The following is a 57,671-nucleotide window of genomic DNA, read 5'->3' on the forward strand; positions in this document are numbered from 1 at the left end:
CGCCAAGGTCGGCGTGACGGCCGTCGCCGCGATTCTCGTGGGACTCACCACCTGGGCCACGACCGAGGTCCGGCCCAGGCGGGCCGCCCTGGAGGAGCCCTCCTCCCGCGCGCCCGACCAGTGGCCACCCGCCCCCGAGCACTTCACCGGACGTGCCGAGGCGCTCGCCGACCTGCGTGGCGTCGACGCTCCGGTCCGCCCGGAAGAGGTGCTGACCGGGTTCCTGCGGGCGCTCGGCGTCCGGCTGACCACCGATCCGGGCGGGCTCGACGAGCTGCGCAGGCTCTGGCTCACCTGGACCAAGGGCCGCGGCATCCTCATCGGCCTGGACAACGCGCACGGCCCCGAGCAGGTCAAGCCGCTCATCCCCGCCGAGCCCGGCTGCGCGGTGCTGGTCACGTCACGCCAGCCGTTGTTCCTCAACGGCACCCACGACACCCGCCTCGGCGTGTTCAGCGAGGCGCCCGGGGTCGAACTGCTGGCCAGGCTCGCCGGAGGCGCCCGCGTGGTCGACGACCTCGACTCGGCCAAGGAGATCGTCCGGACCTGCGACTACCTGCCGCTGGCGATCAACATCTGCGGCGCCCGGCTGGCCACCCGCGAGCAGTGGACGCTGCGCGAGATGGCCGGCCGGCTGGCCGACGAGCGTCGCCGCCTCGACCAGCTGGAGCTGGCGCCCACCCTCGACAAGAGCGTCCGCGCGTCCGTGCAGCTCAGCTACGACGACTGCACCGGCATGCAGCGCCGCCTGCTGCGCCGGCTGTCCACGCTCACCTCGCCCGACGTGCCGAGCTGGGTGGCGGGCGAGCTGCTCGACATCTCCGGGCTCGACGGCGCCGACCAGCTGGAGGCGCTGATCGACGCCCAGCTCGCCGAGTGCTCCGGCGCCGACCAGACGGGTACGCTCCGCTACCGCCTGCACGACCTGGTCCGCGTCTTCGCCGCCGAGCTGGCCGACCACGACGGCGAGGAGCGGCGCCGGGCCGCGATCGAACGCGTCCTGTCCGGCTACCGCCGCCGCGCGGAGGCCGCGGCGCAGGATCGCTGGCCCCAGGACTGGAGCAGGGGAGGCCGGCGCACCAGCGCCGAGGGGCAGGTGCACGCCGGCGACTGGCTCAACGCCGAACGCCTCGCCCTGATCGCCATGATCAAGCTGGCCAGCCGGCTGGAGCTGTGGGAGCTGACCGGGGGCCTGGCCCGCGCGTTCTGCTCGCTGTGCCATTCGCTGCGCGCCTACTGGGCCGACTGGGACGAGGTCTCCACGCTCGGCTGCGAGGCCGCGCGGCGCACCGGTGACCGGCGGGCGCTGGGCATCGCGCTGCTCGACCGCGCCGCCGTACAAGGTGGGCTCGGGGCGCACGAGCAGGGGCGGGCCGGCGCCGAGTCGGCGCTGGAGATCTTCACCGAGCTGGGCGAGTCGTGGTGGGCGGCCCGGGCGATGCGCACGGTCGGCATGTCCCTGTTCTCCGACGGTCACCTCGACCGCGCGCAGGACTACCTGATCGGCGCGATCACCGCCTTCAAGGGCGAGGACGACCTGTGGTGGATGGCCCGCACCCAGCGCAACCTCGCCGAGATGCGGCTGGCCGAACGTCGTCCCGAGGAGGCCCGGCAGCTCCTGGAGGACGCACTGGCGGTGTTCGAGCGCTACGGCAACCGCTACTCCGAGGCGCAGACGCTGCGCGCCTACGGTGAGGTGCTCGCCGCCCAGGCCTGCGGCCTGAGACGGGGCGGCGACCACCGCGCCGCGCTCGACGGCTTCGCCAGGGCCGGCTTCAGCCTCGACCGGGCGGCCGGCATGTTCCGGCAGCGCGGCGAGCTGTGGGAGGAGGCCCGCTGCCTGCGCGCGGCGGGCGAGGTCGGCGACCCGGCCAACGGGCTGCGCGAGCTCGACTTCGTACGGCGCGCCGAGGAGATCCTGACGGCCCTCGGCGACTCGTGGGGCGTGGCCCGCACCGCGCTGTCCGCCGGCCGGGCGCTCGCCCGGCTGGGCCGGATCGAGGAGTCCGAGCGCGAGCTGCGCCGAGCCGTCCACGCCTTCGAAGAGCTGGACGACCGGTGGTGGATGGCGCTGAGCCTGCGCCACCTCGGCGAGGCCCACCTCGACGCGGGCGGCCCGAGCGCCGCCGTCCACCCGCTGGAGCAGGCCAGGGAGATCTATCGCAGCCTCGGCAACAACGCCGGCCTGCGCCGGACCCTGGAGCTGCTCAAGCGGACGGAGGCCTGAGCAGCTCGCCCGCGGTCCGCCGGGCCTGGCCGATGCTCTCCTCGAACAACCTGCGCACGTGCCGGGCCTGCTCGCCCAGCTCCCTGATGCGCTCGTCCGCCACCTCGTCGCGCACGGTCTCGGCGATCAGCTCCTGGTAGTCGGGGGTGCGCGCGGCCAGCGCCTCCAGCCGCTGGTGCGCGTGGTAGACCTGGTCGGCCCGCATCACCTGTTTGGCGTACTCCTCCAGGCGGCGGACCCGTTTCGACAGCGACGTCCAGGCGGCGTCGAGCGCCGTGCTGTAGGGCTTGAAGGCGTCCTCCAGGCCCGACGGCAGCTCGCGCGGGACCAGCCGGCGGTGCTCATGGTGCATGGCCGACAGCCGCGACAGCCGCTGGGCGATCTGCCACACCTCCTCCGGCAGCGTCACCTGGTTGTCGATGGTGTCGATCAGCCCGGCCCGGTGCACCCGCGAGGCGAGGACCCTGCCGACCGCGTCCTGGGCCCGGCTCAGCAGCATCTGGCAGGGGTAGTCGAGGTCCTCGGGCAGCACGTAGCGCGCGGCGTGCTCGGTGGCGAGCCGCAGGAGCCTCCTGTTCGTCCGCTTGGAGGCGTCGACGGCCAGCCAGCGCATCAGCGCGATGAGGCCGATGCCGGCGGCGGCCACGACCGTGGCCGTGGTGTCGGTCAGTATCCAGACGAGCAGCAGGAAGCCGGGCAGGAAGACGAGCAGTTCGAGATGGTACGAGGGCTTGATCCGCCAGCCGGTTCTGGCCATGCGGAGCACCTCCGGACTGGATCGCAGCTGGATCGATATCTCCGGTGGCAGCGATGGATCTATCACCAGCCGCGGGGGCAGAGCACGCGGATCCATAGGTTCATGCTGCGTTAAGAACCTCGAATCCGCTCATTTTCAGCGGACATATAGGGTCGCATCGATGAACGCGATGACGAGATGGATAGACCTGGAAGGCGCCGTCAACGTCCGTGACCTGGGAGGGCTGCCCACCACTGATGGTGGAACCACCCGTTATGGCCGGATTTTTCGCGCAGACAATCTCCAGGGGCTCACGCATGGCGATGTGTCACGACTGGTCAGCGAACTCAAGCTGCGCCACGTCGTCGACCTTCGCTCCACCGCCGAGGTCACCCTCGAAGGTCCCGGCCCGCTGGCCCGCGTCCCCGAGGTGACCCACCACCACCTGACCCTGTTCGCCGAGGGCGGCAGGCACACCGACGTCGAGGCCGACACCGTCGACCTCGACCGGGTGCTGCCCTGGCAGGAGCGCCGGCTGGACGAGGACCTGCGGATGACCGGCTTCTACTACGGCTACCTGCGCGACCGGCCGGACGCGGTCGTCGCGGCGCTGCGCGCGATGGCGCTCACCGACGGAGCCGCCGTGGTCCACTGCGCGGCCGGCAAGGACCGCACCGGCGTGCTGTCGGCGCTCGCGCTGGAGGTGGCGGGCGCCACCAGGCAGGCGATCGTCGAGGACTACGCGGCCACCGGGGAACGGCTGGAGCTGGTGCTGCGCCGGCTGCGGGGGAGCGCCACCTACCGCGACGACCTCGACTCACGGCCGGCCGACGACCACATGCCGAGGCCGAGGTACATCGAGCAGTTCCTGGGCGTGCTCGACGACCGCTTCGGCGGGCCGCGCGGCTGGCTGGCCCTGCACGGCTGGACCGACGACGACACCGACGCGGTGCGCTCCCGCCTGCGCGATTGACCTGGTCTCAGATCAGGTGCGTCACGATGCGCTGGGTGGCCGAGACGCGGGCCGCGTCGAGGACGGTCAGCGCGTCGACGACGCCGCCCGGGTCGACCGGCGGCGCCGCCCCCTCGCGCAGGCAGGCCACCACGCCCCGGTAGAAGTCGAGATAGCGGCCGGGCAGGGTGGGGACCGAGACGGCCTGCTCGCCGCTGCCGAGCGTGCCCCACAGGTCCTCGTCCTCCTCGCCGAACCCCGGCGTGGCGGGCGAGATCCCGGCTCGCAGCCGCCCCTCCTGCACGTCGAGACCGTGCTTCAGGTAGCCGGCGGCCGAGCCCAGCACCCGGAACCGGGGACCGGGCCGCGCGGCCATCGCGCTGGCCCACAGGTGGGAGCGAACGCCGCCGACGTGGGTGAGCGCCAGGAACGTGTCGTCGTCGGAGGCGACGCCCGCGCGCCGGACGTCGGTCTCGGCGTAGACCTCGCGGACCGGGCCGAACAGCTGGATCGCCTGGTCGACGAGATGGCTGCCCAGGTCGTAGAGCAGGCCGCCGAGCTCCTCGGCGCCGCCGGTCTCCCGCCAGCCGCCCTTGGGCGCCGGCCGCCAGCGCTCGAACCGGGACTCGAACCGCAGCACCTCGCCCAGCGCCCCGCCGTCCACCAGCTCGCGCACGGTCAGGTAGTCGCCGTCCCAGCGGCGGTTCTGGAACACGGTCAGCATGAGCCCCCGCTCGCGCGCGAGGGCGACCAGCGAGCGGGCCTCCTCGGCGCCGCCCGCGAGCGGCTTGTCGACCACGACCGGCTTGCCCCGGGTGAGCGCCTCGGTCGCCACCGGCCCGTGGGTGCGGTTGGGCGACGCGACGACCACCAGATCGCACCGGTCCCAGAGCAGCTCCACGTCGGGCACCGCCACGGCGGCGTACCGGCCGGCGACCTCGGCCGCCCGCGCCGGATCGCGGGTCACCACGGCCGCCAGCCGCAGCCCCGCGGTCGCCTCGATCAGCGGAGCGTGGAAGTGGGCTCCCGCGGTGCCGTAGCCGACCAGACCGACCTCGATCTCGCTCATCCGGTCAGGCTAGCGCGCCGTTCACTCGTCATCACGCTCGGCCAGAAAGCGCTCGAACTGCGCCGCCAGCTCGTCGCCGGTGGGCATCTGGCCGGGCTCGGCCATCAGGTTCTCGCGCTCGGCGCCGCCGGCGAACGCGTCGTACTGCTGCTCCAGCCCCTTGATCGCGGTCGACAGCTCGGTGGACGCCTGGATCTGTTCCTCGATCTCCGTCGTCGTACGCCGGGCGGCCTCGCGCAGCTCGTCCATGGGGAAGACCAGGCCGGTGCCCCGGGTGACCGCCTCCAGTGCGGTGACGGCGGCGTGGGGGTACTCGGCCTGAGACAGGTAGTGCGGCACGTGCACCGCGTAGCCCACCGCGTCGTGGCCCTCGGCTCCGAGGCGGAACTCGAGCAGGGCGGCCACGCTGCCCGGCACCTGAACCCTCCCGAACGAGCTGGTCTGTGAGTTGATCAGCTCGGGCCGGCTGGCGTGCATGGTGATGCCGAGCGGGCGGGTGTGGGGCACGGCCATCGGCACGCCGTGCATCGTGACGATCTTGCTGACGCCCAACCGGTCGAGCAGGGCGCCGACCGCCCTGGTGAACAGCTCCCACTCCCGGTCGGGCTCGGGGCCGGTCATGACGAGGAAAGGCGTGCCGGTGGTGTCGCGCAGGGTGTGGACGGTCAGGGCGGGGGTCTCGATCTCGACCCAGCGGTCGGTGTCGAAGGTCATGATGGGGCGGCGCGAGCGGTAGTCGAGCAGGCGGTCGACATCGAATGTCGCCACGACGCGGTGCTCCAGCTCGGCCAGCAGGTGGCCCAGCGCGAGGCGTCCGGCACCACCAGCGTCGACGAAACCGTCGAAGTGGTAGAGCAGCACCGGATCGGCCGGCTCGGGCACGTCGTCTGCGAGCTTGTAGAGATCCGTCGGGTCGAACACGGTTGGACAGCCTTTCCCTAGGTACTCTCTCCAGAACCTACGGCGAGCCGGAACGATTCCGTGCAGGGCACCTTATCTATCCCTGAGGGGAGGCGCGGACGGGGACCCGGAGCCGGAGGGGGTCGCCACCAGGGTGATCGCCCTGGCGAGGGGGTGAGACGGCATCGTGCGCGTGCCTGAGGGGCGGTGGGAAGGTCGTCGGCTCACCGACGACAAAGTGACACTTTGCTGATGCCCGCGGCTTATCACGGTGACGCCGGGACACCCATCGAGCACGGTGCCGGCCGGAGCGGCGCGAACGAGCGTGGCCAGAGATCGCTTACGGGCGCCGTGTTCAAGAAGAAGCCTGACGTGGTCAGAGCGTTGTCCGACGCGGGAGCCGGCCCGAGGATGGGAATCCATCCCCGGCGGAACACCCTCAAGATATGCGCGAACAATGAGTTCTACCATGCAACACGGCAAAACCATTCATAATATGACATTTCAGGAAATAGTAGCGAACTAAACCAGCATGGCCTTTCAAACGCTCCATCGTCATGCTGTGTGAATGGCTACTTCTGCGCATTCCTCCCCTGGTGGACGACCTCTCCGGATCCCTCCGCTGCCATGCCCGTTTCCCAGTGACATCAACGTGCATGCCGCGGAGGTCGACGCGGAGAGCCACGCCTGGCTGGCCGCCTCCAAGATGCTTGACGGGCCCAAGATGATCGAGCACTTCCGGCGCTCCAGAATCGGCCTGCTGGCCGCACGGACGAACCCCACCGTCCCGCGCGACAGCCTCAGGTTGATCAACGACTGGTACAACTGGCTCTTCGCGTTCGACGACGCCTTCTGCGAGGGAGCATTGGGACACCGCGCCGCCGCGCTCGCCCGCGCGCTGCCGCCGCTCCTCGAGATCCTCGACGGCCGCAGGAAGCCGGACGGCGACGACCCCTTCGGCCGTACGCTGCACGAGCTCTTCCACCGCATCTCCGCGACCGCCACCCCGGCCCAGGTGGACCGCTGGCGCATCACGGTGAAGGAGTATCTCTTCGCGCAGATCTGGGAGGCGGCCAACCGCGAGGCCGACCTCATCCCCACCCCCGACGAGTACGTCCTGATGCGGCGCATCACCGGAGCCACCTACACCTGCTTCGCCCTGATCGAGGTGGGCGGCGGCTACCGGCTCGAAGCGGAGGAATGGCATCACCCCGACGTGCGCGCGCTGTCCGAGCTCGCCTGCGACCTCATCGGCTGGGACAACGACCTGCTGTCGTACGCCAAGGAGCGCGGCAAGGACAACGCCAGGCACAACCTCGTCACCGTACTCGCGACGCACCGGGCCTTCACCCTGCAGGAGGCGCTGGAAGAGGTGTCGAGGATGCACAACGACGTGATCGCCGCGTTCCAGGCCCGGCTCGGGTCACTCGAACACTGGGCCACGCCGCCGGTCCGCGCATACGTGCGGGGCCTCGAACACTGGGTGCGCGGGCACATTCAGTTCTCGCTCGGCAGCACCCGCTACATCCACGCCTGGCCCACCGGGACCCGATGGCCGGAGGCCGGAGGCCGTCAGTCTCCGGGGGAGTCCAGCTCGCCCAGGGCGAGCGAGGACGCCTCGTCGAGGTCGAGCCTGCAACCTTCGTCGAAGAGGTTTCTGTAACGCGACTCGCCCAGCGCCTTCTGGCATTCCTTGACGCACTGCTCGTGGTCGGTGGTCAGGAACGGAGCCCCGAGCATCGGCAGGCCGGCGGTCTTCCAGTTCTGGTGCAGGGCGCCCAGCAGCCGGGCGGCCAGGGTCATCTCCTCGGCCGCCGCGAAGACCCTGGCCGTGGTCTCCAGCACCAGCAGCGTGCCGAGCGTGTCGTGGAAGTGGCGTTTGATCCGCAGAGCCTCCCGCGCGCTCTGCAGGGCGTCTTCGGTATGGGCCGTGGCCAGACGAGTGATCGACAGCGCCCACTGCGCGTAGGAGCTCACCCACAGCTCGCCCCGCTCCCTGCACACCTGCAGGCAGTCGGTCAGCAGCGACTCGGCTTCGAACAGCTCGCCCTGCGACGTCAGCACGATGGACAGCTCGACGATGGCGGGCAGCAGCCCCGGGTTGAGCTCCTTGTTGTCGGTGTTGAACTCGATCGCCACGCCCAGCAGCGCGCTGGCCTTCTGCAGGTCGCCCTGCAAAAGGGCGGCGGTGCCCTGCATCTTGGAGGCGAGGATCACCGCCTTGGAGTCGCCGACCCGCACGGCCTCGGTGCTGCACTGCTCGGCCGCCTGCAGCGCGCCCGTGCTGTCGCCCTGGGCGCTGCGGACGTAGGAGAGCACCCAGAGCGCCTTGCACCGCTCCTTGCTCACGCCCGGGTTGGCCTGGAGCGCCCGCTCCAGGTAGAGGCGACCCTCGCGGACGAAGCCGCAGCACACCCACATGAACCACAAGGACGACAGCAGGGTGAGCGCCAGCAGGGTCTCGCCGGGCGTGCGCAGCGCGTGCTCAAGCGCGACGCGCACGTTGTCGTGCTCCTGCCGCATGCGGACGAACCAGTAGATCTGCCGAGGACCCGACCAGGCGTCCTCACTGCGCCCCGCCAGGGCCAGGTAGTACTCGAGATGCTTGTGGCGCATCTGCTGGGTCTGCCCGAGCTTGTCCAGCCACTCCTCGCCGTACTCGGCCAGCGTGTCGATCAGCTTGTAGCGGACCCCGGCATGGTTGCTCCGGATCAGCAGGATGGACTTCTCGACCAGGCCGGTCACCAGATCGGTGATCGCCTCGGACGGCAGCCGGTCGTCGGAGCAGACGGACCTGGCCGCGTCCAGCTCGAAGTCGCCGGCGAAGACGGACAGCCGCGCCCACAGCAGCCGCTCGGCCGGATCGCACAGCTCGTGGCTCCAGCCGATGGCCGCGCGCAGCGTCTGATGCCTCGGCAGCGCCGTCCGGCTGGCCCCCGCGAGGAGGCTGAACCTGTCGGTCAGCAAGCCGAGGATCTGGTCGACCGACAGCGCCCGCAGGCGCACCGCGGCCAGCTCGATGGCCAGCGGGATGCCGTCGAGCCTGCGGCACAGCTCGGCCACCGCGCCGATGTTCTGCTCGTCGAGCGTGAAGTCGGGCACCACGGCGCCGGCCCGGGCGGCGAACAGCTGGACGGACTCGTTGGTGAACAGGCTCTCGGCCGGATCGTCGCCCGGCACCAGCAGCGGCGGCACGGGCACGACGTGTTCGTACGGCAGGTGCAGCGACTGGCGGCTGGTGGCCAGGACCTTCAGATGGGGATTGCTCTCCAGCAGCTCCTGGACCAGCTCGGCACAGCCCTGGACGAGATGCTCGCAGGTGTCGATGATCAGCAGCATCCGCCGGTCGCCGACCCACTCCGCCAGCGACTCGGACTCGGCCCGCGAGGACTGGTCGGCGATGCCCAGGGCGGACGCGATGGTGTGCCGGACCATGCCCGCGTCCTGCAGCCGCGCCAGATCGGCGAACCACACGCCGTCTTCGTACTGGGACCTGATCTGGTGGGCCAGCCGCAGCACGGTGCGGGACTTGCCCACCCCGCCGATCCCCGTGACCGTGACCAGGCGCGACTCACCGAGGTGGCGCTTGAGGTTGGCGAGCAAGCGCGTGCGACCCACGAAGCTCGTCAGCTCCGCTGGAAGATTGCCTTCTCGCCGCCAGCCTGTCGGGGTGGCCATGGGCTGCCTCACGAGGGGTAGGCGAACACCTGCCCAGGCATCGTACCTCTGGAGATCCGGGCTGTCCGGACGCCGACGCGGCCCGCGGGAGCGACTTTGTTCCTCTCGGTAGCATGTCTACCGTGAGTGAATTTCTCCCTGAGCAGTCGACCGACGACACCGACCTCGGCTGGGGCGAGTGGCAGGAGGACGACTCCGACGCGTTCTATCTGGACGACAAGCCCCCGCACTGGGCGGCCTGACCCGGGGCCCGGCATCGGGCCCCGAGACCTAGCTGACCACGTCCTTGCGGCGGAATCTCCGGAAGGCCACCGCGATGAGGATGGCCGCGTAGGTCACCGACACCGAGGCGCCCTTGGCCATCCCGCTCCAGTCGAGCTCCGGCGCGAGCGCGTCGAGCCAGGCGGTGTTCCAGAACGTGGGCAGAAACTCCCGCAGCGTCCCCAGCGCCTCCACGGCCTGCAGGATCGTGCTGACGATCCACAGGCCCACCGCGCCGCCCACCGCGCCGAGCGGAGAGTCGGTGACCGTGGAGATGAGGAACGCCAGCGCCGCCACCACCAGCTGGCTGACCAGCGCGTAGCCGATCACGATGCCGAAGCGCGGCAGCACGTCGAGCGCCGGGATCGTCTCGCCCGTGCCGGGCACCTGGATGTCGTGCCAGCCGAACGCGAGCGTGCCCGCGAGCAGCGCCATCAACGGCAGGCAGATGACGGCCGTCGCCGAGTAGCCGAGCGCCACGATGAGCTTCTGCCGCAGCAGCCGGTCACGCGGCACCGGGGCGGCCAGCAGGTAGCGCAGGGACGACCAGCTGGCCTCGCTGGCCACCGTGTCGCCGCAGAACAGCGCCACGGCCACCACGAGCAGGAAGCTCGCCGACACCGACAGCACGAACGCCGCGAAGTTGAGCCCGCTCGCCGAGGCGAGGTCGGAGATGCGCAGCGACGCCTGCTGCTGGCCGGCGCCCTGCGGGCCGAACTGGAACGCGATCACCAGGATCCACGGCAGCGCCAGCAGCAGCCCGAACATGACCAGGGTGCGCCGTCGTTTGAACTGCCTGACGATCTCGACCCTGAGCGGGAGGGTCCGGCGGGGGGCGTAGCCCGTCGCGGCGGTCACGACTTGTCTCCGATGAGGTCGAGGAACACGTCTTCGAGGCGCGGGCCGTGCCCGTTGGTCGGCACGGCCTCGCTGAGCAGGACGGACACCGGCCCGGTGGAGACCAGGCGGCCCCGGTGCATGACCACCACGTGGCTGCAGGTCTGCTCCACCTCGGCCAGCAGGTGGCTGGACACGATCACCGTGCGGCCGTCGCGCGCGTAGCGCTTGAGCACCTCGCGCATCTCCCGGATCTGGGGCGGGTCGAGCCCGTTGGTCGGCTCGTCGAGCACCAGCAGGTCGGGGAGGCCGAGCATGGCCTGGGCGATGGCCAGCCGCTGGCGCATGCCCTGAGAGTAGGTGCGGACCGCCCGCTCCAGCGCTTTGCCCAGCCCCGCGATCTCGAGCGCCTCGTCGAAGCGGGCGTCGGCGGTGGGCCGGCCGGTGGCGGCCCAGTAGAGCTCGAGGTTCTCCCGCCCGGACAGGTGAGGCAGGAACCCGGGCCCCTCGACGAACGACCCGAGCCGGGACAGCACCGGCGCCCCGGACGACACCGGGTCGCCGAAGATCCGGATCTCGCCCGCGTCGGGCTGGATGAGGCCCATCATCATCCGCATCGTGGTGGTCTTGCCGGCCCCGTTGGGCCCGAGCAGCCCCAGCACCTGGCCCTGCTCGACCCGGAACGACAGCCCGTCGACGGCGAGCTCGCCGTTGCGGTAGGCCTTGGTCAGCCCGATGATCTCCAGCGGCACCCCGGGCTCGCCGGCCCGCTCGGCCGGGTCGCCGCCGGAGCGGCTCCGCCCGCGGCCGGTGGCCAGCACGATGGCGGCCACCACGATGGAGGCCAGCGGCAGGGCCCACACCCACCAGGCCACCCCGGTCGCGGGCGCCGCGAGCGCGCTGACCGTGGGCACGGTCAGCGCGGGCGAGGCCAGGCCGATCTGGTAGGAGGCCGGCTCGGCGGGAGTGGCGTATCCCATGTCGGTCGTCGCCACCGTCAGCCGCAGCCGGTGCCCGACGGCGAAGGCGTGGTCGACGGCGGGCAGCGTCACGGTGGCCTCGACGCTGCTCTGCCCCTCGGGAATGGTCACGCGGAACGGCGCCACCAGCCCGGCGGGCAGGGTGGGCGGCTGGGCGCTGTCGGACACGTCGAAGAGCTTGGCGAACAGCGTCACCTGCCCCTTGCCCGAGACCTTGATCGTGGCGGTCGGGCTGCCGGTGAGCTGCAGGGGCGTGGTCAGCGGAGCCGACTCGAAGGAGGCGCTCTGGCCCGGCATGTCGAGCGAGACGCTCACGTTGCTCTGGCCGCCGCCGCCCAGCAGGCCGCTGACGCCCGGCACCGTCGAGATCGAGGCGGGCGCGCCGCCGGGCGGGTTGACCACCGGCTGCTCCGGGCCCGACAGCGTGACCGAGGTCGTGGCGGTGCCGCCGAGACCGGGGTAGGAGGCGGCCTCGGGGTGCAGGCGGATGCGCTGGCGGGTGCCGGGGTCGCGGCCGCCGTCACGGGTCACCGTGAACGGCCGGGCCACGGCCGAGCCGTCGTCCTTGAGGTAGTGGCCGAACCAGGCCGTCGTCTGGTCGTGCAGCCAGTCGGCCTCGCCGTTGCCGCCGTCGTGACCGCCGTCGAACCAGGCCAGGCTCACCGGCGTGCCCGCGGCGGCGATCGCCCGGGCGTTGGCGTCGGCGTGACCGAGAGGGAAGAGCGAATCGCGCTGCCCCTGGATGAGCAGTGTCGGCGCCTTCACGCGGCCGGCCACCGTGACGGGACTGGACTGCCGCAGCAGCGCCACGGCCTCGGGAGTGGCCTTGCCGGTCTCGGCCACCTGCTGGTAGATGTCGCAGATCGCGGGCAGGAACCGGCCGCAGCGCGCCTCCTCCGCCGAGAGCGGCTCGGGCTGCCGGGTCAGCGCCTCCAGGCCCTGGATCGGCCCGCCGCCCCTGCCGAAGAAGAAGCCCGCCCACATGCGCTTGAACACGCCGTTCTCCGGGCCCTGGCCGGTGGCGTCGGGGAACAGCGCGTCGGCCAGGTCGGACCAGGTGATCTGGGGGACGATCGCGTCCACCCGGCTGTCGTGGGCGGCCGTCATCAGCGCAATCGACCCGCCGTAGGAGCCGCCCGCGATGCCGACGCGCGGGTCGCCTGCGGCGTCGAGCCGGACCTCGGGCCGCTTGGCCAGCCAGTCGATCAGCTGCTTGACGTCCTTGACCTCGTAGTCGGGGGAGTTGAGCGCGATCTGGCCGGTCGACCGGCCGAACCCGCGCGCCGACCAGGTCAGCACCGCGTAGCCGTCCTGCGCGAGCCGCTGCGCCTGGAGGCGGACGCTCTGCTTGCTGCCCCCGAAACCGTGCGCGAGCAGGACCGCCGGAGCCTTGCCACCGTCCGGTGGAGCGAAGAAGGTGGTGTCCAGCTCCACTCGCTGGTCGTCGGCGGGCCCGTCGACGACGGAGATCCTCTGCTCCTGGCCACGCACTTCGGGCGCGGACGGCCAGATCCCCCAGACCGCCACCCCGACGAGCGCAAGCACCGCGACGAGCGCGGCCACACGTTTCATGGCGCGAGCCTACTTTCCCCACCTGAGAGATCCCTGAGACGACCGGCTCGGCCGAGAGGACCGCGATGCCCCTGCCGTGCCGGCGGATCCGCCTCACCCCGGACGTCCGGAACGGCCACGGGCATCCGCCCCCGCGGCCGAGACCGCACTGCTGAAACCGCGCGGCGGCCCATAGGATGCTCGCCGTGAGAACACCAGCCATCGTCAGCGACGCCGTCGCCTGGGCCGCCCCGCACTGGACCAGAGGCCAGGCGGGTCGCGAGACCCCGCCCGACCTGTTCAGGGTGCTCTACTACGGCTGGCTGGTGGCGCTCACCCTCAAGCTGCTCGGCTCGGCCTGGGACGTGTCGTGGCACTTCAAGTGGCTGCGTGACGACCTCGCGCCGCCGCACCTGCTCAACTCGGCGGGCACGGTGCTGGTCCTCGCGCTGACGATCGTCCACGGCTACACCGGCTACGGCGTCGACAAGGCGGCGCTCCGGCTGATCCAGTGGGGCACCGGGGTGTTCCTCGTGGCGGTGCCGCTCGACCTGATCAACCACCGGGTCAACGGGCTCGACATCACCTCGTGGAGCCCGTCGCACATCATGCTCTACGCCGGGACGTTCCTCATGATCGCGGGTGTGATCCGCGGCTGGTTCATGGGCGCGCCCGCGGGCAGGGAGCGCACCGTCGTGCTCGGCGCCTTCTTCGCGTTCTTCCTGGAGAACGTGCACTTCCCCGAGCAGCACCAGGAGTACGGCATCCTGTCGATCGGCGCCTGGGACAACGGCACGACCTACGCCGAGCCGATCCTGCTGAGGTTCGCCGCCGACCAGATGGGCCGGCCGATCGACCGGGTGATGATGACGGGGTTCGCGCTGCCGGTCCCGGACGTGCTGTATCCGGTCTACGCGGTGGTCGCCGGTCTGGCCGTGCTGGTCGTGGCCCGGATGATGATCGGCAGATTCGGCGCGGCGACGCTGGTGGCCGCCGGTTACGTCGCTTTCCGCACGCTGATCTGGCCGCTGCTCACGTTCACCGGCTTCCCGCCGTCGGCGGTGCCGTTCTTCCTGGTGATCGGCGGGCTCTGCGTCGATCTCGCGTTCGCGGTGCGGATGCCGGTCGTGCGCGCGGTGCTCGGGTCGGCCATGGTGACGGCCGCCGTCTACGCCGCGCTGGCCGCGCAGAGCACGCTCATGGGCCAGGTGTACGGCACGCTCACCGGCCAGTCGGGCCTGCTGGGCGCCCCGCCCCTGGTCATGTCGTCGGCCGTCTGGGCGGGGGCCGGGCTGCTGGCCGTCTGGCTGGTCTGCGAGTGGCTGGCCCGGCGTCAGCCGATCGAGGCGCGGGTGATCGCTACGGCCACGCCGTAGGCCAGGCCCATCACGGCCAGCTCGGCCGTCGCCCAGGCGACCACGGCGGTGGTCGCGCCCCGGCGGATGCCGGGCAGCAGCCGGAAGCGGATGTGCGCGGCCAGCGGCACCAGCAGCGCGGTCAGGGCCACCTTGGCCACGACCAGCAGGCCGTACTCACTGGTGACGATCGCGCCCGGCAGCTCGACGCCGGGCGTGAGCGCCATCGTGCCGAGCCCGCTGATCAGCCCCGACAGACCCACCAGGAGCAGGCACCCGGTGGCGACCCGCGAGAACCGGGGCAGAGCCACGGCCAGCAGGTCCTTGCGCGGCGCGACGAACACCACGACCGCGATCAGGCCGCCCGTCCAGACCGCCGCGCCCATCACGTGCGCCTCCATCGAGATCATGATGGGGTCGTGCCAGACCGAGTCGACCGCGTGACCGGTGACCGGGAGGGGCAGCAGCCCGAACAGGGCCACCACGATGCGCAGCTCGGCTGGCACCTTCTCGCCGAACCGCACCGCCATCAGCCCGATGCCGGCTGCGGCCAGCGCGCACGCGGCGCTGAACAGCAACCCCTGCCCGGTGCCGACGGTGTCGACGTAGCCCGCGATCATGCCGAGGGTGGGCACGCCGCCCGGGTTGAGCTCGGCCGTCTGGAACACGATCGTGAGCAGCGCGCACGCCGCCCACGCCCACGCGGCGGTGACCGTGAGCGGCCGGACCCGGCGCATGACGGGCTCGGTGCGCTCCGGATCGTCGTAGCCGAGCAGCTTGGACAGCAGGCTGAGGCCGACCACGGCGACCGCGGCGATGTCCAGGAGCACGCGGACGACCGGCAGCCCGACGGTCACGACGGCACCCGGCAGCGGGATGCCCGGCACCGCCTCCTGCGCGGTCAGCGTGCCGGCCACCACGGCCGCCACGATCGCGCCCACCGCGAAGGCCCCCGCCGCCGCCCATCCGCCCGCCCGGCCCTCCGCTCGCCTGGAAACGGCGGTCGTGACCGTCACGCCGGGCCCTCCCCATCCGTCGCCGGGCCGGGACCCGACCGGCGCAGGGCGACCGCCGTGCCCACGGCCAGGATCAGCAGCGCGCCCACGATCCACACCACGGCCATGCCCGCTCCGCCGTTGGCCGCCGCCTCGGCGGCGTCGGCGGCGTCGGCGGCGTCGGCCCCGACCTCCTGCCGCGCCGGACCGGCCTGTGCCGCGTCCGCTTGTGCTGGGTCCGCCTGCGCCGCGTCAGGCTGTGCGGCGTCCTGCTGTGCGGGGCCGGTGGGGGTGGAGGCCAGGGTGAAGGTGATCTTGCCGGTGACCGGGTGTCCGTCGGCCGACAGGATCCGGTAGCCGACGACGTACGCGCCTCCCGGGGGCAGCGGCCTGACCTTGACGGACACGCGCTCGGCGGCCACCGTGGCGGCGCCGCCGGCCCAGGACGAGCCGTCGGTCCCGGTCACGCCGATCTGCGCGTAGCCCCGGCGTACGGGCTGGTCGAACACCAGCGTGATCCGCTCGGGAGAGGCGGACAGCGTCGCCCCGTCCTTGGGGTCGCTGCTCACCAGCACGTTGTGCGCCAGGGCCGGGGGGGAGATCCACAGCCCGGCGCAGACGAGCAGCAGAACCGTGAGTAGCCGCCTCACCGATCAGCACCTTCCGTAGGAGGTCATGCGACCTCCATGGTCCCACCCATGACGGACGGCGGCGCCCGTGTGCGGCGGCGGTCAGGCCCAGATGCCCATCAGCTTCCAGAGGCGCCTGCTGAGGGCGTTGACCAGGCCGACCTCCACGCACAGCTCACGGGTCCGGCTCACCGAGTCGCGGATCTCCTGCCGGGCGGCCGGGTTGCGCACGTAGACCTCGGTCACGACGTTCAGCGGAATCCCGAACCGCTTGATCATCGGCCCGGGCGGAGCCAGCATGATCCTGGCCATCACGCCGAGGATCACCGGCGAGATCAGGCTCAGCAGGAAGCGGCGGTGCCGGGGCATCCTCGGCACCCGGTCGCGCAGGTAGTGCCGGGCGAAGGAGATGTGCCTGGCCTCCTCCGCGATGTGGATGCGCATGATGATCTCCTCCAGCGGATGGTGCGGCCGGTCGTCCTTGAGCACCCTGCGCTGGACGTGGTCGATCGGGTCCTCGCCGCCCAGCACGAACACGAAGAACAGCTCGGTCGAGATCAGCGGGATCCACGGCGTCACCTGAGCGATGGCCGACAGAGGGCCGGGCATGCCGCGGATCGGGAGCTTCGTACGGTTGACGAACTCCTGGAACATCATCCCGTGATGTCCCTCTTCGATGGTCTCGTGGTAGACGTAGCGGAATTCGGGTGAGCCGTTGGGCAGCCGGTAGGCGAAGTTCAGCAGGCCCCTCTTGAGCAGGTTCTCGAACTGCAGCCCGATCTTCATGGCCGTGGCGACCCGCCACAGCCCGATCAGCGCGCGCGTCTCGGGGGGCTGGCGCCGGTACCAGGGATGACCGCCCAGCTTGTCGACGTCCGGCAGCTCCCAGCGCGGGTCGGTCCGGTCGATGAGGAAGCCGGGGTCGTCCCACGGGATGTCCCGATACGGCTCCCAGTGCTTGTCGACCGAGGCCTTCGACAGGCGTTCGATGACCGTCTCGTAGGCGCTCCGCTCGCTGGCGGTGGTAGAGCTCGGGGCGGGTGTCATCGCGTGCGCTCCTCTCCTCGCCGCTAATTGTACGAAGCATCCAATAAGAGCGGAAGGGGGAGGGTTTCACAGATCGGCGACGGACAGGCCGAGCTCCGCGGCGGCGGCCGTACGGACCAGATGGTTCACCCGGCGCCGGGACAGCGTGCGGGGATGCACGTTGTTGTGGATCGCGAGCCCGTCGATGAGCGAGAAGATCCGCCAGGCGGCGTCGTCGGGATCGGCGCAGACGAAGTCGCCGGACTTGACGCCGTCCTGGATGATCCCGCACAGCACCGTCCGGCCCTGCTCGTCGAGGCTGCGTGAGATCTCCTCGAGGTCCCGGCTGCGCATCGCCTCGGCCCAGGCGTCGATCCAGAGCCGCCACCCGTCCGGCGAGCCGTTGGGCGAGCAGCGTCGCAGCAGTGTCCGCAGGCGGTCGAGAGGCGGCCGTTCCAGGCGCTCGATCTCCTCCAGCGTGTCGCGATGCTGGCGGGCCGCGTAGTCGAAGGCCTGGGCGAAGAGCCGATCCTTGGTCTCGAAGTGGTAGAACAGCAGCGCCTGGCTCACGCCGGCGGCCCGGGCGATGTCGAGCGTCCTGGTGTGACCGAACCCCCGTTCGGCGATCACCTCGCAGGCCGTCTTGAGTAAGTCCTCGCGCCTTAATCGGCTGAAACCTGGAGTCACAGCGGGCCACTTTAACCAGTGAGCAGGACGATCAGTAGGACAAATCGGGCGCCGGGTATCGGAGTATCACCCGGGCGGCTTCTCCGGGAGCGGCAACTGCAGGACGAAGCGGGCGCCGTAGTCGGAATCCTCGATGGTGAGCGTCCCGTGGTGCGCCGCCGCGATCTCCCTGGCGATGGGCAGCCCCAGCCCGGTGCCGCCGGCGTCGCGGCTGCGCGAGGCGTCCAGCCGGGTGAAGCGCTGGAAGACGAGCTCGCGCTGGTCGGGCGTGATGCCGGCGCCGTCGTCGAGGACCTCGACATAGGCCGTGTCCCTGGAACGCCGCACCGCGACGATGATCGTGGACTCGGCGTGCCGCTCGGCATTGTCGAGCAGGTTCGTCAGCAGGCGGGTCAGCTGCAGCCGGTCGCCCGAGATGGTCACGCCGGGATGCAGGGTGGTGATGATCTTCTTCGAGCGTGGCCTGGCCGTCTCCGCCGAGACCAGCTCCGACAGGTCGATCGGCTGGTGGGCCGTGGGGGCGCCCGCCTCAAGCCTGGCCAGGGCCAGCAGGTCGGCAACGAGGGCCTGGAGCCGGTCCAGGCTGGCCACCAGGGCTCGCCCGGTCTCCTCCCAGTCGGTGTCGGCGGGATACAGCAGGGCCTCCTCGATCTGGGTGCGCATCGCGGTGATGGGGCTGCGCAGGTCGTGCGAGGCGTCCGACACGAACCTGCGCTGTTGCGTCACCGCGTCCTGCAGCCGGTCGAGGGTCTGGTTGACGGTACGCGCCAGCTCCCGGATCTCGTCCGCGTTGCGCGGGATCCGTACCCGTTTGCCCGGGTCGGTGGCGGTGATCTCGGCCAGTTCGGCGCGGATCCCGTCCACCGGGGCGAGCGTCTTGGCCACCACCCGCGAGACGCCGAACCGGGTCAGCAGCACCATCACCACCGTGAAACCGGCGAGGGAGCCGATCAGCACCGGATGGACGTACCACGGCACCTCCTCCACCACGGAGTAGACGAGCCAGTCACCGTCGTCCTGGTACGCCCGGAAGATGGCCATGTAGTGGCAGTCGCCGGGCAGCTCCGGCAGGTCGCAGGTGATCAGTGTGCGGCTGGCGGTGTTCACCGGCTTCAGGTCGCTGATCCGGGGCTTGCCGGCCAGGTTGGCGGTCGAGGCCATCACCTGTCCTCGGGCGTTGAGCACTTGGATCGCGTCCACGTCTGGCTCGCTGATCACGGTGGGCAGCTCGCCGCGTTCGAGATGGTGCACCGTGCGCAGCGCGGCGCTCGACGCCGAGGCGCTGCGCCACTCGGCGGCGGTGTGCTGCGCCGTGTACAGCACGAGCACGCTGAGCAGGGTCCAGAGGACCGCCGCGGCGACGCCGGCCCACAGGGTCAGCCGTGCCCGGATGGAGCTCCCGAACCGTGTGATCACACCTTTCCTCCCGGTAATCAGATGATCACACTAGGTTGTCGTGACTCTAATTAGCGGAGATTCGGCTCCAAATTCGGATAAAACGCCCAGAACAACGCTCTATGCGGGTCGTGGCCAGGTGGTTAGAGTAAGTGAACACTGATGCCAAGGAGACGATGTGAACCTTGACGTGAACCAAGGCGTGGACCTCGCTGAGTATCGGCGGACCGCCAGGACGTGGCTGGAAGCCAACGCCAGGGCGGACGACGCCCAGGAGGCGGACGGCATCGCCCGCGCCAAGGAATTCATGGCCAGGCTTTACGACGCCGGATACTCCGGCATCACCTGGCCGGCGCGGTGGGGCGGCCAGGGCCTGACCCAGGCCGAGGAACGCGCCTTCGCCGCCGAGTCGCGCGACTTCACCCTGCCCACGTACGTCTTCTCCATCGGCCTCGGCATGACGGGACCGACCCTGGTCGACCGCGGCACCGACGCGCAGCGCGAGCGCTTCGTCCGGCCGCTGCTGCGCGGCGAGGAGATCTGGTGCCAGCTCTTCTCCGAGCCGGGCGCGGGCAGCGACGTCGCCAGCCTCCAGACCAGGGCCGTGCGTGATGGCGACGACTGGGTGGTCAACGGGCAGAAGGTGTGGACCTCGGTGGCCCACCACGCCGACTGGGGCCTGCTGCTGGCCCGCACCGACGTCGACGTGCCCAAGCACAAGGGCCTGACCATGTTCGTGGTGAACATGCGGCATCCGGGGGTGACGGTCCGGCCGCTCAAGGACATGTCGGGCAGGGCCAACTTCAACGAGATCTTCTTCGACGACGTCACGATCCCCGACGAGCACCGGGTCGGCGAGGTGAACGACGGCTGGAGCGTCGCGGTCACCACCCTGCTGCACGAGCGGCTGTCGATCTCGTCCGGCGTCGGCATGGGCACCAGGAGGGACGACCCGACCGCCCTCGACGGGCTGCGCCGGCTGGTCGACACCACCGACCCGCTGGTCCGCGACGAGCTCGTCGAGCTGCACATCCGGTCCCGGGCGCTGGCCCTGTTCAACCAGCGCCTGGCCCAGGAGACCAAGGCCGGCGTGTTCCCCGGCGCCCGTGGCAGCGCCGCCAAACTGCTGCTCGCCGAGCTGACCATGTACCAGGCCGACCTCGCGACCCGGCTGGCCGGCCCGTCCGCGGTCGTCGGCGAGGACAACCCGCTGTCCCAGGCCATCTCCCTGGCGCCCGGCATGGCGCTCGGCGGTGGCACCAACGAGATCATGCGCAACATCGTCGGGGACCGGGTGCTCAACCTGCCGCCCGAGCCGCGCGTGGACAAGACCGTGCCGTTCAAGGACCTGAAGGTGGGGACCCAGGCGTGAACCTCGTACTCAGCCCGGAGCAGCAGGAGCTCCGCGACACCGTCCGTTCGTTCCTGGGCACGGTGTCGCCGCTGCCCAAGGTCCGCGAGGGCTACGACCCGGACGTCTACACCCGCCTCAACGGCGAGCTGGGCCTGTCCGGCCTGATCGTCCCCGAGGAGTACGGCGGCTCCGGCGCCGGCTTCGCCGAGCTGGCCGTGGTGCTCACCGAGACGGGCGCGGCGTTGCTGCCCGGCCCCTTCCTGGCCACCACGTTCGCCGCGATCGCGCTCACCCGCGTGCCCGACAAGGAGCTGCTGACCGGCATCGCCGAGGGCCGCGTCGTGGCCACCCTCGCCCAGCCCGCCGGAGACGACGGCCTGGCCGCCGAGAGCGCCGACGGCGGTGTGGCCGTGCGCGGCACGCTGGCCCAGGTGCTCGGCGGCATGGAGGCCGGCGTGCTGCTGGTGCCCGCGCGCACCAGTGACGGCATGGTCCTGGTGGCCGTCGACCTGACCGGCGAGGGCGTCACCCGCACGCCGCTGGAGACGCTCGACATCACCCGCGGCCAGGCGCGGATCGAGCTCGACGGGGCGCGCGGCCGGGTGCTCGGGGCGTCGCCCCAGGACGACGGCATCGGCGACCGGCTGGCCGTGGCGCTGGCCGCCGAGCAGCTCGGCGTGCTGCGCGCCTCGCTCGACTCCATCGTCGCCTACGCCAAGATCCGCGTCGCCTTCGGCCGCTACATCGGCTCCTACCAGGGCGTCAAGCACAAGCTCGCGGACATGCACTGCAAGCTGGAGCAGGCCGAGTCCATCGTCCGCTTCGCCGCCTGGGCCGCCGACGAGTCGCCCGAGGAGCTGCCCGCCGCCGCCGCGCTCGCCCAGGCGTACGTCGGCCGGGCCTGTTTCGAGGTGGCCCGCGACCACCTCCTGCTGCACGGCGGCATCGGCTTCACCTGGGAGCACGACGCGCACCTGTTCTACAAGCGGGCCAAGACCGACGAGGTGCTGCTCGGCCCGCCCCGGATCCATCGCGCCCGCCTCGCCGACCTCCTGGAGCTGTGAATGGACGTCAAACAGTTGCCCGGCTTCTACGCGATCGCGGCCGCCGACCCCGGCCGCCTCGCGGTGATCGACACCGACGGCTCCGAGACGACCTACGGAGAGCTGCTCGCCAGGGTCAACCAGGTGTCCCACGGCCTGCGGGCCCGCGGGCTCGGCAACGGTGACGTGGTGGCCGGGGTGCTGCCGAACGGCATCGACGCGGTGGTCATGCTGATGGCGACCGGCCAGGTGGGCATGTACTACGTGCCGATCAACTGGCACCTCACCGAGCCGGAGATCTCCTACATCCTGAGCGACTGCGACGCCAAGGTCGTCGTCGTCCACGAGCCCCACGCGAAGGTCGTGCCCACCGCCGACGTGGGCACCGGCGCGCTCGCCGAGGGGCAGCCCGACACCGCGCCCGCCGACCGTTCCTCGGGGGCGGTCATGTGGTACACCTCCGGCACCACCGGCTTCCCCAAGGGCGTGCAGCGGCCGCTGCCCGGCACCGAGCCCGAGGCGATCGCCCCGCTGTACGCGTGGTTCTTCGGCGAGGTGGTCGACCTGGTGCCCGGCGACGAGGTGCACCTGGTGACCTCGCCGATGTACCACTCGGCGCCCTGCGCGCACACGCAGTTCGCGCTGCACTTCGGCCACACGGTGGTGATCACGCCCAGGTTCGAGCCGGTCAACATCCTGGAGCTGATCGAGCGCCACCGGGTGACCAACGCGATGATGGTGCCGACCATGTTCCACCGGATGCTGCAACTGCCCGAGGAGGTCAGGAACAGGTACGACCTGTCCAGCCTGCGGCAGGTCATCCACACCGGCGCCGCCTGCCCGGTCGCGGTCAAGCAGGGGATCATGGACTGGTGGGGGCCGGTGCTGTACGAGTACTACGGTTCCACCGAGTCCACGATCGCCTTCTCGGTCAAGCCGCACGACTGGCTGGCCCGCCCCGGCACCGTCGGCAAGCCGGCGCCCATGTTCGAGGCCAAGATCCTCGACGAGAAGGGCGACGAGCTGCCCGCGGGCGAGCCGGGCATGATCTACGTCAAGTCCGGCCTCGGCACCTTCGAGTACCGCAAGGACCCCGCCAAGACGGCGGCCAGCATGCGCGGCGAGTGGTACGCCCCCGGTGACATCGGCTACATGGACGAGGACGGCTTCCTGTTCCTCTGCGACCGGCGCACCGACCTGATCGTCTCGGGCGGGGTCAACATCTACCCCGCCGAGATCGAGGCGGCGCTGCTGGAGCACCCGGCGGTCGCCGACGTGGCCGTCATCGGGGTGCCCGACGAGGAGTGGGGCCACAACGTGGTCGCGCTCGTGCAGCCGGTCGAGGGCGTCGAGGCGGGCCCCGAGCTCACCGCCGCGCTCCTGGAGCACTGCGCGCCACGCATCGCCAGGTTCAAGCATCCGAGGGTGATCGAGTACCGCGACGAGCTGCCCCGGACCCCCACGGGCAAGCTGTCGCGCTCGAAGGTCAGGCAGGAGTATCTGGACGCGATGTGAGCACCGCCTCGCGGAACGGCGGCGCGGCGCCGGCCGCCTGCCGTTCCGCGTCCAGGCCGGTCACGTGGGCCGGTGGGAGCCGCCGGCCGCCCTTCGGAAGCGTTCCGACAGTCTCAGCACGGCCTCGGCCAGCTCGGGCGAGTCGAGCACCTCGAAGTCGACGCCGAGAAGCCCCATCCAGGCCGCCATCTCGTCGGGGTCGTCGCCGCCGCCCCTGATGAGGCAGGTGGAGTCGTCCACCGGCTCCAGCTCCAGCCCCTGCGGCAGGTGGCTCATCCGCTCGATCGGCGCGTGCAGCAACACCGTCGCGCGGTAGCGCCACATCGCCGTGTTGACGCCCTTCTCCACGTACGCGGCCACGTCGCCGTCGCCGGGCAGCTCGCGCGGCGCGAAACGCGGCCCCGACGGCGTGCGCGGCCTGATCCGGTCGACCCGGAACGTCCGCCAGTCCTTTCGCTCGACGTCGTAGCCGACCAGATACCAGCGGCCCCGCCGGTGCACCAGCCGGTGCGGCTCCACGTCGCGCGCCCCGGTGGAGCCGTCGTGCCCCGTGTAGTCGAAACGCAGCCGCTCGTGGTCGCGGGCCGAGACGGCGATCGCCGTGAGCACCCCGGGCGACACGGACGGCGCCTTGCCGGGGATCTGCACGGTGTAGGTGTTGAGCGCGTTGATCCGGCTCCGCAGCCGCGACGGCAGCACCTGCTCCAGCTTGGCCAGGGCGCGCACCGAGCTCTCCTCGATGCCCTCGACGCCGCCGCCCGTGGCCCGGCCCAGGCCGACCGCGACCGCCACGGCCTCCTCGTCGTCGAGCAGCAGCGGTGGCAGGGCCGCCCCGGCGCCCAGCCGGTAGCCGCCCGCGACGCCGGGCGTGGCGTGCACGGGGTAGCCCAGGCTGCGCAGCCGTTCGACGTCGTTGCGGATCGTCCTAGTCGAGACCCCGAGCCGCTCGGACAGCTCCGGGCCTGACCAGTCACGGTGCGCCTGGAGCAGGGAGAGCAGCTTAAGGAGACGGGCGGAGGTGTCCAGCATGCCGTTCAGTCTGCCCGGTATCGCGGAAGAAAAGGTTCCGCGATCTGCCTGGGCCGCGCTCACTAGCCGCCGAACAGCCGCTCCGCCTGCTGGATCACGGTCAGCACGGTCAGCGAGCCGAAGAAGGCGACCGACCAGACCAGCGCGCCGAGCCGGAAGGTCCGCACCCTGATGGCGTCGGGTAACGCCCGCCGGTTGAGCACGATCAGCAGGATCGAGTAGACGAACATCATCACCGCCGCGAAGCTCGCCGAGAGCACGAGCAGCAGGAGCGGCTGGTCGAAGCCGAGCAGCAGGATCGTGACGCCGGTCAGCGTCATGACCCACACCACGACGAAGTAGATCCGGTTCTCCGAGACGGCCCGGTCGCGCAGGTAGATCGTCTTGATCGTGTCGGCGGCCAGCCGGGAGCTGTAGTCGACGATGCCCATGGCCGAGGCGAACAGCGCCAGCGCCCCGATCACCCAGAACAGCACGCCGAACCAGGGCCCGACCACCGTCCGCAGCGTCTCGCCCTCGACCTGGAGGAAGCCGATGCCGTTGGCCAGGCCCGGCTTACCGAACACCGTGGAGTAGGCGAGCATCGACATCAGCGCGATCGTCACGAACGACACCAGCGCGAACGTCACCGCCTGCTCGACGTTGGCGAAGCGCCACCACTGCCGCCAGCGGGCCAGGTTCTCGGGGGTCGGCGCGAACTGGAAGCCGGTCGAGGGCGCCGCCTCCTCGTGCCCGGTGACCGGGCTGACCAGGCGCGGGATGTACAGGCCCATGCCGAAGCCCTTGTCGCGGATCCAGTTGCTCTGGCACAGGTTCTGCCCGCCGCCTGCGCCGGCGTACGCGATCGCGCCCATGAGCAGCGCGAACTCCAGCGCCGGCACCGGTAACTCGGCGCCGACGGTGAGCCCCCTGCCCAGCTCGACCCAGCTCTCGGCGGTGATGGCGAACACGATCGCGATCACCACGAGCGTGAGCACCAGGCCGATCTTCACGAAGATCACCCGCTCCAGCGCGGTGTAGATGACGGGCGCCATGGTCAGCCCGAGGGCGATGACCATCAGCATGCCGATCGCGATCCACCGCACGCTGCCCTCGCCGCTGCCGGTGAGGTAGGTGACCATGGTGGCCGACGTCGTCACCCACCCCGGCCACAGGTTGGAGGCCAGCGCCATCAGCACGAAGACGAGCCCCCAGTGCCTCCATAACCGGCTGAAACCGGTCAGCGCGGTCTCGCCCGTGGCCAGCGTGTAGCGCTCGATCTCCATGTTGAGAAACCACTGGGTGATGATCCCGATCGCCGCGCCCCAGATGAAGACCAGCCCCACCTGGGAGGCGATGTACGGCCAGAGGATGAACTCACCCGACGCCAGTCCGACGCCGGCGCCGACCAGGCCGGGGCCGATGACGCGCCAGCGGGACCGGGGAGGCTCGGGCAGGTCGCGGACGGCGACGGCAGGCAGGACTCGTGCGGGAACGGTGGGAGTGAAGTCCGTCATGCGGATCTCCTTGTTCGGCTCGCCGTACGCGTCACCAAGCACCTACAGCGTGGATGCCCCGTCCTTCAGGGCCGGGAGGAAACGCGGAACGGTCGCGCACTTGTGTCTCCCGTTTGTGTCGGTGGTGATCGGTAGATTGGTCGGCGTGTCCCGCTTCCGGCTTCAGCCCTCGCCTGCCCAGGAGGCGGCGTTGCTGGAGCATTGCGGGCACGCGCGGTTCGTGTGGAACCTGGCCGTGGAACAGCACGCCCACTGGAAGCCGGGCCGTAAGTCCGCGCCGGGGTTCGCCGAGCAGTGCCGCCAGCTGACGCAGGCGCGGGCGGCGAATGAGTGGCTGCGAGCAGGGTCGATCATCGTTCAGCAGCAGGCGCTCAAGGACTTCGCTCAGGCGATGGCGAACTTCTTCGGCAAGACCCACAAGCGTCCGGTGTGGCGCAGGCGGGGGCGGGGCGAAGGGTTTCGAATCGTCGCCGTGAAGGCCGATGACGTCCGCCGGTTTTCTCGCAAGGTGGGCGGGGTGCGGATCCCGAAGGTGGGGTGGGTGCGTTTTCGCTGGTCTCGCACTGTCCCCGAAGGCGTGAAGTCCTACCGGGTGACCCGCGACCGGGCAGGCCGCTGGCATGTCGCCTTCGCTGTGATCCCCGGACCGGTGCCGGCACCCGGCACGGGTGAGGTGGTCGGCGTGGACCGGGGTATCGCTGTGTCGGCCGCCTTGTCCACGGGCGAGATGCTGAACGTGCCCGGCCTGCGCGATGCCGAGAGGGCGCGCATGCTGCGGCTTTTGCGCAAGCTGGCAAGGGCTGAGCGGGGGTCGAACCGGCGGGGGAAGGTCAGGGCGGCCATCGCGAAGCTGAAGGTGCGCGAGGTCGACCGGCGCAAGGACTGGATCGAGAAGACCAGCACCGGCCTGGCCCGGCGTTTCGACGTGATCGCCGTCGAGGACCTGAAGATCGGCGGCATGACCCGTTCGGCGCGCGGCACCGTCGAAGCGCCAGGACGTAGGGTTCGCCAGAAGGCGGGCCTCAACCGGGGCATCCTCGCCGCCGGGTGGGGCCTTCTGGTGGAACGCCTGGAACACAAGGCTCCTGGCCGCGTCCAGAAGATCAGCCCGCGCTTCACGTCGCAGACCTGCAACGCCTGCGGGCACCGCGCGGCCGAGTCGAGAGAGAGCCAATCTCGATTCCGCTGCGTCGCCTGCGGACATCAGGCGCACGCCGATGTGAACGCGGCGAGGAACGTACGCGACACGGCCGCGGGGCATGCGGTCGCTGCGCGGGGAGGCTCGCCATGGGGCGGGCCGGTGAACCGCGAACCTCAACGCGACCTCCTCCTCGTGGGGTAGTTGCCGTTGGAATCCCCCGCCTTCAGACGGGGGAGGATGTCAAATTACCGAGATCCTTGACGATGGTGAATCATTCAGTTAATCACCACATATTCACCATTCGCCGTGAATCCGGCCACCTGTGATCCCCGTACCATCAGCCCGCCGAGCACCTCCCGCAGCGCCAGCCGCCACGCCCGGCCCGCGCCGGGATCGGCCCGGCGCAGCGACTCGATGTCCGGCGGCGTCGCGACCAGCACCACCGCGCCGTCCACCCGCCCGATCACCGGCCGCCCGCCCTGCACGCTCACCCCCACCGTGTACGGCTCGCGCGGCGGCTCCTCCGGCCGCTCCGTCAGCCGCCAGAGCGCGAGCAGCCGGTCGGACTCGTCGCCCTCGTTGATCGCGTCGCCCATGACGCCGTAGAAGTTCGGCAGGTACTCGACCGGCCGGGCACCCAGCTTGGTCAGGTTGAACCGGGCGTTCCTGCGCACCAGCGGATCGAACGTCCAGCTGATCTCGGTCAGCCCCCGCTCCAGGCACCAGGCGCGCTGGTGCAGCTTGAGCGCGAGGCCGATGCCCCGCCCGATCGAGGCGCCCGTGACGTGCGAGTGGAGGGTGGTGCCGTCGGCCCGGAAGCCGACCGACGCCCCCACGAGCGTGCCCCGCTCGAAGGCCCCGGCCACGTAGCCGCCCGCGTGGGCGAACCCCACCATCAACTCCACCGTCACCGGCGGATTGCCCGGATCGGGATGCCAGATGTCGTCGAACAGCCGGTAGACCTGCACGAACTCACCGATCTCGTGCAGCTCGCGGATCGTCACCCCGGCCTTCGCGGCCGCCTCGCCGGCGGCCTCGTGCGCGGTCCTCACGTTCGACCCTCTACCCCGCGGACCCGTGACGGACCGCTTCGACCAGCGCCCGCAGCAGCGCAGTGCGGTGGGGCAGCTCGGACACGATCACGTGCTCGTGGTCGGCGTGCGCGCCGCCCCCGACCGCGCCGAGCCCGTCGAGCGTCGGGCAGCCGGCCCCGGCGGTGAAGTTGCCGTCGGAGGCGCCGCCCACCGCGGCCGAGGTCAGCGGCGCCAGCCCCAGACCGGCCGCCAGCTCCTGGGCCAGCGCGTACAGGCCGGCCGACATGGTCTCCTCCAGCGGCGGCCGGTTGGGGCCGCCGCGCACCTCCAGCCGGGTGCCCGGCACGGCCGGCCGCAGCGCGCGCATCGCCGCGTCGACCCGCCGCTGCTCGGCCACCGAGCCGGCCCGCACGTCCACGCCCACCGTCGCCTCGGCGGGCACCGTGTTGAGCGTGGTGCCGCCGGACAGCACCGTCGGCGTCACCGTGGTGTCGCCCGACCCCAGGGTGGCCACGGCCAGGATCTGGTGGGCCAGCTCCACCCCCGCGTTGGCGCCGTTCTCGGGTTCGAGCCCGGCGTGCGCGGCCTTCCCGTACACCTGGAGGGTGTAGAGAGAGGTGCCCTTGCGCGCGGTCTTGAGCGCGCCGCCGTCGGCGCTGGCCTCCATCACGAACGCCGCGAGCGCCCCGCGCGCGGCCTCCTGGATGAGCCCGGCCGAGGTGGGCGAGCCGACCTCCTCGTCGCCGGTGATCAGCACGCTGACGCCGTCGAGCGAACCGAGCCCGGCCAGCGCGTGGAACGTCTGCACGAGCCCGGCCTTCATGTCGAACACGCCGGGACCGCGCGCCACCCCGTCGCGCACCGACCACGGGTGGGTGAGCAGCGAGCCGATCGGCCACACGGTGTCGTGGTGGCCCAGCAGCAGCACCCGGGGCGTGCCGAACGTCCAGCGCAGGTGCGTCACGCCGTCGATCACGATGAACTCGGGCTGGACGCCCAGGTGGCGGGCTCCCAGGTCGGCCACGACCTTGGCACTGCGCGCCACCGCCTCCAGATCGCTGGAGAACGACTCGCAGGAGACGAGCTCCTCCAAATCGGCGATCATGCCAGCCGCTCGCCGAGGAAGCGGCGCACGTTGGCGCCGATGATCTTCTCGACGTCCTTCTCCGGGACGCCGCGCCCGAGCAGCCCCTCGGTCACCATGGGCAGGCCCGCCGGCCCCTCCAGGCCGGGGACGGCCGACCTCGGGTCGACGCCCCTGGTGTTGACGTCCTCGCAGCAGGGCGGGGTCAGGTCCGCCATCACCTCACGGATGAAGTCGGGGCCGAGGCCGACGTGGTCGACGCCGGCCACCTCGGCGACGTGCTCGATGTGGTCGAGCAGCCGGTCGAGGGTCCTGTCCTCCTCACGCTCGGCGAGGAACGGCGCGAAGAAGTTCACGCACACCACGCCGCCCGTCGCGGCCACGCCGCGCAGTTGGTCGTCGGTGAGGTTGCGGTGGTGGTCGCGCAGTGCGCGGGCCGAGGAGTGGGTGGCCATGACCGGTTGAGTGGCCAGCTCCAGCACGTGCTCCACGCCGGACGCGCCCAGGTGGGAGATGTCGAAGACGACGCCGAGCCGCTCCATCTCGCGTAGCGCGGCCACGCCGTGCGAGGTGAGGCCGCTGCCGGTGGCGTCCTCGCCGCTGCCGTCGGCTAGCGGGGTGCGGCCCCAGTGCGCGATCGAGGCGATGCGGACGCCCAGCCGATGGACGGTCGAGATCAGCTCCACGCTCGCGTCCAGGCCCGGCATGCTCTCCAGGGCGATGACCAGCGCGATCCGGCCCGCCTCCAGCGCCTGGTCGATGTCGGACGCGTCGAGGCAGATCCGCACGTGCTCGGCGTTGCCCTCGGCCAGCACGTGCGCGCACTCGATCATGCGCAGCGTCTGCCTGAGGGCCCCCTCCGGGAGGTACTGGTCGTCGATGAAGACCGGCAGCACCTGAAGATTGACCCCGCCCTCGACCAACTGGGGCAGCCAGCGCTCGCGGAAGAACGAGGCCCACTGCTCCGGCGGCCGGGCGGAGACCGCCATCAGCAGATCGTTGTGGGTGTCGGCCACGACAGCGCGCCGGTGCAGAGGAGTCGTCATGCGCTGGACGCTACCGCCCGGCGCCTGCCCGCTCCAATGGCGGAGCGCACGAAGTCCCGGCCCCCGGTTGGGCGGTCACACCGGCCGGTAGGCCCGCCGGGGCGGCAGCGCCGTCAGCCTGCGATAGAGCGGGGTGGGCCCGGGCCAGTTGTTCGTGACCCGTCCCTCGGCCGTCTTGTACCAGCTCTGGCAGCCGTTGCCCCACACCATGCGGGACATCGCCGCGTCGATCTGCCTGGTCCACGCCGCCATCGCCTCGGGCCGCACCTCCATCGGGCCCAGCGTGGAGATGTACGGCAGGCAGGCCATGATGTGGTTCACCTGACACTCGATCATGAAGATGATCGAGTTGTGCCCCAGGTTGGTGTTGGGCCCGTAGAGCAGGTACAGATTGGGGAAGTTCGGCACCGAGATGCCCAGGTAGGCCTCCGCGCCGCCGCTCCACTGCTCGGCGAGGTCACGGTCCTGACGGCCGGAGACCTTGATCGGGGCGACGAACTCGGTGGTCTTGAAGCCGGTGGCGTAGATGATGGTGTCGACCTCGCGCAGGGACTCGGTGGTCTCGACGCCCCGAGGGGTGATCCGGACGAGTTTCTCCGTCACCACGTCCACGTTCGGCCTGGTCAGCGCGGGATAGAAGGTGCTGTCGATGACCACTCGCTTGCAGCCCGGCGGGTAGTCGGGGGTCAGCTTGGCCCGCAGGGCGGGGTCCGGCACCTGGTCGCGCAGGTGCCGCAGCGCCCGTTGCTTCAGCAGCCCCACGCTCCAGCCCTGGGCGAGGGCCGGGTAGAGGGTCGCCTCGGCGTACCGGTAGATCCACTCGCGGTAGGCGCGCTGGAGGCCGGGGACGTAGTGGAAGGCGAGCCGGGTGAGCGGGCCGAACGTCGCGTCGGGCTTGGGGATGACCCAGTTCGGGGTGCGCTGGAAGACGCTCAGGTGCTCGACCTGCGGGGCGATGCGGGGGATGAACTGCGCGGCGGACGAGCCGTTGCCGATGACGGCCACCCGCCTGCCCGTGAGGTCGTGGTCGTGGTTCCAGCGGGCGGAGTGGAAGCTCGTACCCTCAAAGTCTGACATTCCGGGGATGTCGGGTAAGTGGGGCCGGTTGAGCTGGCCCACGCTCATGACCACCATGTCGAACGACTCGGTGAGAGGCTCCGCGCCGGGCGTCGGGGCCGCTGTGGTGACCTGCCACTCGGCACCGTCGAAGACGGCGCTCACCACCGCACTGTTGAAGCGGATTTTTCGCCTGACGTCGTATTTATCGGCGCAGTGCGCTAAGTAGCCGAGGATCTCCGGCTGTTCGGGGTAACGACGGGTCCAACTGCCGTACTTCTCGAAGGAGTACGAGTAGAGGTGCGAGGGGATGTCGCACCCCGCGCCCGGATAGCTGTTGTCGCGCCAGGTGCCGCCCAGGTCGCCGGCCTTCTCGAACACCGTGTAGGAGTCGATCCCGGCCCGTTCGAGCTGGATCGCCATGCACAGCCCGCCGAATCCGGCTCCGACGATCGCGACCTTGGGTGCCATGCCGTCCTCCCAGCTGTCAGGATTCACTTACAGTACGCCGAACCATGTTCGGGCAACAGCCCCCGCTCCATGCGCCGACCACGCCTTTCCGGCCGCCGACCGATAGTCTGCGCAGGTGGTCGCTGTGACGCTGGCAGATGTGATCAAGAAGCTCGAGAGGGCCTATCCGCCCGGCCGGGCCGAGTCGTGGGACGCGGTGGGCCTGGTCTGCGGTGACCCGGCCCAGCCGGTGCGGCGGGTGCTGTTCGCCGTCGACCCCGTCTCGATCGTCGTGGAGGAGGCCGTCGAGTGGGGCGCCGACCTGATCGTCGTCCATCACCCGCTCTACCTGCGCGGCACCACGACCGTCGCCGCCGACACCCCCAAGGGCCGGATCGTCCACACACTGATCAAGCACGACATCGCCCTCTACACCGCCCACACCAACGCCGACGTGGCCAACCCGGGCGTGTCCGACGCGCTGGCCCGCGCCGTGGGGCTGGTCGGCGACCTGGTGCCGCTCCAGCCGTTCCCCGACGACCCATGGCGCGGCCTGGGCCGCGTCGGCGAACTGCCCGAGGAGACCACGCTGGAGCGGTTCGCCCTGCGGGCCGCGGCCGGGCTGCCGAAGACCGCCTGGGGCATCCGCGTCGCGGGCGACCCGGCCCGCCGCGTCTTCCGGGTGGCCGTCAGCGGAGGAGCGGGCGACTCGCTGCTCGGCGCCGCCCGCGCCGCCGGGGTCGACGTGTTCCTCACCGCCGACCTTCGCCACCACCCGGCCAGCGAGTTCGCCGAGGAGGGCGGGCCCGCCCTGATCGACGCCGCCCACTGGGCCACCGAGTGGCCCTGGCTGGCCGGCGCCGCGTCCATCCTGGACACGAGTGGCGTTACCGTTGAGACACGCGTCTCCGCCGCGGTCACCGATGCTTGGACAAGAGGATATTGATCATGAAAGCCGCCCCTGAGATCCAGAAGCGACTGCTCGACCTGGCTGAGCTCGACTCCGTGATCGACCGGCTGGCCCACCGCCGCCGCACCCTGCCTGAGCACGCCGAGATCGACGAGTCGTCGAAGCGCTACGCCAAGCTCGCCACCGAGGTGATCGAGGCCGAGACCGAGGCCGGCGACCTGGCGCGCGAGCAGACCAAGGCCGAGAGCGACGTCGACGCCGTCCGCCTCCGCGCCGATCGCGACCAGAAGCGGCTCGACTCCGGCGCCGTGACCTCGCCCAAGGACCTCGCCGGCCTCCAGTCCGAGATCGTCTCCCTGAACAAGCGCCAGGGTGACCTCGAAGAGGTCGTGCTGGAGATCATGGAGCGCCGCGAGGCCGCCGACGCCAAGGTCGCCGACCTGCGCGGGCGGCGCGACGAGGTCGCCGCCGCCCGCGACACCGCCGCGGACCGCCGTGACGCCGCGCTCGCCGAGATCGACAAGGAGGCGGCCGAGGCCGAGGGCCGCCGCACCGCCGTCGCCACCGACATCCCCGCCGACCTGCTGGGGCTCTACCAGAAGCTCAAGGGCCAGTACGGCGTGGGCGCCGCGATGCTGCGCGGCGGCCGGTGCCAGGGCTGCAAGGTGGCGCTGTCCATCGCCGAGATGAACCACATCAAGTCCGCGCCCCACGACGACGTGCTCCGCTGCGAAGAATGCCGCCGCATTCTTGTCCGCACCGCGGAGTCCGGCCTGTGACGTCCTACGTCATCGAGGCCGACGGCGGCTCACGCGGCAACCCGGGCCCCGCCGGCTACGGCGCGGTCGTCAAGGACGCCACCGGCGGCCAGGTGCTGGCCGAGGCCGCCGAGGCGATCGGCGTCACGACCAACAACGTGGCCGAGTACCGCGGGCTGATCGCCGGGCTCCGTGCCGTGCTCGACGTGGGCGGCGAGGGCGCCTCCGTGGCGGTCCGGATGGACTCCAAGCTGGTCGTCGAGCAGATGGCCGGCCGCTGGAAGATCAAGAACGAGGGCCTGCGCCCGCTCGCGCTGGAGGCCGGCCAACTGGCCAGGCGGCTGCGGGTGACCGAGTGGACCTGGATCCCCCGCCACCTCAACTCCCACGCCGACCGCCTGGCCAACGAGGCCATGGACGCGGCGGCCAAGGGCCTGCACTGGAAGGCGGGCGGATCCACCGACTCCGCGACGCCTCCCGCCCTCGTGGAGCAGACCGACCTGCTCGACGTGGCGGGCGTCTCCGAGGTCTCGGCCCCGGCCGCCTCGGTGGCCACCACCCAGCAGCGCGCCAAGGCCACCGTCACCGCCAAGGGCGCCGGCTGGGCGCCCCCGGCGCGGGTGGCGACGTCGCTGCTGCTGCTCAGGCACGGCGAGACGCCGCTGTCGGTGGAGCGCAGGTTCTCCGGTCTGGGTGACGCCGAGCTGACGCCCAACGGCCTGGCGCAGGCTTCGGCCGCCGCCGCCAGGCTGTCCCGCGAGCCGTACGAGATCGATGTGATCGTCAGCTCTCCCCTCAGGCGAGCCGTGCAGACCGCGGAGGCGGTCGCACACCGCACGGGCCTGCCGGTGCTGGTGGACGAAGAGCTCAGGGAGGCCGACTTCGGCGCCTGGGAGGGCCACACGTTCACCGAGGTCCAGCGCCGCTGGCCCGGCGAGCTCGCCGCGTGGTTCGCCGACCCCGACGCCGCGCCCCCCGACGGCGAGAGTTTCGGCGTCGTGGCCCGCCGGGTCCAGCGGGCCGGCGAACGGCTGCTCGACCAGTACGAAGGCAAGACCATCCTGGCGGTCTCGCACGTGACGCCCATCAAGATGCTGCTGCGGTTCGCCCTGAAGGCGCCGCCGGAGGCGCTCTACCGCATGCACCTCGACCTGGCCTGCCTGTCCTTGATCGAGCACTATTCCGACGGGCAGAGCGTGGTCAAGTCCTTCAACGACACTTCCCACCTGCACTGACACCGACGCGGCGGCGGCGCTCCGTGCCGGTCGCGCCGGATGCCGCCAGAGGCACCCGGCGCGACCGCCGTTCGCCACCGTCCCCCTCAGGCGATGACACCGCCCATTCCACCGGCTTCGTCTTGTCGCCGAGTTGGAGATCGCTTGCGATGCGATACCCTTCGGAGCGGACGAGTCGGCCGGGCGACCGCGTCGGGCCCGTAAAGGCCCGCCGAGGAAGGTCCGGGCTCCACAGGGCAGGGTGGTCGGCAACACCGACCCGGGGTGACCCGCGGGACAGTGCCACAGAAAGCAGACCGCCTTCCGCTCACGCGGGAGGTAAGGGTGAAAGGGTGGTGTAAGAGACCACCAGCGCCCACGGTGACGTGGGCGGCTCGGTAAACCCCACCCGGAGCAAGGTCAAGAAGGGACGCTCTCCGGAGCGTTCCGCGCGCGGCGCCTGAGGGCTGCCCGCCCGAGCCGCGCGGGTAGACCGCTTGAGGCCGCCGGCAACGACGGCCCTAGATGGATGGTCGCCCCTTCACACGAAGGACAGAACCCGGCCTACAGGCCGACTCGTCCCTTTCTTCGTCCCGGACGCGCGTCCGGCGCTCGCGTCATCGAGCCGGAGGCTCCGATATGACTCTGGAGGCGACCGCCACGAGCCACGCACAGCCCCCGAGGCATGCGAACTGGAAGACCAACAGAACCACGACCAGCCACCTAGCAGAGACGAACAGATCAATGCCGGCACTGGTGACAAGGGCCAGCGACATCAGACAGCAGCCCTTCGCATACAGGCGCCGCTTCCAGGGCACGGGGGAGCCTGCGCGCCGCTTCGGGGCGTGCGCGGATCATCTCTGCCAGTTGCCTGGCCGCGCGGCGGCAACCGGTAGGCCGGCGGTACCTGGGGTGCGCATCGACCCGTCCGGGACCGGTTCGGGTTCCCGGGTGACACCGAGACGAGGGGCGGAGGCGTCCAGCACCTCCGCCCCTCTCGGCCCCTGGGAGTGTGGACCGCCGCCACGCGAGGCGAAGTGGGGACCAAGGCGACCTCGCGGGCACCGACGACGCTAGTCGCGCCCCGCCGCCCGGTCTGCGGACGATTACGCAGAACGGAGGGATCCGTCCGCCGTCAGATCTTCACCGCGAGCGTGGGCGGCAGCGGCGGAACCATGTGCACCCGCGCCGCGCCGATGTCGAAGTAGAGCCCCACCAACTGCAGCCGCCCGTCACGCACCTGCTCGTCGACCTTCCGGTACGTGCGGAGGTTCTCCAACTGCTGCTGTACGTTGACCCGGCAGAGCTGGTCGAGCGCCCTGGCGTCCAGCGGCTCCTCCGCGCTCTCGATGAACCTGGCCAGGCTGTGGTGCCCGTGCCGCAGCCAGCGCCGCAGCCCCGGCAGACTGCCCGCCTTGACGCCGCCGCTGAGCAGCCCGGCCATCGCTCCGCAGCCGGAGTGGCCGCACACCGTGATCGTGTGGACGCTCAGCACCTGGGTCGCGTACTCGATCGCCGCCGCCATCGAGTCGTCGTGCGGCTCGGCGCCCCGGCGTGGCACCAGGTTGCCGATGTTGCGCACCGTGAACAGGTCACCCGGGCCGCTCGCGGTGATGAGACTGGGCACGACCCGCGAGTCGGCGCACGTGATGAACAGGTGCGACGGCTGCTGCTTGCGGGCCAGCTCGGTGAAGATGGGGCGCACCAGCGGAGCCGTACGCCGGTGGAACTCCCGGGCGCCGGCCGTCAGCTGGCACTCGACGCTGGCGGGGCGGCCGTGAGGGGGCGGGGACACGCCGTGAGTGGGCGGGGACGCATGGCGCGCGGGACGGTGGTTGCGGTGGGCCCAGGGCAGCCATGAGCGGTCGGGCGCCTTGGGCAGGCTCTTGGCGGAGTAGGTGCGGGCGCCGCTGGCCGCCAGCGCGTACCACTCGTCGTGCACCTCGTCGATGTCGACCGTGCCGCCGAGCCGCTCATGGCCGAGCCGCCAGGAGTGGATGGCCTCGAACGCGGCGTTGTCCATGAAGTCGATGTTCAGGTCGAGGTCGACGGCCGCGCCCTCGGGGATGGCCCGCAGCTCGTGGGTGAGCCGGGGCACGCCGAGGAAGGTGAGCGACCCGCAGATCGTCGCGTGCCAGCGCCCGTCCGGCATCTCGTGGATCTTGACCGTGACCCAGGTCAGCCGCCGGAGCGCGAGCAGCGCGGCCAGCGCCAGCCCGGCCAGCACGCCCTCGGCCAGCCCCAGCAGGATCACCGCCGCCATCGTCGCCACGTAGACCGGGACCTCGCCGTGACCGTGCACCTTGCGGACGTGGCCCAGGTTGACCATCTGCACGCCGATGAAGACCAGCAGCGCCGCCAGCGCCTCGACGGGGATCAGTTTGATCGTCCAGCCGAAGCCGAGCGCGAACACCAGCACCCAGGTGCCGTGCAGGATCGTCGACCACCGGCTGCGTGCCCCCGCCTGCACGTTGGCGGTGCTGCGCACGATCACGCCGGCCAGCGGCAACCCGCCCAGCGCCCCGCTCACCATGTTGGCCACGCCCTGCCCGGTGAGCTCCTGGTCGAGGTCGGCGCGCGGGCCGGTGTGCATGCCGTCGACCGCGACCGAGCAGAGCAGCGACTCGACCCCGGCGAGCAGCGCGACCAGCAGCACGGCCGCCACGACGTGTTCCCAGTCGCCCTGCGGCACCACGGGGAACTGCCAGTCGCCGAGGGTGCCCGACAGGTCGATGCGGGTGACGTCCCACTGGAAGACGTAGGCGGTGACAGCGGCCACGAGCAGCGCCGCGAGCGGCGCGGGCACCACCTTGACCCGTTTGGGGAGCCGGGTCCACAACGCCAGCACCGCGATCGTGAGCAGGCCCACCGCGACCGTGTGACCGTGCATCTCGGCCAGCTGCGCGGGCAGCTCCATGATGTTGGCCAGCGCCGAACGCTGCGAGCTGCCGCCCAGCACGACGTGCAGCTGGGAGAGCGCGATGACCACGCCCACGCCCGCCAGCATGCCGTGGACCACGGCGGGGGAGACGGCCAGCGCCGCTCTCGCGGCCCTGAACACGCCCAGCACGAGTTGTACGGCCCCGGCCAGCAGCGTGATCATGCAGGTGGCCCGCCAGCCGTACGTCTGGACGAGATCCGCCACCACCAGGGACAGACCCGCCGCGGGCCCGCTCACCTGTACGGCTGAGCCGCCGAGCGCGCCGGCGACGATGCCACCCACCACCGCGGCGATCAGCCCGGCGGCCAGGGGTGCGCCCGACGCCATCGAGATGCCCAGTGACAGGGGCACCGCGATCAGGAAGACCACCAGCGAGGCGGGCACGTCGTACCTGAGCGTGCTCAGCACGCGACTCTGTGTGACGCCGACCATGCGCCAAACACTAACGCCCGACGGGCCGCCCCTTAAGAGGTCATCGCGCGGGTTTTACGCAATCAAGGGTCAGCGGTAGTAGTCGGGGAAATCTTGCTCGGGTGTCCGCTGGCCGTTGCCGTGCCGGGCGGCGTGGCCCACCTCGGTCGTCGGGCCGTACATCTCGTTGTAGTTGGGCCAGCCGGCGTTGGCCGGAGATTCCTCCGGCCAGGCGGCCTGGGAGGTGGTGAAGTCGCCCGTCTCGTACGCGATGGACTGGGCGGGCGGCGGTGCCGACAGCACGTCGTCATAGGCCGAGACCGTCCTGGCGGGCCGGGTCGGGGTGCCGGTGGCGGGGGAGGGCCCGGTGACCGCCTCGGAGTCGTCGGCCACGGCCCAGCCGGACCGCACCTCGTAGGACGACGGGTAGGGGACGGCGGCGGGCTGCTGGGGCTCGAAGGCGGGCCAGGAGCCGCTGGGGCCGGGGGTGGGGTCGTCGAGGATGTCGGGCGAGGCGGTCGCCGGCCAGGAGCCCGAGGTGGTCGAGGCGGGCGGGGCCGGCCAGGCGGGGCCGGCGCTGAGCTGATCGCTCGCGCCGTTGTAGGCGGGGAACGGGTCACTGGTCGGCGCGCCGTGGATGGGGGCCGCGGGCGTGACCGGGAACGAGCCGGTGTTGGCGGGGGAGAACATGCCGCCGGCCGGTGTGGACAGCGAGCCGCTGCTCCCGGCCGCCGGGAACGACCCGCTGGAGGCGCCGCTCCCCGTGGCGGGGAACGAACCGCTCGGCGTGGACGGCGACCCGGCGGACGCGTGGGAGACGGAGTGCGGGGCGGGCACGGACTTGGCGCCCGCGCCCAGGATGCTCATCACGTCGGCCGTGGGCGCGGAGAACGTCACCGTGCGCTGGTCGGCCAGCTCGGAGGCCGCGACGGCGGGCCGCTGCACGGGCTCCACCAGGTCGGCCAGCCCGGCCGAGGCGGCCGCGGGGACGGGCCGCTGGGGGAGGGGCGCCTGGACGGTCGCCGCGTGCGGGTCGACCGCCGCGGCGGCGGCCTGCCGCCGCGCGGGCCGCTCACGCTCGGCGGGACGTGGGTGCTCGGAGGCCGGCTGCTCACGCTCGACGGGACGCGAGGCGCCCTTGCGTGCCGCGACCGTGCCCCCGGCGCCGAAGCCGCCCTCGGTCGCGTCGCTGCGGATGTTGGCCCAGAACTCCTCGTCCTCGTCGTCGGAGCTCGGGTTGCCCCACTCGTCGACGCCACGCTTGCCCCGCTGACCGGTGCGGACCGGTTTGGGCTTGGGTTCGTCGATGGGGCTGAAGTCGGGGCTGAAGTTGTTCATCCGTGGTTCGTGAGCGGCGAACTCGTCAGTCGACCGAGTATGAGTCATCTCCTCCTTCTCGGCCATCTGCTTCAGCCGCTCCGGCGGGAGCGAACTCTCCCGTCGGTTCATAGAACGCATGCCCAGTGCCACGACGACGAGCACGAGGAGCACGACAGCGACCAAGCTGATGACGACCGCGATCATTGCACCACCCTCAAAGCCATGGCCTCCCTGTGGCACCGGTGAGATCGCGCGGCCATCGACGCGATCTGCCCCCTTTGATCACCAGTACCTAACAATTGGATCTGATTCTGTCGGACCACTACGAGTGTTGTCACACCCTAAGCGAAGAATTGGTAACGATTACTACCCGTAGTGTTTGGGATCTCACTCGGTGTGGATTGCCGTGAGGCGGCCGTGAGCGATGGTCTGGTCCGCGATCTCCTTCAAGACCGCAGAGAGGGGGGCGCCCTCCTGGGCCTTGACCTTGTCGCTCAATGTGTAGACGGAGAACCGGTAGCTGCCTTTGGGGTCGCACGGGGGCTCGTAACCGGCCTTGCCGCTGGTCACCTTGGCCTGGCTGGAGCCGTCCGGGACGTCGGCCGCCGCGTCGGGCCCGAGCTCCGTCGTGGTCGCCGGGATGTTGTAGAGCACCCAGTGCACGTTGGACTCGGACGGTGAGAGGGAGTCGACCACGATCGCGACGGACTTCGCCGTGGGCAACGGTCCGCTGGACCAGCGCAGCGGCGGGCTGCCCTGGGTGCCGTTGCAGGTGTAGCGGCGCGGCAGCGGCTCGCCGTCGCGCAGGTCCGGGCTCGACACGTTGATCTCGGCGATCTCCTTGGCCTCTGACTTGCCGATGAGGATGCCGCAGCCCGACAAGGCGAGCATGATCGCCACCCCTGTCACAATGACAGCGATGCGTCTCACACGTCCAGCCGTGTTACACAGCCCCATGCCGGATGATGCTACGCGTGTATCGGCGGTGCGCCGACCTTTTCGGGAGGCTCGGTGGTCGATAACGATACGAAATCGGACACCTGGCAGGGGATAGACAGGGTGAGCTTGGACACAAGTGTGACCCCCCACATCTTCCGGACGTGCAGGGGCTGTCGAAATGGGTGATTGGCGAAGATCGCCCCATAATGCCGCCTAGTCGCTGTGACCTGCCGCTTCGTGGCGCAGTGATCATCGGGGCGGTCGAGGGGGCGATGGCGTGGTCACCTGTCCGCCGGTCCGGCGGGGGCGGACTCCGAGAAAGCCGGTGCGCCAGGTGGCCCATCTGCCCGACAGCGCCTGGACGCCGCGCGCCCCCGGCCGGGCAGCGCGGGCCGGCGGCATCCGGACAGCGACCGGCGGCCCTACCCGAGACTCCTCGGGCACGGCCGCCGGTGCTGCGCGTCCGCACGAAGTGCCGTGCCCGCCCGAGGCCCGCCAGGCGGCGTGGGCGTGGTGATCACAGGTGCTCCCGCCGGGCGGCGGCCCTCGCGCGGCGCCGGCCGCGGCCGGCCGCCGGCGCGATCGGCTCCGCACTCACGACTCGCGGCGCTGTGACCGAGCCTGCCCCTGTGCGGCGCGGTCACCGGCCGGCCGGGCGGCCGGGGTGTGGTCAGACGTGCTTGCGGAAGACCCTGATGGCCAGCGGCGCGAACACCAGGACGAAGCCCGCGGACCAGAGCAGCGACACCAGCGCGGGATCGGCGACCTCGCCGCCGATCAGCAACCCGCGGATCGCGTCGGCCAGATGGGTCACCGGGTTGACGTCGGACCAGGCCTTCAGCCAGCCCGGGAAGGTGTCGGACGGCACCAGCGCGCTGCTGGTGAAGGTCAGCGGCATCATCGCCGAGAAGGCGATCATCTGCACCTTCTCGGGGTTGGATGCCTTGAGCCCGATGAGGACCGACATCCACGACATGGCCAGCGCCACCACCACGAGCAGAGCCAGCGCGCCGACCAGGCCGACCACGCTGGTCGTCACCCGGAAACCGAGCACCATGCCGAACCCGACCAGCAGCGCGAACGCCCACACCTGCTTGAACGTGTCGGCGATGATGCGCCCGGCCAGCGGCGCGACGCGGGCGATCGGCAGGCTGCGCAACCGGTCGAACACGCCCTTGGTGATGTCGGTGTTGAGCCCGATCGCCGTGGACAGCGTGTAGAACAGCGCGTTCTGCACCAGCAGGCCCGGCAGCGCGAACTGCAGGTAGTCGCCCGTCGAGCCGGAGATCGCGCCGCCGAACACGTAGGTGAACAGCAGCAGGAACATGATCGGCTGGATGCTGAGGTCGAGCAGCTCCCACGGATTGTGCTTGATCTGCACCAGGCTCCGCCACGCCAGCGTGAACGTCTGCTGGATGGTCGCTCCGAGCCCCACCCGTCTGCTCACCGCCGACGGCGGGACGAGCGTCGTCACGGCGGTCATACGAGAACCTCCTCCTGGTCGGCGGGCTCCTCGGCGCGGTGCCCGGTCAGGCTGAGGAACACCTCGTCAAGGCTGGACTTGCGCAGCGTCAGCTCGGAGGCCACGACGCCGAGGTCGTCGAGGCGGCGGACGACGGCCGGCACCACCGCGGGGTCGTAGACCGCGGCCGTGACCTTGCCACCCGACAGCTCGGGCTCCTCGTCGATGACGTCGGTGACCACCTTGGCCACCAGCTCCAGCTGCTGCGCGTCGAGCGGGCGCACCTCCAGCACCTGGGCGCCGGTGGTCGCCTTGAGCTCGTCGGACGTGCCCGACGCGATCACCCTGCCGTGGTCGAACACCACGATGTCGTCGGCCAGTTGGTCGGCCTCCTCCAGGTATTGGGTGGTCAGCAGGACCGTCACCCCGTCGGCCATCAGCCCCCGGACCACGCCCCACAGCTCGGTGCGGCTGCGCGGGTCGAGACCGGTGGTCGGCTCGTCGAGGAACAGCACCTGCGGCCTGCCGACCAGGCTCGCCGCCAGGTCGAGCCGCCGGCGCATGCCGCCCGAGTAGGTCTTGGTCGCGCGGCCGCCCGCGTCGGCGAGGTCGAACCGCTCCAGCAGCGCCTTGGCCCGCTGCCGCGACTCACTCCTGGACAGGCCAAGCAGGCGCCCGATCATCACCAGGTTTTCGACCCCGGTGAGCATTTCGTCCACCGCGGCGTACTGCCCGGTGAGCCCGATCAGTGATCGGACCTGATGAGCCTGGCGTAAGACGTCGAACCCGAGCACCGAGGCGCTACCCGCGTCGGGGCTGAGCAAGGTCGCCAAGATGCGCACCGCTGTGGTCTTGCCGGCTCCATTGGGCCCGAGCACCCCCAGCAGCCTGCCGGGTGGCACGGCCAGGTCGACGCCGTCGAGCGCCCTGGTCTCGCCATAGTGCTTCACCAGGCCCTCGGCCTGAATCGCATAGCGCATACCGTCGTCCCTTCGTATCAGTGACCCCCACTCTCCACGACGGCACCGACAATTTCGGAGCCGTGGCGGCGCCGCCGAGAGCAACTTCGGAGTCGCGGCGGCGCCGGGGAGAGATCGCCCCTGCGTGCCGGGCACCATAGGCTGGGATTTGTGACGTCAAATGGTCCACTGCGCGACCCGGCGCACCGCGTCTCGCCCAAGGCCGTGCGGCTCTGGCTGCTGGAGGCTCTGATCGCCTTCGTGCTGCTGATCGGTGGTTCCGTGCTGGCCGGGGGATGGGTCAGCGGCAGCGGCTGGGACTGGGTGCCCGACTGGTTCGAGGGCCGCTGGTGGCTGCTGCCCCTGGCGGTCGCGGTGCTGACGACCCCGTTCCTGGTGGCGGAGCCGTTCGTGCGCTATGCCGTACATCGGTGGGAGCTGTCCGGTGACGTCGTCTACGCCCGGTCGGGGTTTCTGACCAGGGAATGGGTGTTCGTGCCGGTGAGCCGCATCCAGACCGTCGACAAGGCGCAGGGCTGGATGGAGCGGATGCTCGGGCTGGCGACCCTGGAGATCCGCACCGCGTCCCACGCGGGCTCCTCGACCATCAACGGGCTCGACTACGTGGTCGCGGCGGGGCTGGCCGAGCAGCTCGCGCACCGCGCCGAAGCACTGCGGGACGACGCCACGTGACCGGCCCCTCCCAGCCTCCCACCCCACCGCCGCCTCACGACCCGGCGCACCGGCCCCCGCCCGCCTGGTACGGCCCGCCACAGGGGCCGCAGGGCCCCACGGCGCCGGGAGGGCCGCACGTTCCGGACCCGGGTGATGACGGTCCCGTTCCGGGCCTGGCGGGGTTGCCGCTGCGGCTGAGCCCGAGGGTGCTGCTCATCGACCCGGTTCGGATGCTGCCGTCGCTGCTGCTCCCGTTCGTCGGGCTGCTGCTCGCCGGGGGCTTCTCCGGCACCTCGTACGGCTTCGCCGCGCTCGGCCTGTTCGGCACCGTGATCTTCGCCGTCATCAGGTGGGTCACGTTCAGCTACCAGATCGTGCACGACCGGCTGGAGATCAAACGCTCGCTCATCAGCCGCTCCGTCCGCACCATCCCACTGGAACGCGTACGCGGCGTCGATGTGTCCACCCCGCCCATGCACCGCCTGCTGGGCCTGGCCGTGCTCAAGATAGACACCGGGGCGAGCGGCGGCGAGGAGGAGGGCAAGCTCGACGGCGTCACCCTGGGCGAGGCCGAACGCCTCAAGGTCGTCCTGCTGCGCCGCGCCCACGCGACGCGGGAGCAGGGCCCGCGGACCGAGGAGTCCGCTGGCCCCGCCGCGCCGGCCGAGCACACCGTCATCGGCGTGCCCCGCAGATGGCTCCTGTACGGCCCGCTGTCCGGCGCCTACCTGCTGACCCCGTTCGCCCTGGTGGGCGGCGCCATCGGGCTGGCGTTCCAGTGGGGCAACGAGCTCGGCTTCGGCAGGGACACCGCCTGGACGGTCGGCCAGTGGCTCTGGGACCGCCCCTACCTGCTGCTGGTGGCGGTGCTGCTGCTCGTGGCGGCCATGCCGTTCGTGGGCGGTCTCATGTACGCGGTGTTCAACTGGGACTTCCGGCTCAAGCGGCGTGACGGCTACCTGGTGGCCGAGCGCGGGCTGATCAACCGGCGCAGCGTCTCGCTGGAGCGCAGACGGGTACGCGGCTACGAGATCGTCGACGGACTCGTCGAACGGTGGGCCGGGGTCGCCCGTGCCTGGGCCATCGTGACCGGCCTCGGCGACTCGTCCACACGGGGCCAGCTCCTGCCGGACGTGCCGCGCGCCGTCGCCTTCCAGGTGGTCGCGGACGCCATCGGTCCCTACCAGGCGACCCTGCGCCCGCATCCCCCGGTGGCCCGCAACCGGCGCCTCTTCCGCGCCGTGTTCCCGTGGCTCGCGCTCACCGCCGTCACCGGCCTGGCCGCGCTGCTCACCGGGAGCCTGTTCTGGTGGATCCTCCTGGTGCTCGCCCTGATCCTGGCGGGCCTCGGCGTCCCGCTAGGCCTCGACCGCTACCGCTCGCTGGGGCACGGCTTCGACGGTCACCGTCTCTCGGTCCGCTCAGGCTCCCTGCGACGGGTGCAGGCCGTGGTCGAACGACGCGCCGTGGTCGGCTGGCGCGTCAGGCAGACCTGGTTCCAGCGCCGGGCCGGCGTCTTCACGCTCATCGCCGGCGTGGGGGCGGGCAAGGGCGGTTACTCCGCGTACGACGTCTCGCGCGCGCAGGCCGTGGACTTCCCCGTCGAGGTCACCCCCGACTGGCTGGCTCCCTTCATCGAGGGCTCCAACGCCCCGTAGTCGCCGTCACCCGATCGTGAACGGGCCGGTCATTGCCTCGCCGACGCGGGGCACCGGACCTCGTCGATGCCGGGGCGCCGACGAGCACGTGTGGGATGTCGGCCACGGGCGATCACCTGCGGGATGTCGGCCACGCCCGCGACGAGCCGGGTTCGAGGCGGGGCGATCCGCAGGGGTCAGTCCGGGCGGCGGGCGCCGAACATGATCTCGTCCCACGTCGGCACCGAGGCGCGGCGTCCCCGCGACCCCTTGCGTGCCGGGCGGGCCGCGGGAGCCGGAGGGGGAGACGGCACCGGCACCGCGGGCTCCTCCGTGGCCGTGCCTTCCTTGGTCGTGTTGTCCTTGCCCGGCCGCGCTGCGGGCACGGCCGCCTTGGACTCGCGTCCCGGGGCCGGCTTGGGCCGCGGCGCCGGCGGCTTGGGAACGGGCTTGGTGACCGGAGGCGCCTGCACTGGCTCCTGGGCCGCCGCCTGAGGCTCCGCCTCCGGCTCGGCGGCCGGTGCTGGGCTCTGCGCCGCCTCGGACACCTCGGCGGCCTCCGTGGCGGGTGCCTGCGCCGCCGGAGCGGCGGCCTCCGTGGCAGGTGCCTCTGCGGCCGGTGTGGCGGTTTCCGCCGCCCCGAGCGCCGCTGCAGCCGGGGTGGTGGACTCCGTCACGGAAGGTGCTTCGGTGGCTGGGGTGGTGGGCTCCGCCGTGGAAGGTGCCTCTGCGGCTGGGGTGGTGGGCTGCGCCGTGGCAGGTGCCTCTGCGGCCGGGATGGTGGGCTGCGCCGTGGCAGGTGCTTCTGCCGCCGGTGTGGTGGTTTCCGTGGTGGTGGGTGCTTCGGGGGTCGGCGTAACGGGTTCGGCCGGAGCGGGTTCGGCCGGAGCGGGTGTCGCCGCGGATCCCGTGGTGACGGGTGTTTCCGCCGCCGGTGTGGCCGCTTCCGTCGTCGCAGGTGCGGCCAAGGCGGTGGTCCCTGCCGCGGCCGGTGCGGCCTCGGCGACGCGCTCGCCGCCGGTGGGCTGCGCCGTGCCTGTGGTGCCTTCTGTCGTGCGCGGCGCTTCGGCGGACGGCGTGGTCGCCGCCGGTGCCGCCGGTGCCGCCGGTGCTTCGGTGCGCTCGGTGGCTGTCGGGGTGGCGGTCGGGTCCTTGGCGGCGATGGTCATCTCTGACGCGGCAGGCGTGGTCTGCCCCTCCGCGACGGCGGGCTCCGCCACCGACGCGGCGGCGGGTGGCGCGATCGGCGTCGTCGGGACCGGCGTCGGCGCGTCGGGTGACGTCGGAAGCGTTGTCGGCGTGTCAGGCGACGTCGGAAGAGGGCTGGGCGTGGCGGGCGTCGGCACCGTTGCCGGTGTGGCAGGCGATGCTGGGAGGCCTGCGGGTGTAGGAGGCGTCGTCGGCGTGCTGGATGCGGCCGGATACGCCGGCGACGTGGCCTGCGTCTCGGACGTGGCTTGCGTCTCGGACGTGGCTTGCGTCTCGGACGTGGCTTGCGTCTCGGGCGTGGCCTGCCCGCCAGGCGTGCCCGGGCCGTCAGAGGCGCGCTGGTGTTCCGGCGCCACCCGCGCCTCAGACGCGCTTCGGTGTTCCGGCGCGACCTGGGCGTCAGACGCGATCTCGTTGTTGGCTGTGGCCGGGCTGTCTGAGGCGGTCGGGCTGTCAAGTGTGGCCGGGCCGTCAGACGCGGCCTGGCTGTCGGAAACCGTGGCCGAAGTCCGCGTCGTTTCCGCTGCCGGTCGCGGGCTTATGTCCTGGCCGGTGCCCGCCTGGGCGGCCACCTCGGTCGTCACGGCCTGGTCCTTGGTGGACGGCTTGTCACCGGAGGAGTCTGGGGCGCCGGAGGACTCCGGGGCGCTGGAGGAGTCCGGGGCGTCGGTGACGGCCTTCGGCTCGGGAGTCGAGGTCGCCGCGCCGGACTGGGACGTGTCGGCCGACGTGGGCTGGGGTGGCGCCTCGGGAGCCGACCCCACCGCCAGGGGCGCGTCCGCGGGCATCGACTGCGGCGGCGCCTCGGCCGGGACGGCCGGGCGGACGTCGGCGACAGGCGTGCTCGCATGACTCGGCGGTCCGTCGGCCGGCTGGGTGGACGAAGTGCCCGAGTCGGCGCGCCCCGCCCCTGTTCCTGCTCCTGTGCCCGGGACTTGGACGCTGTCGGAGTGGCCGGTCTCGGAGCTGGGGACTCGGCCAGGCGCAGAGTGCGCCGCCGGCCCGGCCTCGGCGGGATACGGCGCCCGCGCCGCGCCGGTGTCGGCGAGGGAGTCGAGCTGGCCGGGGGCGTGCTGCTCGGGCTGGCGGGGCGTGTGCTGCTCGGGCTGGACCGGACGCGTGCCGGTGGACAGGTAGGTGTCCGGTGCGGCGGGTGAGAACGGCGGCACGGCGGAGGCCGGAGGCTGGAAGGCGGCCGGCGGCGCGAGGTCGTCGGGCGTGTCCGTACGGTCGGGACCGGGGGAGGGCCGGAAGTCGCGACCGGCCGGGCGGTTGGAGCCGAAGTCGGGAGCCCAGGGCGCGGCCCCGCCGGGACGGGTGTGGCCGGGCTCGAAGGGGGCCTCGCGGGACGGACTGGCCGGCCGTGTGTAGGCGGACTCCGAGCCGCGCGCGGGCGGCTGGTAGCCGACGGCGGGCTCCTCGGGCCCGCGCCGCACCACCGAGGGGAACGGCAGCGGGTCGGACGCCAGCGGCGGCACCGGCTGCAGCTTGGCCACGCGCGGAGCGAACGGCGTGACCGTGGTGTCCTCGGTGACGGGACTCGGGTCGAAGTCGGCGGCAGACAGGCGCAGCGCCTCGTCGTCGTGCGGGGTGACGTGGCGGCGCCGGGGGTCGAACAGCCACTCGGCGTGCCTGGTGTGACCGTTCCACACGTATCCGAGCTTGACCCGCCACAGCCCGTCGTCACGCTTGGCGGAGTCCCAGTCGATCTCGTCGGTGGGCACGCCGCGCCGGGTGAGCCGCTCGGCGACCAGGTCGCCGAGGGTGGGGCCGGGGGAGGACTCTCCCGGCATCCGTACGGCGACGCGCTGCGCCTGCTGGGCGACGTACTCGCGCTCCTGCAGCACGGGGCCCTCGAACCAGCGGACCCGCTCGACAGGGATGCCGGCGGTCGCGGCGATCTGTTCCGCGGTCTCTCCGGCACGTATGCGAGCCTGGATCTCCTTGGGGCGCAACGGACTCTCCACTTCGATCTCGTACTGGCCGAGACGGGAGAAGTTGCCACGGACGGCAGCACGGAGCCGGTCGTCCACGGGAAGCGTGAAGCGTGTACCCCGGCCGGCAGTCGCCAGCACGAGATAGGTGCCGTCTTCGCTCACCGCGACGAGTCGGAGCTCCTGCATACGAGTCCCTTCGTCAGCGTGCTCGTTCTTCCCCCGGACCCTTGAGTCTCTCGCGTGTGCCGGTTGCCTGCCAGCACCGTACCCGGCATGTCCGAACATCGCCTTCATGGGATAGCCCCGGGGCGATGTGACGCCGGTCACATTTACCGCTTCCATCGAAATCAGCGCCCGCCGTTTCGCGCGGCCCCTGAAGGATTCTGGCGAACTGAGCCGCGCGCCGTCGTGCACTTCAGATAAGACGCGAGAGCCAATGGGCCGGCGGCTGGATGGAGCTCCAGGTAGCGGGCGGCGAGTCCGGCCAGGCCGGGGGCGGCGGAGGACGCCTGGCCGCCGCGGGCCGGCCGGCAGCCGGCGGTGTCCGAGCCCCCGGTGACGAAGACTCCGGACCGCGCGAGGCGGCGTACGGCGGTGGCGTAGGCCGGGGAACCGTCGCCGTCGAGGGAGAGGTTCGCCACGGCGGGGTGACGGGCGTGTCTGCGTACCCAGTCGAGGCCGGCGACGACGTCCGACAGCGTGCCGGCGCCGTCGCAGCCGAGCACGCGCACCGAGGCGATCCTGGCGCCGGGCGCGGCGCCGGAGATCTCGCGGGACACCCGCGTGCCGTGCCCGGTGCAGTCGTCGCCGGTGCCGCCGGTCGCGTCGAAGGCGCGCCAGGCCCGGTCGCCGAACTCGGCGCGGGCGGCGTCGAGGCCGCTGTCCACCACGTACACCGTCGTGCCGGCGCCGGTGGCCTCCGGTCCGGGGTCGCCGGACGGGCGCGAGCCGGTCAAGGGACGGATCAGCCGGTCGGGTTCGAGGGCGCGCACGCGCGGGTCGGCGCGCAGTTCGTCGGCCTCGGCCGAGGTGAGCCAGGTGGCGAAGCCGGGCAGCGCCGCGGTGTAGTAGCGGCGTACCCGCCAGCGCACCTCGCCGACGAGGTCACGGGCGGCGGCCCGGTCGCGCGCGGTGACGACGTGGGGCAGGGCGGGCTCGCTCGTGGCGGGCCGGGCGGCGAGGCCGGAGGCGGGGGTCATGGCCAGGGGCGCCGCTGTGGTCATGGCCGTCGCCACGGCCGCGGCGAGATATACGGAGGGCAGGCCGAATCGTCGGGGCACGAGCCAAGAGGGTGCCTGTCACGCAGGTCACAGGAACAACGGGACACGCAGTCGCGTCTATTCACGAGGAAGCTCTTTACCTTACGGATGGCCAGAGGGGACTGATCGACGGCATGGGCGGCGAGCAGCGGAAGTTCGAGCTGAGCGGGCCGCAGATCGGAGGGAGCGCCCTGGCGGCGGTGACGGCCGCGGCGGCCGCCTCCTACCTCGGGGTGGCGGGCACGGTGATCGGCGCCGCGGTGGTGAGCATCGCCAGCACCGTCGCCTCGGCCGTTTACACGCACTACCTCAAGCGCACCGGCGACAAGGTCAAGCAGCACACCGTGATCGCCCGGCTGACCCATGCCGACCGGGAGGAGCCGCCTCGCGAGAACGAGGGGGAGGGTGCGCTGGCCACGGCCGCGCACGCCACGGTCCGTGACGACGACCCCGGCCAGCCTGAGTCGACCCTGGTCATGGCGCCGGTGGAGGCGCCTCGGGCGAAGCTGCCGTGGATCAGGGTCGCCGTGGCCGCGACGCTGGTCTTCGCCGTCAGCATGGGCGGCATCCTGCTCTACCAGGGGATCGCCGGGACGACCGTGCACGAGCAGCTCCGGGGGCCCGTCAGCGACAAGGGGCCGGCGAAGGCGCCGGTCGAGGAGGAACGCCGCTCACGGGAGCCCTCCCCGGCGGTGACCACGCCGTCCGGCGATCCGGCCCCGACCACTCCCGTGCCGACGGTGACGGTGACGGCCACTCCCACCCCGTCGGCGACGCCCCCGCCCACCCCCACCCCCACGGACACCGGCCCGGCCGAGCCGGTCGACCCGACGAGCGCCCCGCCGGAGCCGACGGAGCGGCCGGACGTGGGGGAGGAGGCGCCGGCCTCGCCGGCGGAGGGCGACGAGCCCGCCCCGGGGGCGCCGGAGTGAAGGGTCAGCCGAGCACGGTGTCCAGGTACGCGTTGCCGAACAGCCGCTCCGGGTCGAGCCGGTCGCGCAGCGCCACGAAGTCGGCGAACCTCGGGTAGACAGCGCTCAGGTAGGCGGCGTCGCGGGTGTGCAGTTTGCCCCAGTGCGGCCGGCCCTCCAGCCGCGTCATGATCTCCTCCACCCCCGCGAAGTAGGCGGGGTGGGGCGTCGGCCGGTACATGTGGCACGCGATGTACGCCGTAGGCCGGCCGTACGCGGTGGAGAGCCAGGCGTCGCTGGGCGGCGACACCCGCACCTCGATCGGGAAGGTGATCTTCCAGTCGGCGCGCTCGACCAGGTCGCGCGTCTCGCGCAGCGCCTGGCCGAGCCGATCGCGCGGCACGGCGTACTCCATCTCGAGGAAGCGCACGTCGCGCCGGGCGGTGAAGACGCGGTAGGAGGCGTCCACCGCCTCGGAGCCGCCGAGCGCGGCCGCGCTGAGCGCGTTGATCCGGGGGATCAGCCCGGGGAACCGGGCGCCGGCGGCGCAGGCCAGGCCGAAGACGGTGTTCTCCAGGAAGACGTTGTCCAGCCAGTGCTTGGCGGCGCTCGGCGGCCGGGGTGGGCCGGGGTGCCGGTTGTTGGTCTTGACCAGGCACGCGTCGGTGTGCGGCAGCCAGAAGAAGTCGAGGTGTTCGTTGCCGGTGGTCATCTCGTCGAGCGAGTCGAGCATCCGGCTGAGCGTGATCCGGCGCCGCTCGTTGCGCAGCAGGAACGCGGGCTCCACCCGGAACGTCACGGCCGTCAGCACGCCGAGCGCGCCCAGCCCGACCCGGGCGGCGTCGAACAGGTCGTCGCCCTGGGTGGCCGTCACCACCGAGCCGTCGGCCAGCACCAGCTCCAGGGCGGTCACCTGGTCGGCCAGGCCGCCGCTGTCGCGGCCGGTGCCGTGGGTGCCGGTCTGGATGGCGCCCGACACCGTCTGCTCGGTGATGTCGCCCATGTTGGCCAGGGCCAGGCCACGCTCGTCGAGCAGCTCGTTGAGCACCTTGAGCGGGGTGCCGGCCAGGACGGTGACCTGGTCGCCGTCGACCGAGCGGACCCCGGTCAGCGCGGTGGGGCGCAGCATGATGCCGTCGGTGAGGGCCACTCCGGTGAAGGAGTGGCCCGTGCCGACCATGCGCACCCGCCGGCCGCCCGCCGCCGCGTCGCGCACGGCCCGCACGACGTCGTCGGCCGAGGCCGGGGTGCGCACGTCGAAGGGGGTGGCCGACTGGTTGCGTGCCCAGTTCGTGAAGACCATGAGCGGCCCCCTTCGAGCGTCGTTCCGAAACTAAACGTGAACGATACTCAGTTTTCCCAGCCCTCCGGAAGCGGGAAGACGTCACCCGCCGCCAGGTTCTCCTTCTTGAGGATGTCGGAGACCTTCACCAGGGTGTAGCCCCGGCTCTGCAGCGTCTTGACGAGGGACGGCATCACGTCGACGGTCTGCTTCACCCAGTCGTGCATGAGGATGATGCCGTCGCGCTTGGCCACCGCCAGCGTCTGCTTCTTGATGGCGTCGGCGTTCTTGGTGGACCAGTCACGCGATCCGCCGGTCCACAGCACGATCGGCATGCCGAACTCGGCCGCGATGTCCGACACCTGCAGGTCGGCCATCCCGTACGGCGGGCGCAGCAGCTTGGGCTCGACGCCCGCGGCCTTCTTGACGGCGTCCTGCGTCTTCTGGATCTCGCTCCGGATGGCCCCCGGCTCGATGGTCGTGAAGTTGGGATGCTTGTAGCTGTGGTTGCCGAGCTCGTGGCCCTCCTTGGCCATGCGCTTGACATAGGCCGGGCGGCTCTTCACGTACTGGCCCTCAAGGAAGAACGTCGCCTTGGCGTCGTACTTCTTCAGGGTGTCGAGGAGCGCGCCCGCGTACTTGCCCGGCCCGTCGTCGAAGGTCAGCGCGATGCACTTGAGCTGCTCGCAGTCGACCGGGGCGGGGGCGGTCTTCGCCGCCTGCTGGTTGGCTGGGGAGTCGGCCAGGGCGGGTGCCGGCGTCAGCGTGAGGGTGACAGCCGCGATGGCCAGAAGTGAATAGATTTGTCGGGACATGAAATAGAGCTTCCAGTGTGAAGGGTGTTGCGAGGGATGTTTCGACCGTAGCGGATCATGTCTCCGCGGGTGAAGGCGCCTCGGGAAGTCTCAGCAAACCCGAACCTCCCACACCGACGACGGCGGCGAGGGCCGCGCAGACGACGGAGAAGCCGTACGCGCTGGACGCCCCGAACGCCTCGGTGAGCGCCCCGCCGGCCCACGCGCCGATCGCCACCCCGAACCCGATCGCGGTCGAGATCCAGGCCAGACCCTCGGTGAGCAGCGACGGCGGCACCAGCCGCTCGGTCAGCGAGAAGCCGGTGATGAGCGTCGGCGAGATGGCCAGCCCGGCCACGAAGAGCCCCACGGCCATGATCCACGCGTCGCCGATGAACGAGATCGGCACCAGCCCCACCACGAACACGCCCAGCGCCCGCACGAACCGGCCCCGCAGCGGGATCCGCCAGTTCCTCGACCCGAACCACAGGCCCGACACCATCGATCCACCGGCGAAGGAGGCCAGCAGGAACCCGGCGGCGCCCTTCACGCCCTCCTCCTCGGCGAACGCCACCGTGATCAGGTCGACCGAGCCGAACACCGCGCCGAGCGCCACGTAGACGCAGGCCAGCAGGGCGATCCCGGGGATCAGGATGGGGGTGCCCGAGGTGCTTCTGACCGGCTGGACCGGCGGCTGCGTGCGCCGCTGCAGCGCCAGCGCGAAGGACCCGCCGAGCATGCACAGCAGTGCCACCAGCAGTCCCGCGTACGGGTTGACCGCCGTGGCGAGCACCGTGACGATCGCCGGCCCGGTGACGAAGATGACCTCGTCGGCCACCGACTCGAAGGAGAACGCGGTGTGCAGCCTGGCCGAGCCGCCGTACAGCGTGGACCAGCGGGCGCGCACCATCGAGCCGAGCGAGAGCGAGGTCGCGCCGACCAGCAGGCCGGTGGCGTAGAGCGTCCACTCGGGCAGGCCGAACCTCGCGCTGAGCATCAGGGAGGCCAGCGCGAGCCCGTTGACCGAGGCGAGCGGGATGATCACCCGGCTCTGCCCGAACCGGTCCACCAGCCGCGCGGACAGCGGCGCGGCGATGGCGAAGGCGACGTTGGTGGCGGCGGCGACGGCGCCCGCGGTCGCGTAGGACCCGGTGAGGGCCGAGATCAGCAGCACGATGCCGATGCCGAGCATCGACATGGGCATCCGGCCGATGAAGCCGGCCAGCACGAAACCTTTGACGCCGGGCCCGTTGAACAACCCCCGGTAAGGCCCGACCACGTGGCGTCTCTCCCTACTGCGCGAACTTAACCTTTGCGCACCGTCTGTCCATACTGCAACTGGTTTACCCGATGGCTGAGCTAACGTGTGCCGGGTGTCCGGACTTCCCACCTTCCGTGCCGTGCTGTACATGGTCGTCGCCGTGATCGTCCTCACGCTGGTGGGCGGCGGAGTCGTGGTGATCATGAACGACGGCCTGCTCGAGACCGCGAAGGAGCGGCCGGCGCGGAGCGAGCGCGAGCGGCCGGAGCAGATCCGGCTCGACCAGCTCGTCCCCACCACGGAGCCAGCCCGGGACTTCGGCGAAGGCGGCCCCGGCGTCACCCCGACCCCGCCCAGGCTGCTCGCGATCGCCCGCGGCGAGGTGCCCAAGCGGACCCGGTTCGCGCTGGCCGCGCTGAAGAACGCGCAGAAGGTGGTCGTGGTCGACGCGGGCTCGGTCAAGGTGTCGGGCACCGGGCTCAACCTGCTCGCCGTCGACCCGGCCGGGTTCCGCTCGTGGACGCCCAAGGCGGTCGCCGGCCAGCCCGGCGTCTGGAGCGCGCTGGCCAGGGGCGAGCTCGTCGCCGACAGCGCGGCCACCCGCCGCCTGGGTCTCGTGCTCGGCGCCCACTACCAGGTGGACGGCGGCCCCAGGCTGCGCGTCGCGGCCTCGGCCACGCTCGGCCTGAAGGGCGTCGACGGCCTGGTGAGCACCGAGACGGGCAAGACCCTCGGGCTCGCGCCGGGCGTCGCGGTGCTGCTGCACGGCAAGGGCGCCATCAGCCAGGCGCGGGTCAAGAAGCTGCTCGGTGACGGGGCCCAGGTCGTCTCACTGGTCGCCGAGACGCGCAGGAGCACCCCCCGGAGCACCTCCCGCGCGACGGAGCAGCCGGTCGCCGGGCAGCGGCCCACCAGCTACCTCGACCTCTACAAGGTGTCGGCCACCCGCTGCCCCGGCCTGTCGTGGACGGTGCTGGCCGCGATCGGCCAGGTGGAGAGCGGGCACGGCCGCAACAACGGCCCCTCCAGCGCGGGCGCGCTCGGGCCCATGCAGTTCATGCCCGCCACCTGGAAGGCGTACGGGGTGGACGGCGACGGCGACGGCAAGGCCGACATCTGGAGCCCGTACGACGCGGTGCCCGGTGCGGCCAACTACCTGTGCGCGAACGGCGCCGGCAAGGGCGGCGAGAAGCTGCGCAAGGCGATCTGGTTCTACAACCACTCGTGGGACTACGTGAACAAGGTGATGGGCGTCGCCGAGGCCTACGCCCGCGCCTACACCTGACGCCCCGCGCCCCTGCGGCTCACGCCCGGGGCGCTCCCGGGCGTCGCGGCGGCGGGCAGCAGGTCAGCGCGCACGGCGCCGGCTCGGGCTCGTCCATCAGCTCGCGCACCATGCGGACGAACGCGGGGTGCACGCCGGCCGTCGAGGCCCGCTCCATCGGCAGGCCGAGCTCGTCGGCCACCTGCCGGGCCTCGGTGTCGAGGTCGTAGACGACCTCCATGTGGTCGGAGACGAACCCCAGGGGCACCAGCACCACCGCCGGCGCGTCGATCTTGCGCAGGTGGTCGCAGACATCGGGCTCCAGCCACGGCACCTGCGGCGGCCCGCTGCGCGACTGCCACACCAGGTCCCACGGCCGCGTGCGGCCCAGCGCCCGGTTGACCAGCTCGGCCGAGCGGCGCAGCTGCGCCTCGTAGAGACCGCCGGCCGGACCGGCGGTCTCGGCCATGGCGATTGGGATGCTGTGCGCGGTGAACACCAGCCGGGCGTCGTCGCGGCCGAGCCGCTCCAGGGCCTGCCGGGTGTGGTCGGCCACGGCGGTGACGAACCCCGGATGGTCGCCGTAGTGCCGCATCTTGACCAGCTCGGGACCTCCCTCGACGGAGATCCGGGCGATGTCCTCGTAGTACTGCCGGCAACTGGAGTAGCCGGCCCACGCGGAGGTGGCGAAGACCGCGGCCCTGCGCACGCCGTCGTCACGCATCCGCAGCACGGTGTCCTCGCCGAACGGGCGCCAGTTGCGGTTGCCCCAGTAGACGGGCACACCGGCCACCGGGCGCAGCGCCTCGACCAGGTCGCGGTTCTGCTGGTTGATCGGGCTGACGCCGCCGAACGACAGGTAGTGCTCGGCCACCTCCATCAGCCGCGCGCGCGGCACGCCCCTGCCCCGGACGACGTTCTCCAGGAACGGCAGCACGTCGTCGGGACCTTCGGGCCCGCCGAACGAGAGGATCAGCAACGCGTCGTAATTCCCCACGTGACAAACCCTATGTCGCGGTGTCCGTGCTCCTTGCCGCGAGGTAGGTTCGATCGGGTGAGCGCATTCAACGACATACGTGACTATGTGGCGATCCCTCGAGTTCTCTCGCTGAAGCTCTCGCCTGACGCCTCGCGGCTCGTCTCCGCCGTGCAGTCCCTCAATCCCGACGGCAAGTCGTACGGCACCGCGCTCTGGGCGATCCCGGTGGACGCCGAGCCCTACCGCCTGACCCGGTCGGCCAAGGGCGAGACCCAGGCGGAGTTCACCGGCGCGGGCGACCTGCTGTTCACCTCCGCCCGCCCCGACCCGGCGGTCAAGGACTCCACCGACGAGGTGCCCTCGCTCTGGCTGCTGCCCCGCTCCGGCGGAGAGGCACGCCAGGTGGCCGCCCGTCCCGGCGGCATCGGCGCGGTGCGCACGGCGGGCGACGTCGTGGTGTTCGCCTCCGACGTGCTCGACGGCGAGGAGGCGACCGAGGAGGAACGCCGCAGGGCGCGCAAGGACGCCGGGATCAGCGCGATCCTGCACGAGGGCTACCCGGTCCGCTACTGGGACCACGACCTCGGCCCCGGCCGCACCCGGCTGTTCGCCGGGCGGCTCGGCGACGACCGGCTGGAGGACGTGCGCGACCTGACGCCCGACCCGGGCGACGCGCTGCGCGAGGTCGCGTTCGAGCTCACCCCCGACGGCGCCACCGTGGTCACGACCTGGCGGGTCCCGCTGCCCGGCGGCGAGCTGCGCACCGAGCTCGTCGCGATCGACGTGGCCACCGGCGAGCGCCGGGTGATCTTCGCCGACGACGCCCACGACTTCACCGGGCCGATCGCCGTCTCGCCCGACGGCGCCCGCGTCGCCTGCTCCCGCGACCGGCACACCGGTCTGGAGGTGTCGGCGCGCGCCGAGCTGTGGATCGGCGACCTGGCCACCGGCGAGGGCGGCGCGCACGCGCCCGACCTGTTCCCGGCGGGCCTCGCGTGGGCGCCCGACTCCTCGGCCGTCTTCCTGGTCGCCGACCACCAGGGCCGCCGCCCGGTCTTCCGCGTCCCGGTGGGCGATCAGGAAAGCGGCGAGGCGGTCAGGCTCACCGTCGACGACGCGTCCTACCTCGCGCTGAACGCCTCGCCCGACGGCCGGTTCCTGTACGCGCTGCGCGGCGGGGTCGCCCTCGCCCCGGCACCGGCCAGGATCGACCTCGGCACCGGCGAGGTCGCCGACCTGCCGTCACCCGCGCCCCGCCCCGAGGTGTCCGGCACGCTGACCGAGATCTCCGCCACCGCCGACGACGGCGCCACGATCCGCGGCTGGCTCGTGCTGCCCCGGGGCGCCTCGGCCGCCGACCCGGCCCCGCTGCTGCTGTGGATCCACGGCGGCCCCGTCGGCTCGTGGAACGACTGGCAGTGGCGCTGGCAGTCGTGGATCATGGCCGAGCACGGCTACGCCGTCCTGATGCCCGACCCGTGCCTGTCCACCGGCTACGGCCAGCAGATGATCGACCGCGGCTGGGGCGACTGGGGCCCGCGCACCCTGGCCGACCTCGACGCGATCATGGACGTGGCCGTGGCCAGGGACGACATCGACGCCGACCGGCTCGGCGCGATGGGCGGCTCCTTCGGCGGCTACATGGCCAACTGGGTCGCCGGTCACAGCGACCGCTACAAGGCCATCGTCACCCACGCCTCGCTGTGGAACCTCGACCAGTTCGCCGGCACCACCGACGCCTCCATGTACTGGCAGCGAGAGTTCGGCGCGCCCGGCTCCGAGCGCTACGCCAGACTCTCCCCGCACCTCGCGCTGGACGACATCGACACCCCGATGCTCGTCATCCACGGCGACAAGGACTACCGGGTGCCGATCGGCGAGGCCCTGCGACTCTGGTGGGACCTGAGGCGTACGAACGTCGAGTCGAAGTTCCTCTACTTCCCCGACGAGAACCACTGGATCCTCAAGCCGGGCAACACCGTCGCCTGGTACGAGACGGTCCTGGCCTTCCTCGCCCAGCACG

44 protein-coding genes and 1 other RNA gene (2 of these 45 running past the window's edge) are annotated in these 57,671 nt (G+C 71.6%); 17 read left to right on the forward strand and 28 right to left on the reverse strand.

Annotation, left to right across the window (positions count from 1 at the left end; translation table 11 throughout):
• On the forward strand, nt 1–2,227 hold the 3' portion of the coding sequence (locus AC5L3X_RS14240; RefSeq protein ID WP_494857378.1) for a tetratricopeptide repeat protein. The gene continues 89 nt to the left of window position 1, outside the view; 2,227 of the gene's 2,316 nt are visible here — the last part of the coding sequence; the start codon falls outside the window, past its left edge; its stop codon occupies nt 2,225–2,227.
• Here AC5L3X_RS14240 and AC5L3X_RS14245 read toward each other — a convergent pair.
• The gene (locus AC5L3X_RS14245) at nt 2,208–2,984 is read right to left on the reverse strand and encodes a hypothetical protein (protein WP_494857379.1); all 777 of its coding nucleotides are present in this window, start codon (nt 2,982–2,984) and stop codon (nt 2,208–2,210) included. The genes AC5L3X_RS14240 and AC5L3X_RS14245 overlap by 20 nt on opposite strands.
• 169 nt (nt 2,985–3,153) lie before the next feature.
• On the opposite strand from AC5L3X_RS14245, the gene AC5L3X_RS14250 reads away from it, so the two are divergent.
• Nucleotides 3,154–3,936 carry a tyrosine-protein phosphatase gene (locus tag AC5L3X_RS14250; protein WP_494857479.1) on the forward strand — a complete coding sequence of 261 codons (783 nt, stop codon included), beginning with the start codon at nt 3,154–3,156 and terminating at the stop codon, nt 3,934–3,936.
• A gap of 7 nt (nt 3,937–3,943) precedes the next feature.
• On the opposite strand, the gene AC5L3X_RS14255 is transcribed toward AC5L3X_RS14250, so the two are convergent.
• Together AC5L3X_RS14255 and AC5L3X_RS14260 are read right to left on the reverse strand one after the other, a co-directional pair.
• Nucleotides 3,944–4,984: a Gfo/Idh/MocA family protein gene (locus AC5L3X_RS14255; protein ID WP_494857380.1), complete on the reverse strand. Its 1,041-nt coding sequence runs from the start codon at nt 4,982–4,984 to the stop codon at nt 3,944–3,946.
• Nucleotides 4,985–5,005: 21 nt separating this feature from the next.
• Nucleotides 5,006–5,905, reverse strand: a complete 900-nt coding sequence (locus tag AC5L3X_RS14260; protein WP_494857381.1) for a proteasome assembly chaperone family protein — start codon at nt 5,903–5,905, stop codon at nt 5,006–5,008.
• Between the two features lie 631 nt (nt 5,906–6,536).
• Here AC5L3X_RS14260 and AC5L3X_RS14265 point away from each other — a divergent pair.
• Nucleotides 6,537–7,547: a terpene synthase family protein gene (locus tag AC5L3X_RS14265; RefSeq protein ID WP_494857382.1), complete on the forward strand. Its 1,011-nt coding sequence runs from the start codon at nt 6,537–6,539 to the stop codon at nt 7,545–7,547.
• On the opposite strand, the gene AC5L3X_RS14270 is transcribed toward AC5L3X_RS14265, so the two are convergent.
• The 3 genes from AC5L3X_RS14270 to AC5L3X_RS14280 all read right to left on the reverse strand — a co-directional run bounded on the left by AC5L3X_RS14270 (nt 7,457) and on the right by AC5L3X_RS14280 (nt 13,212).
• Entirely contained in the window at nt 7,457–9,502 is a 2,046-nt protein-coding gene (locus AC5L3X_RS14270; RefSeq protein WP_494857383.1) for an ATP-binding protein, read from the reverse strand. The genes AC5L3X_RS14265 and AC5L3X_RS14270 overlap by 91 nt on opposite strands.
• Nucleotides 9,503–9,832: 330 nt before the next feature.
• Nucleotides 9,833–10,681, reverse strand: coding sequence for an ABC transporter permease (locus AC5L3X_RS14275; RefSeq protein ID WP_494857384.1), 849 nt, complete (start codon nt 10,679–10,681; stop codon nt 9,833–9,835).
• The gene (locus AC5L3X_RS14280; RefSeq protein ID WP_494857385.1) at nt 10,678–13,212 is read right to left on the reverse strand and encodes an alpha/beta fold hydrolase; all 2,535 of its coding nucleotides are present in this window, start codon (nt 13,210–13,212) and stop codon (nt 10,678–10,680) included. The genes AC5L3X_RS14275 and AC5L3X_RS14280 overlap by 4 nt, the downstream gene beginning before the upstream one ends.
• Nucleotides 13,213–13,397: 185 nt before the next feature.
• On the opposite strand from AC5L3X_RS14280, the gene AC5L3X_RS14285 reads away from it, so the two are divergent.
• Nucleotides 13,398–14,567, forward strand: a complete 1,170-nt coding sequence (locus tag AC5L3X_RS14285) for a hypothetical protein (protein WP_494857386.1) — start codon at nt 13,398–13,400, stop codon at nt 14,565–14,567.
• Here the strand turns inward: AC5L3X_RS14285 and AC5L3X_RS14290 are convergent.
• The 5 genes from AC5L3X_RS14290 to AC5L3X_RS14310 form a co-directional block, all read right to left on the reverse strand.
• The gene (locus tag AC5L3X_RS14290; RefSeq protein ID WP_494857387.1) at nt 14,525–15,562 is read right to left on the reverse strand and encodes a copper resistance D family protein; all 1,038 of its coding nucleotides are present in this window, start codon (nt 15,560–15,562) and stop codon (nt 14,525–14,527) included. The two genes, AC5L3X_RS14285 and AC5L3X_RS14290, sit on opposite strands and share 43 nt — an antisense overlap.
• On the reverse strand, nt 15,559–16,191 hold the full coding sequence (locus AC5L3X_RS14295) for a copper resistance CopC family protein (RefSeq protein WP_494857388.1): 633 nt from the start codon (nt 16,189–16,191) through the stop codon (nt 15,559–15,561). Before AC5L3X_RS14295 ends, AC5L3X_RS14290 begins: the two co-directional genes overlap by 4 nt.
• A gap of 81 nt (nt 16,192–16,272) precedes the next feature.
• Entirely contained in the window at nt 16,273–17,217 is a 945-nt protein-coding gene (locus AC5L3X_RS14300) for an AurF N-oxygenase family protein (protein ID WP_494857389.1), read from the reverse strand.
• A gap of 66 nt (nt 17,218–17,283) precedes the next feature.
• Nucleotides 17,284–17,883: a TetR/AcrR family transcriptional regulator gene (locus AC5L3X_RS14305; protein ID WP_494857390.1), complete on the reverse strand. Its 600-nt coding sequence runs from the start codon at nt 17,881–17,883 to the stop codon at nt 17,284–17,286.
• Nucleotides 17,884–17,949: 66 nt separating this feature from the next.
• Nucleotides 17,950–19,299, reverse strand: a complete 1,350-nt coding sequence (locus AC5L3X_RS14310; RefSeq protein WP_494857391.1) for a sensor histidine kinase — start codon at nt 19,297–19,299, stop codon at nt 17,950–17,952.
• Nucleotides 19,300–19,456: 157 nt separating this feature from the next.
• Between AC5L3X_RS14310 and AC5L3X_RS14315 the strand changes: the two genes are divergently transcribed.
• The 3 genes from AC5L3X_RS14315 to AC5L3X_RS14325 are packed head-to-tail and all read left to right on the forward strand — an operon-like array spanning nt 19,457 to nt 23,190.
• Nucleotides 19,457–20,650, forward strand: a complete 1,194-nt coding sequence (locus tag AC5L3X_RS14315) for an acyl-CoA dehydrogenase family protein (RefSeq protein WP_494857392.1) — start codon at nt 19,457–19,459, stop codon at nt 20,648–20,650.
• Nucleotides 20,647–21,696 (forward strand): acyl-CoA dehydrogenase family protein, encoded by a 1,050-nt coding sequence (locus AC5L3X_RS14320; RefSeq protein WP_494857393.1) that lies wholly within the window; start codon nt 20,647–20,649, stop codon nt 21,694–21,696. Before AC5L3X_RS14315 ends, AC5L3X_RS14320 begins: the two co-directional genes overlap by 4 nt.
• Nucleotides 21,697–23,190, forward strand: a complete 1,494-nt coding sequence (locus AC5L3X_RS14325; RefSeq protein WP_494857394.1) for an AMP-binding protein — start codon at nt 21,697–21,699, stop codon at nt 23,188–23,190.
• 60 nt (nt 23,191–23,250) lie between these two features.
• Here AC5L3X_RS14325 and AC5L3X_RS14330 read toward each other — a convergent pair whose 3' ends face one another.
• Together AC5L3X_RS14330 and AC5L3X_RS14335 are read right to left on the reverse strand one after the other, a co-directional pair.
• Nucleotides 23,251–24,219 (reverse strand): helix-turn-helix transcriptional regulator, encoded by a 969-nt coding sequence (locus tag AC5L3X_RS14330; protein ID WP_494857395.1) that lies wholly within the window; start codon nt 24,217–24,219, stop codon nt 23,251–23,253.
• Between the two features lie 62 nt (nt 24,220–24,281).
• Nucleotides 24,282–25,715 (reverse strand): Nramp family divalent metal transporter, encoded by a 1,434-nt coding sequence (locus tag AC5L3X_RS14335; RefSeq protein ID WP_494857396.1) that lies wholly within the window; start codon nt 25,713–25,715, stop codon nt 24,282–24,284.
• A gap of 145 nt (nt 25,716–25,860) precedes the next feature.
• Between AC5L3X_RS14335 and AC5L3X_RS14340 the strand changes: the two genes are divergently transcribed.
• Nucleotides 25,861–27,057: an RNA-guided endonuclease InsQ/TnpB family protein gene (locus AC5L3X_RS14340; RefSeq protein ID WP_494857397.1), complete on the forward strand. Its 1,197-nt coding sequence runs from the start codon at nt 25,861–25,863 to the stop codon at nt 27,055–27,057.
• A 74-nt stretch (nt 27,058–27,131) separates the two neighbouring features.
• On the opposite strand, the gene AC5L3X_RS14345 is transcribed toward AC5L3X_RS14340, so the two are convergent.
• From AC5L3X_RS14345 to AC5L3X_RS14360, 4 genes are all read right to left on the reverse strand, one after another.
• On the reverse strand, nt 27,132–27,908 hold the full coding sequence (locus AC5L3X_RS14345) for a GNAT family N-acetyltransferase (protein ID WP_494857398.1): 777 nt from the start codon (nt 27,906–27,908) through the stop codon (nt 27,132–27,134).
• Between the two features lie 10 nt (nt 27,909–27,918).
• The gene (locus AC5L3X_RS14350) at nt 27,919–28,995 is read right to left on the reverse strand and encodes a M20 family metallopeptidase (RefSeq protein WP_494857399.1); all 1,077 of its coding nucleotides are present in this window, start codon (nt 28,993–28,995) and stop codon (nt 27,919–27,921) included.
• Nucleotides 28,992–30,020 carry a dipeptidase gene (locus AC5L3X_RS14355; protein WP_494857400.1) on the reverse strand — a complete coding sequence of 343 codons (1,029 nt, stop codon included), beginning with the start codon at nt 30,018–30,020 and terminating at the stop codon, nt 28,992–28,994. The genes AC5L3X_RS14350 and AC5L3X_RS14355 overlap by 4 nt, the downstream gene beginning before the upstream one ends.
• Before the next feature lie 75 nt (nt 30,021–30,095).
• Nucleotides 30,096–31,547 carry a flavin-containing monooxygenase gene (locus AC5L3X_RS14360; RefSeq protein WP_494857401.1) on the reverse strand — a complete coding sequence of 484 codons (1,452 nt, stop codon included), beginning with the start codon at nt 31,545–31,547 and terminating at the stop codon, nt 30,096–30,098.
• 124 nt (nt 31,548–31,671) lie between these two features.
• On the opposite strand from AC5L3X_RS14360, the gene AC5L3X_RS14365 reads away from it, so the two are divergent.
• From AC5L3X_RS14365 to rnpB, 4 genes are all read left to right on the forward strand, one after another.
• Entirely contained in the window at nt 31,672–32,472 is an 801-nt protein-coding gene (locus AC5L3X_RS14365; protein ID WP_494857402.1) for a Nif3-like dinuclear metal center hexameric protein, read from the forward strand.
• Nucleotides 32,473–32,474: 2 nt separating this feature from the next.
• Entirely contained in the window at nt 32,475–33,215 is a 741-nt protein-coding gene (locus tag AC5L3X_RS14370) for a zinc ribbon domain-containing protein (protein WP_494857403.1), read from the forward strand.
• A complete protein-coding gene (locus tag AC5L3X_RS14375; RefSeq protein ID WP_494857404.1) occupies nt 33,212–34,429 on the forward strand; it encodes a bifunctional RNase H/acid phosphatase in 1,218 nt (405 codons plus the stop codon). Before AC5L3X_RS14370 ends, AC5L3X_RS14375 begins: the two co-directional genes overlap by 4 nt.
• Nucleotides 34,430–34,600: 171 nt before the next feature.
• An RNA gene (rnpB, locus tag AC5L3X_RS14380) (RNase P RNA component class A) lies at nt 34,601–34,991 on the forward strand.
• Nucleotides 34,992–35,543: 552 nt separating this feature from the next.
• On the opposite strand, the gene AC5L3X_RS14385 is transcribed toward rnpB, so the two are convergent.
• The 5 genes from AC5L3X_RS14385 to AC5L3X_RS14405 all read right to left on the reverse strand — a co-directional run bounded on the left by AC5L3X_RS14385 (nt 35,544) and on the right by AC5L3X_RS14405 (nt 42,461).
• Entirely contained in the window at nt 35,544–37,781 is a 2,238-nt protein-coding gene (locus AC5L3X_RS14385) for a SulP family inorganic anion transporter (RefSeq protein ID WP_494857405.1), read from the reverse strand.
• A 69-nt stretch (nt 37,782–37,850) separates the two neighbouring features.
• Entirely contained in the window at nt 37,851–39,284 is a 1,434-nt protein-coding gene (locus tag AC5L3X_RS14390) for a hypothetical protein (protein ID WP_494857406.1), read from the reverse strand.
• A gap of 183 nt (nt 39,285–39,467) precedes the next feature.
• Nucleotides 39,468–39,971, reverse strand: coding sequence for a YbhB/YbcL family Raf kinase inhibitor-like protein (locus AC5L3X_RS14395; RefSeq protein ID WP_225263287.1), 504 nt, complete (start codon nt 39,969–39,971; stop codon nt 39,468–39,470).
• Between the two features lie 718 nt (nt 39,972–40,689).
• Entirely contained in the window at nt 40,690–41,502 is an 813-nt protein-coding gene (locus AC5L3X_RS14400; RefSeq protein ID WP_494857407.1) for an ABC transporter permease, read from the reverse strand.
• A complete protein-coding gene (locus AC5L3X_RS14405; protein WP_494857408.1) occupies nt 41,499–42,461 on the reverse strand; it encodes an ATP-binding cassette domain-containing protein in 963 nt (320 codons plus the stop codon). The genes AC5L3X_RS14400 and AC5L3X_RS14405 overlap by 4 nt, the downstream gene beginning before the upstream one ends.
• 150 nt (nt 42,462–42,611) lie before the next feature.
• Here AC5L3X_RS14405 and AC5L3X_RS14410 point away from each other — a divergent pair, with 150 nt between their 5' ends.
• Entirely contained in the window at nt 42,612–43,133 is a 522-nt protein-coding gene (locus AC5L3X_RS14410; RefSeq protein ID WP_494857409.1) for a PH domain-containing protein, read from the forward strand.
• Nucleotides 43,130–44,773, forward strand: a complete 1,644-nt coding sequence (locus AC5L3X_RS14415) for a PH domain-containing protein (RefSeq protein ID WP_494857410.1) — start codon at nt 43,130–43,132, stop codon at nt 44,771–44,773. Before AC5L3X_RS14410 ends, AC5L3X_RS14415 begins: the two co-directional genes overlap by 4 nt.
• A 176-nt stretch (nt 44,774–44,949) precedes the next feature.
• Here AC5L3X_RS14415 and sepH read toward each other — a convergent pair whose 3' ends face one another.
• Complete coding sequence (gene sepH, locus AC5L3X_RS14420; RefSeq protein WP_494857411.1) at nt 44,950–48,084, reverse strand: septation protein SepH; 3,135 nt, start codon at nt 48,082–48,084, stop codon at nt 44,950–44,952.
• Between the two features lie 161 nt (nt 48,085–48,245).
• Nucleotides 48,246–49,178 (reverse strand): S8 family serine peptidase, encoded by a 933-nt coding sequence (locus AC5L3X_RS14425; RefSeq protein ID WP_494857412.1) that lies wholly within the window; start codon nt 49,176–49,178, stop codon nt 48,246–48,248.
• Between the two features lie 113 nt (nt 49,179–49,291).
• Between AC5L3X_RS14425 and AC5L3X_RS14430 the strand changes: the two genes are divergently transcribed.
• Complete coding sequence (locus tag AC5L3X_RS14430) at nt 49,292–50,089, forward strand: hypothetical protein (RefSeq protein ID WP_494857413.1); 798 nt, start codon at nt 49,292–49,294, stop codon at nt 50,087–50,089.
• Nucleotides 50,090–50,093: 4 nt separating this feature from the next.
• Here the strand turns inward: AC5L3X_RS14430 and AC5L3X_RS14435 are convergent, their stop codons facing one another.
• From AC5L3X_RS14435 to AC5L3X_RS14445, 3 genes are read right to left on the reverse strand one after another with little or no spacing between them, the layout of a single operon-like run.
• Complete coding sequence (locus AC5L3X_RS14435; protein WP_494857414.1) at nt 50,094–51,371, reverse strand: D-arabinono-1,4-lactone oxidase; 1,278 nt, start codon at nt 51,369–51,371, stop codon at nt 50,094–50,096.
• Between the two features lie 47 nt (nt 51,372–51,418).
• On the reverse strand, nt 51,419–52,165 hold the full coding sequence (locus AC5L3X_RS14440; RefSeq protein WP_494857415.1) for a polysaccharide deacetylase family protein: 747 nt from the start codon (nt 52,163–52,165) through the stop codon (nt 51,419–51,421).
• 55 nt (nt 52,166–52,220) lie between these two features.
• Complete coding sequence (locus AC5L3X_RS14445) at nt 52,221–53,423, reverse strand: MFS transporter (protein WP_494857416.1); 1,203 nt, start codon at nt 53,421–53,423, stop codon at nt 52,221–52,223.
• A gap of 94 nt (nt 53,424–53,517) precedes the next feature.
• Between AC5L3X_RS14445 and AC5L3X_RS14450 the strand changes: the two genes are divergently transcribed.
• The gene (locus AC5L3X_RS14450; protein ID WP_494857417.1) at nt 53,518–54,690 is read left to right on the forward strand and encodes a lytic transglycosylase domain-containing protein; all 1,173 of its coding nucleotides are present in this window, start codon (nt 53,518–53,520) and stop codon (nt 54,688–54,690) included.
• A 19-nt stretch (nt 54,691–54,709) separates the two neighbouring features.
• On the opposite strand, the gene AC5L3X_RS14455 is transcribed toward AC5L3X_RS14450, so the two are convergent.
• Nucleotides 54,710–55,666 carry a ferrochelatase gene (locus AC5L3X_RS14455; protein WP_494857418.1) on the reverse strand — a complete coding sequence of 319 codons (957 nt, stop codon included), beginning with the start codon at nt 55,664–55,666 and terminating at the stop codon, nt 54,710–54,712.
• A 12-nt stretch (nt 55,667–55,678) separates the two neighbouring features.
• On the opposite strand from AC5L3X_RS14455, the gene AC5L3X_RS14460 reads away from it, so the two are divergent.
• Nucleotides 55,679–57,671: the 5' portion of an alpha/beta hydrolase family protein gene (locus AC5L3X_RS14460; protein ID WP_494857480.1), read on the forward strand. It continues 41 nt past the right edge of the window; the window shows 1,993 of its 2,034 coding nt (coding positions 1–1,993); it begins with the start codon at nt 55,679–55,681; the stop codon falls past the right edge of the window.

Source organism: Nonomuraea sp. CX421 (genome assembly GCF_059358955.1).

Excerpts from the sequence above, each read along its gene's own strand:
- AC5L3X_RS14400 (WP_494857407.1), bottom strand. The coding sequence starts at position 41,502 with ATGACCGCCGTGACGACGCTCGTCCCGCCGTCGGCGGTGAGCAGACGG.
- AC5L3X_RS14390 (WP_494857406.1), bottom strand. The coding sequence starts at position 39,284 with ATGATCGCGGTCGTCATCAGCTTGGTCGCTGTCGTGCTCCTCGTGCTC.
- AC5L3X_RS14440 (WP_494857415.1), bottom strand. The coding sequence starts at position 52,165 with ATGTCCCGACAAATCTATTCACTTCTGGCCATCGCGGCTGTCACCCTC.
- AC5L3X_RS14360 (WP_494857401.1), bottom strand. The coding sequence starts at position 31,547 with ATGGCACCCAAGGTCGCGATCGTCGGAGCCGGATTCGGCGGGCTGTGC.
- AC5L3X_RS14325 (WP_494857394.1), top strand. The coding sequence starts at position 21,697 with ATGGACGTCAAACAGTTGCCCGGCTTCTACGCGATCGCGGCCGCCGAC.
- AC5L3X_RS14435 (WP_494857414.1), bottom strand. The coding sequence starts at position 51,371 with ATGGTCTTCACGAACTGGGCACGCAACCAGTCGGCCACCCCCTTCGAC.
- AC5L3X_RS14370 (WP_494857403.1), top strand. The coding sequence starts at position 32,475 with ATGAAAGCCGCCCCTGAGATCCAGAAGCGACTGCTCGACCTGGCTGAG.
- AC5L3X_RS14395 (WP_225263287.1), bottom strand. The coding sequence starts at position 39,971 with ATGCTCGCCTTGTCGGGCTGCGGCATCCTCATCGGCAAGTCAGAGGCC.
- AC5L3X_RS14255 (WP_494857380.1), bottom strand. The coding sequence starts at position 4,984 with ATGAGCGAGATCGAGGTCGGTCTGGTCGGCTACGGCACCGCGGGAGCC.
- AC5L3X_RS14355 (WP_494857400.1), bottom strand. The coding sequence starts at position 30,020 with ATGACGACTCCTCTGCACCGGCGCGCTGTCGTGGCCGACACCCACAAC.
- AC5L3X_RS14385 (WP_494857405.1), bottom strand. The coding sequence starts at position 37,781 with ATGGTCGGCGTCACACAGAGTCGCGTGCTGAGCACGCTCAGGTACGAC.
- sepH (WP_494857411.1), bottom strand. The coding sequence starts at position 48,084 with ATGCAGGAGCTCCGACTCGTCGCGGTGAGCGAAGACGGCACCTATCTC.
- AC5L3X_RS14330 (WP_494857395.1), bottom strand. The coding sequence starts at position 24,219 with ATGCTGGACACCTCCGCCCGTCTCCTTAAGCTGCTCTCCCTGCTCCAG.
- AC5L3X_RS14335 (WP_494857396.1), bottom strand. The coding sequence starts at position 25,715 with ATGACGGACTTCACTCCCACCGTTCCCGCACGAGTCCTGCCTGCCGTC.
- AC5L3X_RS14350 (WP_494857399.1), bottom strand. The coding sequence starts at position 28,995 with ATGATCGCCGATTTGGAGGAGCTCGTCTCCTGCGAGTCGTTCTCCAGC.
- AC5L3X_RS14430 (WP_494857413.1), top strand. The coding sequence starts at position 49,292 with ATGGGCGGCGAGCAGCGGAAGTTCGAGCTGAGCGGGCCGCAGATCGGA.
- AC5L3X_RS14245 (WP_494857379.1), bottom strand. The coding sequence starts at position 2,984 with ATGGCCAGAACCGGCTGGCGGATCAAGCCCTCGTACCATCTCGAACTG.
- AC5L3X_RS14300 (WP_494857389.1), bottom strand. The coding sequence starts at position 17,217 with ATGACACCCGCCCCGAGCTCTACCACCGCCAGCGAGCGGAGCGCCTAC.
- AC5L3X_RS14250 (WP_494857479.1), top strand. The coding sequence starts at position 3,154 with ATGACGAGATGGATAGACCTGGAAGGCGCCGTCAACGTCCGTGACCTG.
- AC5L3X_RS14405 (WP_494857408.1), bottom strand. The coding sequence starts at position 42,461 with ATGCGCTATGCGATTCAGGCCGAGGGCCTGGTGAAGCACTATGGCGAG.
- AC5L3X_RS14280 (WP_494857385.1), bottom strand. The coding sequence starts at position 13,212 with ATGAAACGTGTGGCCGCGCTCGTCGCGGTGCTTGCGCTCGTCGGGGTG.